Raw genomic sequence first — 57,671 nt, 5'->3', positions numbered from 1 at the left:
AGGTCAGAGAAAATGACTAGAGTTGCCCTCTTCGGCGCCGGCGGCAAAATGGGCTATCGTCTTGCCAAGAACTTCAAAGGCTCGCGCTTCGATGTTCGCCACATCGAACTCAGCGATGCCGGCAAAGCACGCCTGAAAAATGATCTCGGCATCGATTGCGTCTCGGCGGAGGCCGGGCTCGATGGAGCCGAAGTTGTCATCCTCGCAGTCCCTGACACGGCAATCGGCAAGGTCGCTGCCGGTATTGCAGACAAGCTGAAGCCCGGCACTATGGTCGTCGCTCTCGACGCAGCGGCACCCTTTGCGGGTCACTTGCCCAAGCGCGACGATCTTACTTATTTCGTCACCCATCCCTGCCACCCGCCGATCTTCAACGACGAGACCGAGATGCAGGCCAAGAAGGACCATTTCGGTGGCCTCTTTGCCAAGCAGCACATCGTCTCGGCGCTGATGCAGGGACCTGAAAGCGCCTACGAACTCGGAGAAGAGATCGCCAAGGTCATCTGGGCACCGGTCATGCGTTCGCATCGGGTGACTGTCGATCAGCTGGCCATGTTGGAGCCGGGGCTTTCCGAGACGGTGTGCGCTTCACTGCTCGTCGTCATGCGCCAGGCAATGGATGAGTGCGTGGCGCGTGGCGTGCCCAAAGAAGCTGCCCGCGATTTCCTGCTCGGCCACATGAACGTTCTCGGCGCCGTCATCTTCGGAGAAGTCGATGGAGTGTTCTCGGATGCCTGCAACAAGGCCATCGAGTTCGGTATTCCCGCCTTGATGCGCGATGACTGGAAAAGGGTCTTCGAACCTCAGGAGATCGCCGACAGCATCCGGCGCATCACCTGAAACAGATGGCGAGGCAGGGCCTCGCCTAACACGCTCGGTCGGAGCCGACCGATTTTGGTCGGTCGGCTCCTCTCATTGTAGATGGCAAAGGCAGATTGAAATGACGGACTTGAAAGGTGCATTGATCGGTTGCGGCTTCTTCGCAGTCAACCAGATGCATGCCTGGAACGATGTCGAGGGCGCCAGGATCGTCGCGATTTGCGATCGCGACCCTGAACGCCTGAAGACAGTCGGCGATCAATTCGGGATCGAACGGCGGTACAGCGATGCCGAGGCGCTATTTTCCGATGGCCGCTTTGATTTCGTCGACATCGCGACGACCGTCCAGAGCCACCGCCCGCTTGTCGAGTTGGCGGCGCGGCACAAGATTGCTGCCATTTGCCAGAAACCGTTTGCCAAGTCGCTTGCCGATGCAAAGGCCATGGTGGAAGCATGCCAAAACGCCGGCATTCCCCTGATGGTTCACGAGAATTTCCGTTGGCAGGCCCCGATCCAGGCCGTCCGCAAGGCTCTCGAAGAGAATGCGATCGGCGTACCATTCTGGGGCCGGTTCTCGTTTCGCTCGGGCTACGACGTCTTCTCGGGTCAGCCCTATCTCGCCGCACAGGATCGTTTCATCATCGAGGACCTGGGTATCCATACCCTGGATATCGCCCGCTATATCCTCGGAGACGTCCGCGCCGTCACGGCCCGAACAAAACGGGTCAACCCAAAAATCAAGGGCGAGGATGTGGCAACCATCCTGCTCGACCATCAAAGCGGTGCGACATCGATCGTCGACGTCAGCTACGTCACTAAGCTTTCGAGGGAGCCTTTCCCCGAGACATTGATAGAACTCGATGGTTCCGACGGAACCATCCGGCTTACTCCAGGCTACCAGCTCGAGGTGACCAATGCTCGGGGCACGCACACGCTTGACGTATCCCCCAAGCTGTTATCCTGGGCTTCGCGGCCTTGGCACAACATCCAGGAAAGCGTCTATGCGATCCAGCAGCACTGGGTCGATCAGCTGAAGCGAGGTGGCGAACATTCGACGTCGGGTGCCGACAATCTGAAGACATTCGCTCTTGTCGAGGCAGCCTATGACAGTGCTGCCGGGCACCTGACGGTCGATGTCGAGGCGATGCTGCGATGACGGCGGATGCGTTCCAACTTTATGGCACCCGCGACGTTGAAGCGCCACCCGTTCAATTGCGCGCCGGAAGGCTTGAAGCGGATCTTGCGAGCGGCAATCTGCGCAACATTCGCTATGACGGGATCGAGGTACTTCGCGCCGTCTCCTATCTTGTCCGTGACCGTGACTGGGGCACGTATAGTCCAGAGATCACCGATCTAAAAATCGAAGACAGCGAAGGTTACTTCGAAGTCTCCTATCGGGCGCGTCTCGAAGGTCCCGACAGGACCGAGCTCACCATCGACGTCCGCATCGCAGGTACAACCGATCGGCTCGACTTCGAGGCTGAAGCCATCTCATACACCGGCTTTGAGACCAACCGCTGCGGCTTCTGCATTCTTCACCCAATCGTCGGCGTTGCGGGCATGTCGGCCATTGTAGAACACGTTGATGGGACGATCGAGACGACCCGGTTTCCCGATCTCATCGATCCATGGCAGCCGTTCAAGGACATGCGCGCCATCACCCATACCGCAATGCCCGGCGTCACTGTGGAATGCCGCATGGAGGGGGATACATTTGAAATGGAGGACCAGCGCAACTGGTCCGACGCTTCCTACAAGACCTATGTCAGACCGCTGGCGCTCCCCTGGCCCTATCGGATCGCAATAGACGAACCCGCAGGCCAGAGAACATCGCTGATCATCAAGGATGGACGCGTCAGCCAGTCGAGCCGCCACGCGTCGCCGAACGACATGATCAGGCTTGAACCAGGACATCGAACCGGCGTCATGCCGGCAATCGGGCTTGCCATCACTCCAGAGGAAGCCGAAGCGACACTCGCCGCGCGAGAGGCCTTGTCGGAGATCGCTCCAAAAGAGCTTATTTTCCATTTCGATCCCGGTGCCGGTCACAGCGGTGACGACCTCAGGCGATTTGCGGAAATTGCCACGATCCATCCTGGGCACACGACGCTCGAGATCGCCCTTCCCTGCAGGCAGAGTCCATCCACGGAAGCTGCGGACATTGCCCGGCTCATGCATTCGGCCGGCCTCAAGCCCGATGCGATCATGGTCTCGCCCTCGGTCGACAGGCAATCGACGCCGCCGGGCAGCCAATGGCCGGACTGCCCACCGCTTGACGAGGTCTATGCCGCCGCTCATGCCGCGTTTCCCGGCATTCGGATTGGTGGCGGCATGCTGAGTTACTTCACCGAGCTCAATCGAAAGCGCGTTCCGGCCAGGCAGCTTGGCTTCGTCAGTCATTGCACCAACCCCATCGTGCACGCCGCCGACGATCTCAGTGTCATGCAAACGCTGGAGGCCCTGCCCTTCATCACCCGTTCCGTGCGGGCCATCTACGGCGACATGCCATATCGGATCGGCCCATCGACGATCCCGATGCGGCAGAACCCCTACGGTAGTCGCACAATGGAAAACCCATCGGGTGAGCGGATCCCGATGGCCAACCGAGACCCCCGTCAAAACGGGCGCTTCGCAGAAGCTTTCGCTCTTGGATACGCCATCCGGGTGCTTGACGCTCATCTCGAATGCTTGACGCTGTCTGCGCTGACGGGGCCTTTTGGCCTGATTGCCGACGGTGACGAACCGATGGAGCGGGCGCTCCCTCGTCCATTGTTCAATACGGTGCGGACGCTGTCCAGGCTGACAGGCGCGGTCTGGCAGGAATGTATCTCGACGGCGCCGGCGGAGTTCCTCGCCGTTATCGTCAAGGATGGTTCGGGATCGACGCTCTACGCCGTCAATCTGACCAGCAAGACGCAGAGGGTCGATTGCGGCGCATGCGGTGCCGAAGCCATGTTCGTCGAGGTCGCTCCGTTTGCAACTGCGACGCTGCCGCTCATTCATTGAAATCGGTCGAACGGCTGCGACGGGTGGTCGTCATCGGGAACAAAGCGGACGCCGACCAGCTCTTACGGCGTCCCATCTCTAAATGGCGGTTGATGCTCAGTGCGTGCTTTGCCTTTCAGGTCTTTTCTGCCTATCCGCAATGTATGCTGACTACCTTGTTATACCAGTTGACATGTCGACGACTATCTGCAAAAAGACCTGAGCTTTACAAGAGGAGGATGGTAATGCTGACGTTTACCGCGAAATTGAAATCTGTGAGCATCGCTGCGCTGACGGTTGCCGCTCTCTCAGCAACGCCGGGGATGGCCGACAATCTCACTCTCTGGACCCTGAATTTCGACAACAACGCAGCCAATAGCGCTCTGAAAAAGGTGGCCAGCGATTTCGAGGCTGCCAATCCCGGTGCGCACGTCGAAATTGTTCAGCGCGCCGTTGACGAGCACAAGACCGCACTTCGCGTAGCGGCGGGTTCCAGCAAGGGCCCGGATATCTATTTCAGCTGGGCCGGGCTCGGCCTCGGCGGCGAATATGTAAAGGCGGGCCTCTCGCTGCCGCTCGACAAGTACTACACCCAGTACAAATGGAACGACGAGCTGCTTCCCTCTGCCTCCGCCTTTGCCGATCTCTACCTAGGCGGCAAGCATGGCGTCCCGTTCACATTCAAGGGCGAAGCGGTCTACTACAACAGGAAGCTCTTCCAGAAGGCCGGCATCACCCAGGAGCCGAAGACCTATGAGGAACTGCTCGCCGCTGCTGAAAAGCTGACGGCTGCGGGTATCCCCGGCTTTACGTTCGGTGGGACCGTCAACTGGCATGTCATGCGTCTTATGGACGTTATCCTTGAGACGAAGTGCGGCGCTGAGAAACACGACGCGCTCATGGCAATGAAGGTCGATTGGACCAAGCAGCCCTGCGCGACTGACGCCTTTACCGAATTCGCCAAGTGGACCAAGGACTACACGCTCCAGCCTTTCATGGGAATCGACAACAAGCAGTCCTACAGCCTGTTTACGGCGGGGCGGGCTGCGATGATGCTCGAAGGCGATTGGCTGGTGAGCCAGCTCAGCGGCAGTGGCGCGAATCTCGACGACTACGGCATTTTCCCGTTCCCGACGAACACCAACCGCCTTTATGGCTTTGCCGAGTACAACTACATCAGCACCAAGAGCAAAAACCCCGATCTTGCCGCCAAGTTCCTCGACTACTTCCTGTCGACCAAAGTGCAGCAGGACCTCGTCGGGCAGATCAGCGCGATCTCGGTGAACAAGAATGTTCAATACACCAACCAGAAGCCGCTCGAGGCGAAATGGCTGGATATCTTCAAGACCTACGGCAAGGTCTATATGAATGGCGACCAGGCGTTCCCGCTTGACGTTACGACCGAATACTTCCGGGTCATCAACGACGTCGCTGCCGGCAACTCCGCACCGGCCGATGCACCGAAACAGTTGCAGGCATTTATTTCGAGCCGAACCTAGTCCTCCCAAGTCGCGAGCCGATCGATCTGTCGGTCGGCTCGCTGGTTCGTTTCGCAGAACTGGCAGTGGCCATCCGCTGCCTGGAGGAGAGCATGTCCATCAAGCAATCGACACATGACCCGCGTGTGCAAGCGTTCATTCTGCTTGTGCCGGCTCTGGCGATCTACGCCGTTTTCGCCCTTTACCCGATGTTCAACGTCGTCCTGCTGAGTTTCCAGAAGTGGAACGGACTGGATCCCCAGCGCCAGTTTGTCGGGCTTGCAAACTACTCCGCGATCTTTACGAGGGACCCGGTTTTCTGGGTGGCCTTTCGCAACACCGTCATCTGGACGCTGATGAGCCTGGTCTTCCCCCCGATGGTGGGTCTGATGCTGGCTCTTAGCCTCAATCAGAGGATTTTCGGCCGCAACGGCCTCAGGGCGATCTTCTACCTCCCGGTTATCATCGCGCCGATCGCGGTCGCGACCATGTGGAAGTGGATGTATGACCCGTTTTTTGGTCTGTTCAGTCAGTTGCTGACGAACTGGGGCCTGCAGAGCTGGATCAAGGATTGGCTTGGTAACAAGGACATCGCGCTTTATTCGGTCTTCATCGCCTACCTCTGGCAGACGGTCGGGTTTTCGATGGTTCTCTTCCTTGCGGGCCTTCAGAACGTGTCCCAAACCCTCGTGGAGGCGGCTCGCATCGATGGCGCCGGCCGTTGGGCCGTCTTCAAGCATGTGACGCTTCCCGCGCTGCGTCCGACCGTTACCATCGTGCTGGTGCTTTCAATCATCTCGTCGCTCAAGGCCTTTGACATTGTCTACGGCCTTACCGGCGGCGGACCGGCACAATCGACGCAGATGCTCGCACTTTGGGCCTTCACGCAAGCAATGCAGATCTTCGATTTTGGCCGAGGCGCCGCGATATCGGTCGTCCTGCTGGCCATCACGATGGCGATCGTCATCCCCTACCTGCGCTGGACCCAAAAGCACGAGGAGACGGAAGCGTGACAGCCATTCAAACCGAAACCATCGCCCACGCGGACACGCAAGCCTCATCCGCAAAGCGTGACCCCGTACTCATCGCATTGTGGATCACGCTCGTGCTGGTCGCCCTGATCTGGGTCGCGCCCTTCGTCTTCATCGTGTTCACGTCGCTGAAGACGCCGGCTGCCATCACCGGCACGGGAGCATTCATGCCGCCGACCGAACTCGCCATCGACAACTATAGCGGCGCCTGGAGCCGCGGTAACTTTGCGAATTCCTTCCTCAACAGCGTCATCATCACGGTTATCAAAGTGCCGCTCGGCCTGATGCTCTCGGCCATGGCAGCCTATGCGCTCGCCAAGATCAGATTGAGGATCAGCAAGCTACTGCTTCTGCTCGTCGTTTTCGGAACCATGATCCCCTTCCAGGTCATGCTCGCTCCATTGTTCACTTTGGTGAATTCGTTCGGGCTGATCGACACCTATCCGGGGGTCATCCTTCCCTACATCGCCTTCGGCGTCCCCTACCAGGTCTTCATCCTGCATGGGTTCTTCAAGGGAATTCCGAAGGAACTGTCGGAAGCAGCGCTGATCGACGGCGCAACGCACTTCACGATTTTTCGCCGGATCTTCCTGCCCGTCTGCCTTCCGGTTCTTGCGGCTCTGCTCATTCTCGACTTCGTCTCGACCTGGAACGAGTTCGCCATGGCGCTGGTGCTGCTGCAAGACCAGCACATGTGGACGCTGCCGCTGGGTCTCATGTCGTTCCAGGGGCAGTTCTCAAGCAATTACGGCCAGCTCAATGCCGCGATCGTCATGACGGTCCTGCCGGCCACCATCGTCTACCTGATGTTCCAGCGCTACTTCGTGTCCGGCCTCACCTCCGGCGCGGTCAAAGGCTAAGGCCAGAAGAATTTCTACGAGGAGAATTCAATGTCTAATGCAGCTGTCGAAAAATGGGGCATGTTCGAGGCCTCCTTCCAAGGGCCTTCGCACGGAAATCCCTATCTCGACGTGGCGTTCGATGCCGTGTTCACCCACAAGAGCCGGGAGGTCTGCGTTCCGGGCTTTTACGACGGCAACGGGACATACCGTGTACGGTTCATGCCTGACGTTGAAGGCGAATGGACTTTCCGAACGCGCTCCGCGACAGAAGCACTGGATGGCAAGACTGGCTCTGTGGTGGCAACGGCACCCTCCTCCGGCAATCGTGGGCCGGTTCGCGTGCGCAACAAGTTTCACTTCGCCTACGCCGACGGAACGCCGTTCTTCTCCTTTGGGACGACCTGCTACGCCTGGACACATCAGCCGCTCGACATGCAGAAGCAGACACTGGAGACGCTGGCGAAAACGCGCTTCAACAAGATCCGAATGGGCGTCTTCCCGAAAGACTACCCGTACAATGTGAACGAGCCGCTTTACGCCTGCTTCGAAAAGAGTGCCGACGGCAAGGAAGACTTCGATCGGCCGAACCCGGTCCTCTTCCAGCATTTCGAACAGCAAGTCGCTGCATTGTGCACCCTTGGGATCGAAGCCGACATCATCATGTTTCATCCGTATGACCGGTGGGGCTATGCCGACATGTCTGCGGAGCAGGACTATCGCTATGTCGCCTATCTCGCAGCCCGTCTGTCGGCCTATCGAAACGTCTGGTGGTCGCTTGCCAATGAATACGACTTCCTGATCGACACGAAGCCCATGACGCAGTGGGATCGCTATTTCCACATCCTCGAGGAGAATGATCCGTACCAGCACCTGAGATCGATCCACAATGGTGACGTCAACTCGAACTACGACCACCGCAAGCCGTGGGTGACCCACACCTGCATCCAGAATCCCGACGTCAAGCGCACCCAGGAATGGCGTGAGACCTATGGCAAGCCCGTTGTAAATGACGAACCTGAGTACGAAGGAGACATTCTGGAGTCCTGGGGTAATCTGAGTGCGCAAGAACTGGTCCACCGCTATTGGATCACGGTCACCCGCGGTGGCTACATCGGCCACGGCGAAACCTACTCCCACCCTAAGGACCTGATCTGGTGGGCGAAGGGTGGCGAACTTCACGGCGAAGCCTGGAAGCGGATCGGCTTCCTCCGTGGTCTTCTCGATGCGGACGTCAAGAACGGCCTGGATCCGATCGGCCCGGTCACCCAATGGCCATGGTCGCGCGTCTCGGGGGCACGGGACGGGGATGGCGACTTCCGGCTGATTTACTTCGGCGAGCATCAGCCGATTATTTGGTCGTCTGGCCTGCCAATGGACGACGATAATTATGACGTCGACATCATCGACACCTGGGAAATGGCCATCACTCCCGCCGAGAGGGTCAAGGCTCCGGTTACCCATCCCGTGCGTCATGGTGCGGTAACGCGCGGCGGAAAGCCGGATGCGGCGTTCGGCGTGGTCATTCCACGCAAGCCGCATCAGGCTCTACGGGTCCGCAGACAGCGCTAGTCTAGAGGAGTTGAAATGTCTGGATTGAACATCAAGAACGTCAAGAAGTCCTTCGGCTCGGTCGACATCATCCACGGCGTCGATGTCGATATCGCCGACGGCGAGTTCGTCATTCTTGTCGGCCCCTCCGGCTGCGGCAAGTCCACCTTGTTGCGAATGATTGCCGGCCTTGAGGAAATATCCGCTGGCCAGATCAGCATCGACGGCAGGGTCGTGAACAACCTCCAGCCGAAGGATCGCGACATCGCGATGGTCTTCCAGAACTATGCGCTCTATCCGCAGATGACGGTTGCTCAGAACATGGGCTTCGCCCTGGAGCTTGCCGGAGTGAAGCGGCCGGAAATCGACAGGAAAGTCGGCGAGGCTGCATCCATCCTGGGCCTGCAGCCTCTGCTGGGACGGAAACCCGCACAGCTATCCGGCGGCCAGCGGCAGCGTGTCGCGATGGGCCGAGCCATCGTTCGAGATCCGAAAGTATTTCTCTTTGACGAGCCTCTGTCGAACCTCGATGCCAAGCTACGCGTCAAGATGAGAGCTGAGATCAAGGCGCTGCATCAGCGGCTGAAGACCACGATCGTCTATGTCACCCACGATCAGATCGAGGCCATGACCATGGCTGACAAGATCGTCGTGCTGCAGGGCGGTCGAGTGGAACAGATCGGTAGCCCTCTCGAACTATACGACCGGCCCAAGAACGCGTTTGTTGCAGGCTTCCTGGGATCGCCAGCGATGAACTTCCTCGAGGGATCTCTACAGGACGCCGGTGGTCCAGCATTGAGCTTGCCAGGCGGCTCGCGGATAAAGCTTTCGCGAGCGCCAAGCGCGTCGGAGGGCAGGCCTTTGATGCTCGGAATCCGGCCGGAGGACATAGCGCTCGGCGACGAGGATGGCGTCGACGCAGTCGTGAAAGTGATCGAGCCAACCGGTTCGGAAACCCATGTGGCCATTGAGGTCGAAGGCAGGGAACTAACATGGGTCGTCCGCGACCGTGTCGAGCTTGTTCCCGACCAGCGCGTAAAGCTTTCCTTCAAAACCCCCAAGGCTCACTTCTTCGACCAGCGGACCCATCAGCGTCTGGACGCCTAGCCCGGCCTAGAAGGCAAGGCCGCAATGAACAAATCGGAGCCCTCCATATCTCGACGGGATATGGAGGGCTCCTGATGTCGTTTTTGCGCCGTGGCGGATAGGAGGCGGTGCGCTCGCGTGGCGCTGTTCTCGCGGCACGAGAGTAGGAGAGAATACGGATCAATCTCTCTGCGGACAGCTAGCGGAGTTCAATAGGAGCCGCAGCTCGTTCTCGAGCCCACAAGGGCGTGACAACTTCAAATCGCAAGGCTGACATCACATCGGCACCTCGACATCAATTTATGCAAACATCGCATAAATTCCATGTCCAAATGTCGTTTGCGGATAAATCTGAACGCGGCGTAAGCTCCCTCCAAATTAAAAGATCGAACTCAAATTCGATACCAGGGAACAACTTCGTGAATAACTCAGCTCTCCTTGACCTTGATAAGCTCCAAATTGTGCGGCCACGAAAAATTGGCAACAAAATCATGGCTGCCATATGCATCGTGCTGCTTTTGCTGCTGGCGAGGGCCTTCTGGCAAGGCGACATCGCCTGGCAATATGTTTCGGAGAATCTCTTCTCCAAATCCATTTTGTCGGGTGTTTCCAACACGATCATTATGACGTTCTGTGCCATGGTCGTCGGTATCGTTCTTGGCGTTATCGCAGCCATCATGCGCATGTCGGACAATCCGGTTCTGCGCAATATTTCCATCGGATATGTCTGGCTCTTCCGCGGCACACCGGCCCTTCTGCAGCTGCTCTTGTGGTTCAACCTCGCCCTGATTTTCCCGAGGATAGGTATTCCGGGGCTGCTCTCGGTGCGCACCGTCGATGTGATGACACCATTCGTTGCCGCACTTCTCGGTCTGGGAATCCAGCAGGGTGCCTATACCGCCGAAGTGGTGCGTGCCGGTCTCCTGTCGATCGACAAGGGCCAGATGGAAGCCGCCCAGTCGATCGGCATGACGAAGCTGCGGGCAACGCTGAAGATCGTCCTGCCCCAGGCCATGCGCGTCATCGTTCCGCCGATCGGCAACGAGACCATCGGCATGGTCAAGCTGACGTCGCTCGCAAGCGTCATCCAGTATTCCGAGGTGCTGAGGAGCGTCGAAGACATCTACTACGTTAACTCGCGCGTCATCGAGCTGCTGATCGTTGCCGCTATCTGGTACATGGTCGCCGTCACCATCCTGAGCATCGCGCAGATCTACATCGAACGGCATTTCTCCAAGGGCTGGGGGCGGCGTGATGCCGGCGCACAGCATGCGACCCATCAGGCTCTGGTCGGGGAGGCTGGCTGATGGACGCGATCATCAAGGCACATGGGCTGCAGAAGTATTTCGGCACCTTTCACGTCCTGAAGGACATTAATTTCGAGATCAGGAAGGGCGAGGTCGTCTGCATCATCGGCCCTTCCGGTTCGGGCAAGAGCACCTTCCTGCGCTGCATCAACCAGCTCGAACAGATCGATGCCGGCTATGTCACGGTCGAGGATGAAATCGCGGGCTACCGCCGCGACGGCAACCGGCTGTTTCCGCTGCCGGATCGCGAGATCGCCCGCCAGCGCCAAGCCGTCGGCATGGTCTTCCAGAAGTTCCATCTCTTCCCGCATCGCACCGTCTTGCAAAACATCATCGAAGGCCCGGTCGGCGTGCAGAGAAGGCCGCGGCAGGAGTGCATCGCCGAGGCGCGCGCGCTTCTTCAACGTGTTGGACTGGCCGACAAGGCCGGCGCCTATCCGGGCGAACTTTCCGGCGGCCAGCAGCAGCGCATTGCGATCGCTCGCGCGCTCGCAATGAAGCCAAAAGCCATGTTGTTCGATGAGCCCACTTCGGCCCTTGATCCCGAACTTGTGGGCGAAGTCCTTGGTGTGATGAAGGAGCTTGCCGCTTCCGGGACGACGATGATCGTCGTCACGCATGAGATCGGCTTCTGCCGCGAGGTCGCGGATCGTGTCGTCTTCATGGACGCCGGCATGATCGTCGAGACCGGGACGGCCAGCGACATATTGGAAAACCCCAGGAATCCCAGAGTGAAGAACTTCATCTCTGCGGTGCTTTAACAACAAAACCTGAAGAACGATCATCAGAGGAGAATTTCATGAAGCCCATTCGTCTCGCCGTTTCGGCGGCCCTGCTGTCTCTCGCTGCGACCGCCGCCTCGGCGGATTCCAACCTGAACCTGCTCAAGGACGGCGAGCTGCGCATCCTGACGAACCCGATCTATCCGCCGATGGAATTCGTCAATCCGGACAGCGGCACCATCGACGGCTTTGACGTCGATCTGGCAAATGCGATCGCCAAGAAGCTCAATCTGACGACCGTCTTGGTCACCTCGGCTTTCCAGGAGCTGCAGAGCGGTCTCCAGACCGGCCGTGCCGATATGATCATTTCCGGCATGAGCGACAATGTGAAACGTCAAGCAAGCATGGACTTCGTCGACTACATTACCAGCGGCCCGATCCTGTTTACTGTCAAAGCCAATGCTGACACCTACAAGCAGGCGAGCGACCTTTGCGGCAAGACGGTCGCGGGAAGCCGCAGCACGTCCTTCGGCGATAACGTCAAGGATTGGAGCGCGGCCAATTGCCAGGCGAAGAGCAAGCCAGCCATCAAGTTCGAGGGAACAGCAGATTCGAACGCTGCCCGTCTCGGGATGAAACAGGGCCGCTATGATGCTGTCGTACAGGGCATCGAGACGATTGCCTATCAAATGCATGTCGAGCCAGACACTTACAAGCTGGTCGGCGATCCCCTGCTCAGCAACGACACGTTCGGCATGGCCTTCAAGAAGGACAACACGGCACTTCGCGATGCAGTTGCCGGAGCACTCGACGCTCTCATCAAGGACGGCACCTATGATCAGATCCTCAAGAAGTGGGGTCTCGTTCACAATGCCGTTCCGAAGGCCGTCGTGAACGGCGTCAAGTAACCTCTATAAGAAGCGCCGCCTCAAGAGCGGCGCTTCCCTACACAATGGAAGCAACATTCAGCCGAGGTGTGCAAGCACTCGCGGACGGGTGATTGCGCCCTAAACACATCTCAAGACGCATACAGAGTTCCATGATCACGAAGACTGCAACCAGGACGGCAAAACCTCCTCTGTGGCCGGCAGGTCGGCAGTCGGCGGTGGCGCTTGCCTTCGACGTCGACGGCCCGACGGGCGACGCGATGCTCGACGGATCGCTTCTGTCCAATCCGCGTTATTTCACCCAAGGCGCCTATGGCCCCTGGCGGGCCCTGCCGCGGCTTCTCGACCTCCTGCGCGACTACGATCTCAAGGCGACGTTCTTCGTCCCGACATGGGTGGTGGAACATTGGCCGTCGCAGTGCGAACGCATCCTCAAGGATGCCCACGAAATTGCCTATCACGGCCATTATCACGAGGTCTTCATCGACTGCAGCCGACAGCAGCAGCTCGACATTATGGGCCGCTCCCGTGAGATTTTCCGCAGCCACATGGGAGTGACGCCGGTCGGCTTCCGCACTCCCTCTGGCGACTGGAGCGAAGAGACGGCCGAACTGCTGCACGAGTTCGGCGTGATCTACTCCAGTTCGATGCGCGGTGACGACCGGCCCTATTTTCATACCACCTCTCGCGGCCGCGGCCTGGTCGAGATTCCAGGTCGCTGGGACATCGACGACTACACCGCCCTTGCCTACAGCGAGGACCCTGATTTCCCGATCGGTCTCGACCGGATTTCCGGCTACGCCGATGTTCAACGCAACTGGTGCGCCGAATTCGAAGGCTATCACCGCGAAGGGCTCTGCTGGACGACGATCCTGCATCCGAAGGTCTGCGCCAAGCCCGGCCGGCTTGCGATCCTCGAAGGCCTCTTCAAAACGATCACGACCCATGGCGACAGTGTCTGGGCGACGCATTGCGCCGAAATCGCAAAATGGTGGATCGCGCAACATCCGGAGAATGCCGCATGACCAGTATAGCTTCCGGAGCCGTCTGGCCACAGGGCAAGAAATGCGCCGCGATCGTCTCGGTGATCTTCGCAGATGGGCGCGATGCGATTGCTCAGGCACCCGATCTCACGGGGCGCAACAAGAGCTTTTCGGTCTGGCAATACGGCGCAGCGCGGGGCGTGGAACGCCTATGTAATGCATTTGCTGATGCCGACGTATCCGCGAGCTGGTTCGTGCCCGGCGCTGTTGCTGAAAAGCACGCTCCGCTGCTACGCGATATCGTGTCGGCTCGGCATGATATCGAAAGCCATGGCTGGGATTTCGAGCGCTACGATACTATGCAGGTACCCGCAGCGCTCGATCTTCTCCGGCACAGCCGCGAGACGCTGGGCGCGATCGCTTCGAATGAAGTCTCCGGCTTCCGGCTCCCCGCCGGCAACTGGCCGCGTCACTTTGACCATCTGCTTCTCCAAGCAGGCTATTCCTGGTCGGCATCGCTGAACGGCGACGATTTGCCCTATAGCCATGCATCGTCGCTGGTGGAGATTCCGGTTCATAACGAACTTGAAGACCGGCCCTACTTCCAGTTCAATTTCACCCCGGCCTTTCCGAAGGGCCAAGGGCGCATCCCCTCCTATGAGGCGGTCCTTGGCAACTGGATCTCCGAATTCGATGCCTACCGCAAATACGGTCTCTGCTACGTCCTCCAGCTTCGGCCGGAATGGACCGGCACACCCGGCAGGATCGCGCTCGTTGAAGCGCTGCTTAGTCACATCAACAGTTTCGGCGACATATGGCTGACGACGGCCGCCGAGGTTGCGCGCTGGCACGCCCGCAACGGTACCGCGGCACCCAGCGATCATCCGATCAATGTTTACGAAGCCTATGTCGATGAGGAGCAGGCCGGTGAGCGATAATCTGGCACGCATCCTGGCAGAGCTGGTCTGTGCGACCAGCTTCGATGCCTTTCCCCTTGAGACCATTCACAAGGCGAAGCTTCATATTCTCGATACGCTTGGCGCCGCGATCGCCGGTTCAGCGTCCCGCGAGACCGATGCCGTTGTCGAGGTACTTGGACTTCGAGCAGGAACCGGACTTTCGCCCGTCTGGGGACGGCCAATCATGTCGGACCCAAGGACTGCGGCATTCGTCAACGGCGTCTCAGCCCATGCCTACGAGCTTGACGACAGCGGCGGCTGCGACCATTCCGGTGCTGTCGTCCTGCCCGCCGTGCTCGCAGCACTAGGCGATCGTGATCGGCAGCTCAGTGGCCGTGAACTCCTGTGCAGTGTCCTGCTTGGTTATGAAGTCGGCCGTCGTGTGCTTGAAGCGCTCGGCGGATACGAAGAGCATAATGGTCTCGGCTGGCACTCGACAGGCACATGCGGCGCATTCGGCGCAGCCGCCGCCGTTGGCAGCATGTTGAACCTCGAGGCAACTGCCATGGCGTCCGCGCTTGGTTCGGCCAGTTCCTTTGCCGGAGGAACCTGGGCCTTCATCCATAATGGCAGCTCAACCAAAAAACTTCATGCCGGTCGCGCCGCCGAAGGCGGGCTCATGGCCGCCTATCTCGCAAGGCAGGGCTTCGAAGGTCCAGACAGCGTCTTCGAGGCGGGACGCTGGGGCAGTTTCTTCGCAACCTTCGGCGCGGGCAAAGATGATCCGCAGGCCCTTGTCCGCGACTTTGGACTTTCTTGGCGGCTCAACCGATGCTCCATCAAGCCGCACGCCACCTGCCGCGGCACGCATGCGGGGATCGATGCATTGGATTTGCTGCTTGAGCATCATGATCTCACAACCCGTGACATCGCGGCCATCGAGGTGGATATCAGCGGTTTCCAATATGGCATGTGCGGCGGCAAGGTCATCGAGTCTCGCGCGCAGGCGCAGATGAGCCTGCCCTACGCGTTGGCTGCCAGGCTGCGTTACGGCAAGGTTTTTCTTGCGGAGCTGGAAGAGGCTGCCTGGTCTGCAGCGGAGATCGGCCCGTTGATGGATCGCATCTCCGTCCGCATCGATCCGGCGATGAAGGATGAGGACGAACCGGCCATCACCATTGTGACCGTCGCTGGCGAGCGGCACCGGCTTGTCGTCGAGTTCCCCTTGGGCGGGCCACAGAACCCGCTGAGCGACGAACGGCTGGTCGGCAAGTATGCCGCACTTGCCGGAATGGTGCTGCCGGCCACAAGGATCGATGCCCTTAAGGACTTTGTCCTCGACCTTGAAAACCAGATCGATGCCCGCAGCCTGCCTGCGCTGCTTCAATAAAGGATGCGGCCGAGGAAGGGCGGCATCCGTGCAAAAGGGAAGACCGAGATGAGAAACCAGAAAGAAGCCACATGGTCCCCGCTGTTCAAAGAGGCGGTTTCGAGGGACTTCGAAAGCTTTCACGAATGCCTTGATCAGGACAAGCGCATAGCACTACACGATGTTGCAGGCTCCAAGGTTCATGCCAAAATGCTGGCGCGCGCCGGCATCATTACATCCAAAGAGAATGCCGCCATCCAGACCGGGCTCGATCAGATCGCCGACGAAATGCGTTCCGGCGCCTTCGAATGGAAGCCTGAACTCGAGGATGTTCATACCAATGTCGAAAACCGGCTAACGGCACTGATTGGCGATGCAGGAAAGAAGCTGCACACTGCCAGGTCGCGCAACGACCAGGTGGCAACCGATATCCGCCTTTATGCGCGTGAACAGCTGGATCTGCTGAAGGACGATCTGAAGAGGCTGATTGGCGCCTTCGTTGATCTTGCGGAAAACCATGCCGATGCGATCATGCCCGGATTCACGCATTTGCAGGTCGCCCAACCCATCACCTTCGGTCATCACATGATGGCCTATGCCGAAATGTTCAGGCGGGATCTCGATCGCGTCGGTGCCGCCCGCGAACGGCTCAATGTCTCGCCACTTGGGGCCGCCGCACTGGCGGGCACGGGCTATCCTATCGATCCCGAGTACAGTGCTTCTCAGCTCGGCTTTTCGGGGTCCTTTGCCAACTCCCTCGATGCCGTTTCCGACCGCGACTATGTCGTCGACGTCTGCAGCGCCGGTGCGGTGATCATGGGGCACCTGTCACGCTTCAGCGAGGAGGTCATCCTGTGGTGCACACCGATGTTCGATTTCATCGAAGTTGGCGATCAGTTCTGCACCGGTTCCTCGATCATGCCTCAGAAGCGCAATCCCGATCTGGCGGAACTGGTGCGCGGCAAGGCCGCTCGTGTCATCGGCAACCTTGCCTTTTCCGCGGCGCTGATGAAAAGCCAGCCACTTGCATTCAACAAGGACCAACAGGAATCGAAGCCGCCGCTGACCGACACTTTCGAAACCGTCCGTGCGGCCGTCAGCGTCACGGCCCAGATGCTTGCGACCATCAAAGTGAAGCATGAGAAGATGCTGGCAGCCGCCAACCAGGGCTATTCGACAGCAACCGACCTTGCCGACTACCTCGTGCGCGCCGGACTGCCGTTTCGCGATGCTCACCACGCCGTCGCAGCGATCGTCGGCGCGGCGCGCGACAAGGCGCTGCCGACGCTCTCGCAGCTTTCGCTCGCTGACATGCAGGCCTTTGCGCCATCCATTCGCGAGGACGTTTTTGCGGTGCTGACGGTTGAGGGATCGGTTGCCAGCCGCGATCACAAGGGCGGAACTTCACCACGCCGGGTCAAGGAGGCTGCTCAGGCGGCGCGGCTAACGATCGCCTGAGCGTATCGGTTGCCATTCAATCTGCATGCTTTAAAGCTTGTGGCTTCCAACAGCAGCGGGGAAGCCGGATAAGGGATGGAGCCGAGATTCGATCATAACAGGTTGCCGCCGTTGCAAACGCTGCAAACCTTTTCCGTCGTCGCGGAAACGGGCAGCTTCACGGCGGCGGCGGCCGAGCTCAATCTCAGCCAAAGCGCCATCAGCAGGCAGGTCCAGCAACTCGAACATTATTTCGGTTGCAGCCTGTTCGAGCGCCATACCCGCAAGGTGGCGCTGACGGAGCGCGGCATGGCGCTGATCCCGATCGTCGACAGCCTTCTTGCGTCGCTGAAGACCTCGTTCGAGGCAACGCGAATGACGGTGAGTTCGTTGACTGTCCGCATGCCGCCAACATTCGCACGAAAATGGTTCCTCCCGCGACTACCCGATCTCCACAGCCATCATGAAGATCTGAATATCAATATCGACACCGCATGGTTCCTGCGGCCCACCTTTTCGGTTGGCGATATCGACATGCTCATTACCTACGGCAACGGTCATTGGCCCGGCATGGATGTATTGCCGCTGCTACATGAACGGCTGACGCCGATGTGTTCCCCACAACTCCTTTTCAAGCTTGGGGATCCGCCTGAGGTGAAGAACCTGCAAGACTGCGTCCTGCTGCACTCCAATCCACGTCATAGCGACTGGACGCTCTGGCTGCAGGCTGAAGGCGCCTATTCCTTCCAGGCTTCTCGTCATCAGGTCTTCGACACGCAGGACTTCGCGATGACGGCGGCTGCAAGCGGCTATGGGGTGACGATGGGCGATCTCGCCTTTTCGCGGCAGGATCTGCAAAGCGGCGAGCTGGTTGCGCCCTTTGAGCGGATCATCGATAGCGGTTACGGCTACTACGCGCTTTGGCCGGCCCGGGCGGAAGCGCGCCAAAAGGTGCGTGCCTTTGCGGACTGGCTTGAGGCCGTCAGCGCGAATTCGGACTGAATGAGAGCCCCATTTTTGTGGGGCGCTCTTGCAAGACTAAGTTATTAGGAGAGGAGCACGTTCAAAGAGCTTCTCTCCTTGTGTCTGTTAAGCCTGTGGTTTGCGGCCACGCTTCGGCTTGTCGGCATCCGTCGTTGCCGCCGCTGCCTTGGCACCGGCCGTCTTGATAGACGCGGATTTCGAAGCGGCCGGCCTCGATGCAGGCGCCTTCACCTTCGACTTGGCCGCATTCAGCAGGGCTGCGCGACGCAGGCGGTTTTCCTCGAGTGCCTGCTGAAAGGCGACGTCATTCTCCGCATGCTGGGCAAGGTCATCCAGAAACTCGGCAACTTGGCTCACCGTTTCCACGACGATGTAGCTCAGCCCCTCTCCCGCATTGACCGCATCTCGGCCGATGGTCACGCCAAAGCCACCGGGCACGCGCTGAAACCAGGTCGAACGCCACTTATTGAAGCCAGCAGCATCGCGCTCGAACTCTTCGAGATAGGCCTTCTGTTCTGCTATTCTTCCACGGAAGGTGTCGATGGCACTGCGCATACCGGTCTTGGGCTTGTCAGCCTTCTTCGAAGACCATTTCTCCAGAAAATTCGCCATTATGTATGTCTCTTTTTGTTTCGTCATCAAACGGATTGTCATGCTTCACGGCAACAAAGTGCCTTGGCACCTGTCTGCCAGAACGTTCTACAGAATAGCCGTATGATGGCAACATCATGAGTCGAGTTTGATAAAGCCTGGAGCAGAGTTCGATCTCAGTGCACAATGTGCACCCGTCAAGCCAATCTCGATTGGCATCACCATAGCAGGCATCATCCCTGCCGCCTCGGAGGGCCGCTCACACCGCAAAGCTGCTCCCTTCAAAGCAAGCTGATCGATCCCGTTTCCGGCAACCGGCAACAAGGCCTGGGTCTAATCCGATTGTTCCTTTGGCTTGGCGGCGCGCAGAGCGTCGCTCAGCTCCATTCTAGCCGTTCCGATCAGTTGCTCCATGGCAAAGCGGGCGGCATCAGGACGGCGCATGCGGATCGCGTCCAGAACATCCTGATGCCGCGCGATGGCATATTCATGAGACTGGCTGGCCCGGTTGGTCAGGCGGAAACTTGCAAGCAGGGCTGCCCCGATGGCGGTGGCAAATTGGCGAAACACCCAGTTGCCGCTGGCATTGATAATAGCTGTGTGAAACTCCAGGTCCGCTTGGCTCCACGCCTCGTTGTCACGGGCATTGGCGGCGACCATGTCCTCGAATGCCTCGGCGATCCGCGCGAGCTGCTTTGCAGTAGCGTTGGCGGCTGCTTGCGCGGCGGCGGCGGGCTCCAGCACCTGCCGCGCATCGAGCAGGGAATCGTAGAAGCTCCGGTCGTTGCTGAGCGCCAGAGTGGCGTCGAGAACCAGCGGGTCCAGATAGTTCCAGTTCTCCCGCGGCAGGACCGTGGTGCCTGCGCGGGTACGCGAGCGAACCATTCCCAGCGCCGAGAGATATTGCATAGCCTCCCGCAGGCTGGTGCGGCTGACGCCATAGACCTCGGAAAGCTCGGCTTCATTGGGAAGGATCGAACCTTCGGCAAGGGCGCCCGAGACGATCTGCCCGATGAGCTTCTTCAACAGTTCCTCGCGCACTGTACGCCTTCCCTGCTCGGGCGTGGCCCGACCGTGCGTCGTCCGTAAAGACCCCAAACGCGTACTCATCACTTGCACTCCCTTCCGCTGGCCCGGTGGCGATCATGAGTGGCGCCACGCCCAGGCATCAATGCGCAACTGCAAGCCCGGCAAACTTCTCCCAAGGAATCTGATCGTCATGAGCGTGCGCGTTGCCCTGCCGCTGACGAGCGCAGATTGTCAAGCAGAACGGCGATCAGCAGAATGCAGCCGCGCACGAGATATTGATAAAAGGCCTGTATGTTGAGCAGGTTCATCACATTCTCAGCGATGCCCATGATGAGGACGCCGACGATCACACCGGTCATTGCTGCGCGGCCACCTGCGAGAGACACACCGCCGAGCACGCAGGCGGAGATGACGGACAGCTCGAGCCCTGTTGCCGCATTCGGTTGTCCTGACGTGATGCGCGAGGCCAGCAGAATGCCCGCGATGGCGCAGACAAGCCCCTGCAAGGCGAATATCCAGATCCGCATGTTGACGACATTGACGCCGGCAAGGCGCGACGCCTCGGGATTGCCGCCGATTGCCAATGTATTCTTGCCGAAAACGGTGCGATTGAGGGTGAAGCCGAAGACGATGAACAGCAGGATCATGATCCATATTGGCGTCGGCACTGTCAGGAAGCGCGAAAGCGCCAGCTGATAGAAGGCCGGATCATTGATGCCGACGGCGCGACCGTCCGATGCAATCAAGGCGAGACCGCGAACGATCTGCATCGTGGCAAGCGTGGTGATCAAGGCATTGATGCGGAACTTGGCGATGACGACGCCGTTGACGACACCGACGACGCTGCCGCAGATCAGGGCTGCCACGAGCCCAAGCGGAATCGAACCGGTGGAATTGGACACCATGACGGCGATCATGCCCGAGAAGGCGACGGTCGAGCCGACCGACAGGTCGAAGTCGCGCGAGGCGAGGCAAAACATCATGGTGCAGGCGACGATGCCGATCGTGACCACCGACTGCAACAGGCCGAGCATGTTGCGCTCCGTCAGGAAGCTCGGAACGAAGAGCGAAACGACCACGAAGGCGATCGCAAAGATCAACACGAGGCCCTGTTCGCCGAGGAGAATTTTTTTCAACGAGTTCATCACTATCGTTCCCGAATTAGATTGTGCCGGCGGCATTCTTGTCTGGCAGGGCCGCGGTCAGAATGGCCCGTTCGTCGAAATCGGCGCGCACGACATTGGCGGCAACGCGGCCCTGGCACATGACCATGATGCGATCGGAAATACCCATGACTTCGGGAAGCTCGCTGGAAATGACGACGATCGCCATGCCGCCTGCGGCAAGCTCGTAGAGGATTTCGTAGATTTCCGACTTAGCGCCGACATCGATGCCGCGCGTCGGCTCATCGATGACAAGCACTTTGATGCCCTGTTCGGAAAGCCAGCGGCCGAGGATGACCTTCTGTTGATTGCCGCCCGAAAGATTGACGATATCCTGTCGGCGCGAGGGCGTCCGGACTCTGAGCTTGGCAATGAACTGGTCGGCAACAGAGGCCTCCTTTTTCAGATTGAGGATGCCGAACGGCGAGAAATGCCGTCTTGAGGAAATGGCAATATTCTCCTCGACCGACCGCCCCTGAATAATGCCGTCGAACTTGCGGTCCTCGGGGCAAAGAACCATGCCGGCGCCGATGGCAGCCTGCGGGTTGTTCGGCGCGACGGCGATGCCGTCTATCGAGACGCTGCCCTGATGACGATGATCGGCACCGTAGAGAAGCTGGGCCATCTCACTGCGGCCGGCACCGATGAGACCGAAAAAGCCCAGAATTTCTCCCTTGCGGACCGAGAAGCTGACGGGGGTGCGCAGCTTGGAGCCCGAGAGCCCATTGACCTCGAGACGCACCTCGCCAAGCAGGCGTTCGCGCCAGCCCCAGATATTGTTGATCTCGCGGCCGACCATCTGTGCGATGATCTGCTCTCGCGTCGTATCGGCGATATTCGGATGATGCGCCGCGAGTTTGCCGTCGCGCAGCACGGTGAGGCTGTCGCAAAGCTGGAAGATCTCATCCAGGCGATGCGAAACATAAAGGATGACCGTGCCGTTGGCTCTCAATCGGTCGATCAGGGAGAATAGGATTTCGCTTTCTCGGGAGGAAAGCGACGAGGTCGGCTCGTCGAGTGCGATCACACGCGCTTCGACCATGACCGCCTTGGCGATCTCCACCATCTGGCGGGCGCCGATCGAAAGCGACGAGACCTTGGCTGCGGGATCGACATCGATGCCGATCTCTTTCAATTTCGCTCGCACCGTCTCGATCAACGTCCTGCCGTCGATCACCCCGACTTTGCCGGGGAAGCGACCAAGCCAGAGGTTTTCGGCGACTGTCAGCTCCGGCACCAGCTGAAGCTCCTGATGGATGACGATAACGCCGGCATGAAAGGCATCGCGGACGGAACTGTAGTTCTGTTCCGCACCATCGATGACGATGCTGCCCGCATCCGCTGCCTGATCGCCGGAAAGAACCCGGATCAGCGTCGACTTGCCGGCGCCGTTTTCGCCCATCAGACCATGCACCGCACCCCTTTCGACATCGAAAGAGACGTCGGACAGTGCCTGGACCCCAGGATAGCCCTTGGAAATGCCCTTGAATTCAAGGAAAGCCATGATTGCTCCATCGAGAAAGGCCCGGCGGCAGCGATGTAGCCGCCGGGACGGAGATCACCCCGACAGGATGATCATTCGATGCCGAGATCCTTGCGAACCTTCTCGTAATCGCCACGCAACGCCAACGAACCGGAGGTCAGCGTCAGTTTCGCCGGCTCCTTATTGCTGGCGATCCAGCCGTACATATCGAGCGCAGTCTCGTAACCGTGGCGCTTCGGCGAGATGATGACCGTGCCGAAGAAGCCGGTTGCGGCAGGCTTCTTGAACTCGTTGATCGCCGAATCCGCGCCACCGATACCGACACCGATCATGTTTGCAGTGGGTATGCCGACCGATTCCGATGCGCGGACGGCGCCGAGCACGGCTTCGTCGTTGAGACCGAAGGCGACCCAGTACTTGATATCGGCATGCTTGTTGAGAACCGTGGTCGCGGCATTGAGTGCTGCTTCCGTGTCGGTCTTTGCCTGCGGCGCATCATAAATATTCGCAGCCGGGAAGCCTGCGGCCTTCAGAACCAAGATCGCGCCCTCGACGCGGTCGACGGCCGTCGGCAGCTGATCGTAGGAAACGCGGATCGCGCCGACATTCTTCATATCCCAACCGCGCTTCTTGATTTCGTCGACAAGCGCCTGCCCCACGGTCTCGCCGATCTTGGTGGCGGAGATCCCCATATGTGGCACATCTTCGAGCGGCTTGCCCTCGGCGTTCACCAGACGGTCGTCGACGGTCATCAGCTTCAGCTGGTTGGCCGTGGCCTTAGCAACGATGCCGGGGCCAAGCTTGACGTCCGGCGTGCAAATGATGAAGCCCTGCGCACCTTGCGCGCCGAGATTGTCGATCGCCGACTGAACCTTCTCGCCATCCTCGGCGCCGATCTTGACAAGTGTGAAGCCCTTCTCCTTGGCCGCCTGGTCGGCAAACTTCCACTCATCCTGGAACCACGGCTCCTCCGGCTGCTTCACGATGAATCCGATCTTCACATCCTGTGCAAGGGCCGAGCCGGCGGCCAGAACGGCAAACGCGCCCGCAAGGATCGCTGCTTTGATAAAGCGCATGGTCTCTCTCCCTGAAATTTGGCTCTGCCATTGATCGGCAGCAAAGTGTGAATATGAAAAAACATCATACCAGTCAACATTTATGTATGATTATTTATGCCGGCTTTGCGCCACAGGCAGCCAAAACTCATTTGAAGAGATGTCATTTCATAAGGAATGCTAGGCAATTGCGCACGGCGCCGGCGATGTCGCAAAAATAAATCCTATATATTGACATTGGAGATGGCGGATATAGGGTGCCCATCCATTCAGGATCGGCCTTGGTTGTAAGGGGAAGGCAGCCGCTTAATGAGCATTATCGATTTGCAGGATGGCTCGCTTTCAGTCCGCGTATTAACCTTGGGCGGCGTATTGCTCGATTACTCTTGGACAATCGACAACCACAGGATTGCACTGCTGAGGCCCGCCCCGGATGAGGCGGACGCCTCATCCTCCGCCTGCTACCCCCTCGTTCCCTTCGGCAACCGGATACGGAACAATCGCTTTACATTTGCAGGGCGCGACTATCAGCTCCGGCCAAACACGGTCGCGGACCCTCACTATCTGCACGGCGACGGCTGGCAGGCGGAATGGTCCATCCTTTCCCGCAGCAGCAACGAATTGCAGATCGGCTTTCGCCATCAGGAAAGCGCAACGCCCTATAGCTACGAGGCAAGGCAGACCATCGCCCTGTCATCCGAAGGGCTGACGCTTCATATGAGCGTGGAAAATGTCGGCAAGGACGCGCTGCCGTTCGGACTTGGCTGGCATCCCTACTTCCCGATGACCGCGCAAACGACGCTCTTCGCGCCGGCGCGGCGATTTTGGACCGAAACCGAGGGCTGGCTGCCGGGAGAGCGCACCGACATCCCAGCTGATCTCGACTTCTCGCAATCTTCGCCGCTGCCTCGCCGCTGGGTCAACAATGGCTTCGAGGGGTGGAGCGGCGAGGCCCAAATCACATGGCCGGAAAGACGCGCCAGCCTGAAGCTGACTGCGGATGCGGCGGTTAGGCATGCATTCATCTTCATTCCCGACACAAGCTTCAACCCGGCCTTTCGCCACGACTATTTCTGCTTCGAACCGATGTCTCACCTAGCCAACGGTCATAACCTCCCCGATCTGGGAGATTTGAAGATCCTGCAACCCGGAGAGACGCTTGCAGGATCAATTCGCCTGCAGCCACAAAGATATGCTGATTGACTTGCGGCCGGCTCATCGCTGGATTTTCCGGACCAAGCTGAAAGAGGGAAACTGAATGCCAAATCGCCTTTCCGGAAAACGGATCCTCATTACCGGAGCCGCGCAGGGCATCGGATTGGCAATCGCCGAGGCTTTCGCCGCGGAAGGTGCAAGCATCTTTCTTGTTGACCGCGACGAGGCCCTGCTGGAACAGTCCGCGCGCAGACTGAAGGGAGATGGCGCTCACGTTGGCCATCAGGCTGCCGACATCACCGATGTCGAGGCCGTGCGCGCAGCCGTGGCTAAGGCGGCCGGCGAGATCGGCAGCATCAATGCGCTGGTCAACAATGCAGGTGTCAACGTCTTTGCGGAACCATTGCAAACCACGGACGAGGACTGGGAGCTGTGCTTCGATATCAACCTCAAGGGTGCCTGGAACTGCTGCCGATCCGTTCTGCCTGATATGATCGCCCGCGGCGGCGGGGTTATCCTCAACATCGCCTCGACGCATGCCTTCACGATCATTCCGCACACGTTTCCCTACCCGCTTGCCAAGCACGCCCTCCTTGGCATGACCAAGTCACTGGGGATCGAATATGCAGCAAGGAATGTGCGGGTGAACGCCCTGGCGCCGGGCTATGTCGAGACCCAAAAGGTCATCGACTATTGGAAGAATTTTCCCGATCCGGAGAAGGCAAAGGCGCAGACCATGAAACTGCACCCGGGCGGGCGCATTGCCACGCCACGGGAGATCGCACTTGCCGCGGTCTTCATGATCTCGGACGAGTGCCCCTTCATGAATGCCACCTGCCTGACGGTCGACGGTGGCCTAAGCGTGCTGCAGCATCAATGACAATTGGAGCGAAGGCAGCGGGCCGAACATAGAGACGAGCGCTGGCTCGGTTTGCCTGCCCAGGCACCAGGTGTTTTCGCCGTCCATACTTTCGAGGCAGAGCATATTCTCGTGCCCGAACACAATCGGGAAAATCGAGAGGCCTGCTCGAACACGCGGGCGAGCTAAACTAAGGACAAAGTGACAGCACCAGTTCCGGCCAAAAGTCTTCTGGTATTCGCCTTTTGCAAAGGAGCCAAGCGAATCTGGGTATTCATTAGGCTCCGCTGATTGACTAAATAACCGCCCTTCAACGCAAAGGATCGAGATGTCGGAACATTCGCGGGTGCTAGAGTCGACAAGACGTTGCATATCGGACCGAAAGCCAAACGGAGCCATTATCTACATAGTGGTTGCAATCGTTGCGGTTATCGCCGGAGCGACTTCGGGGCACCACGAGAGCCCACTGCCGCCCAAGGCGCAGCCTGTAACGGTACTTCAGTAAATCGACTGAGCGGCCGGGCAATTCGCTTGGCTGGGCCCAAGGATTGGCGTGTCGCTTATGTCCAGATAAGTTCCCGGTTACTCACCGTCAGTGCGATCCCTTTACCGACGACATAGATATCGATCTGCAAATGCCGTTCGACCGACATGCAATCAAGGAATTGCCTGCCGATCAGAATGTCACATCGATCCCTAGCGCTGGGCGATGCCAGGTGATCGAGCACCACGCCCCCATATCGAAATCCAGGTTGAGCTTCCAAAAAAACTAATTGCACGACAAAATCAGTTGTGTCAGCCTGCATCTGATTTCAAAATGCAATCAGATGGAGGCTGATATGGCTCGTGTGCGCGTAGCGGCATTTTCTCTCTCGATAGATGGCTTCGGGGCCGGACCGGAACAAAGCCTGAACGACCCTTTGGGCAAGCGCGGACCGGAATTGTTTGAGTGGTTTTTCCCGACCCGGACATTCCAGGCGATGTTCGGTAAAGAGGGCGAATCGGAAGGTGTCGACGCGAAATACGCATCGTCGGGAAATACCGGCTTTGGTGCCTTTATCCTCGGCCGCAACATGTTCGGCCCGATCCGTGGCGAATGGCCCGATGAAAACTGGAAAGGCTGGTGGGGCGACAACCCGCCCTATCACGCGCCGACCTTCATCCTCACGCACCATGCCCGCGAGCCTATTGTCATGGAAGGCGGCACGACCTTTTACTTCGTGACCGGCGGCATCGAGGAGGCACTGGAACGGGCAAAGGCGGTTGCCGGCGATAAGGACATCAAGATCGGTGGCGGTGTCAGTACGGTGCGCCAGTATCTTCAAGCGGGATTGATCGACGAAATGCAACTCGCCATCTCGCCGGTCGTTCTCGGCAAGGGCGAGGCCATGTTCGCAGGCATTGACCTGCCGGCCCTTGGCTTTTCCGTCACCGCCCATGAGGCCGGCGAACGCGCCACTCACATCGTTCTGTCCAAGTAAGGTCTATCTGCGTCGCCGCCGCAGGCGGGCGCCGCGCCGGCGAGCGGTATCGGTAACGATGAGATCAGCCGGAGGGATGCTTCTTTGCTACCGGACAGGAGCTTGCACTGATCTGCGCCAACAAAGTCGCTGAATAGACTACATCTGAAGAGCGCCCCGACTTCCCGCCAGCGTGCTTGCCGCGTGAGCAGTACGGGTTGCGCGGGTGTTGTCATCTTGTGAGCTGGCGGCCTCGGCGAGGTGTTCGGATATCTGACCTAGCGACGCATGCATGCCTTCGGGCCTTTGCGTTCCTGTTTCGGTTCGGTCAGTGCCGCGGTATAGGTCGGAGCCTTGTCGCTGTTGACGACCGTCGACTTTTTGCGATCCCCTAAGCCGCCGAGCATCGTTCCCGGTAATGGGCCTGCAGCCGGTTAGTGTTGCCTTAAAGAAACTCTGCAAGACTGCAGACTTGACCTTCAAAACGGCAATCTGATGAAGCTTCGAAGAGATCCAAAGATATTGCGCAGCTTCGCGAACTCTGCGGTCAGTAATACGAGCGCATTTGCCCCTGCAATATTTGCGGCAATCATTGCAATCATCGTTGTATGGGTTGCAACGAACTGGCGGTTAGAGCGATCGCTGGCCGATGAACGATCAGTTGTGGCGGGTGAGCTTGCTACCATATCATCACGGCTACAAACGAACCTCAACAGCAATGTGAAGCTGTTGCAAGGGCTTGCGGCAGGTATCACAGTCAATCCGGCAATGGACCAAAACGCCTTCTCCAAACTTGCCGCACAGATCTTACAGCCCGATTCACAACTGCGAAGCTTTGCCGCTGCACCCGGCATGGTGGTCAAATGGGTTTATCCAGAACGAGGAAACGAAAAGGTCATCGGACTCGACTACCGAACGAACGAAAAGCAACGGGATAGCGCGATGCTGGCGCGCAACACCCACAACATTGTTCTGACCGGCCCCGTGGAACTTGTCCAAGGCGGGACCGCTTTCGTCGTGAGGTGTCCGGTTTACATCAACGACGGAACAAGCCAGGTTTTTTGGGGACTTCTTTCTGGAGTCATAGACATATCAAAGCTCTACCAGGATAGCGGCCTTGGATCGACCGACCTTGAGATTGCCATCAGCGCCGTCCCGGATCCGAACCTGCCCAAGCAAGTTTTTCTCGGCGGTCTAGAAACGTTTTCAAAACAACCTGTCGCGGCGTCCGTTGATATGACGTATGGCCGATGGACGCTAGTCGCTGTGCCAGCAGGTGGATGGGGCCAAAACAATGGCATAGCCACATTCGAGATTTTCGCGAGCCTGTTGGCTTTATGTGTCGTTGCGCCGATCGTTTGGGTTGGCCTTCTGACTAAATCACGCCAAAGAACCATTGAAAAGCTTCGCCTTCACAAGAAAAAGCTCGTCCGAGCGCGGCAACGGCTGGAGTACCTATCGTTGCATGATGCGCTAACGGGGCTTCCCAATCGGCGATTTGTTGACCAAATGATCTCGCAACCACGGAGACCTGGTCCAAAAGATTGCCTGATCCTTATTCACATAGACCTGGATCGGTTCAAAGAGATCAACGACACGAAAGGACATATCGGAGGCGATGCGGTCTTGCAGACGACGGCTTCGCGCCTTGCCGGCCTGACTGGTCCGAACGATGTTGCAGCTCGGATTGGTGGAGATGAGTTCATCTTTGCCAGCTGGAGCGACAATCCCGGGTCCAAAGCAAACGAATTGGCCCAACAGATCGTTGCCACCCTTCAGCAGAGCCTCTTCATTGACGGCTCCGAGTGCCTGGTCGGTGCAAGCGTCGGTGTCGCCTGGGAAAACGAACGTGCGGACGTCCGAGACCTCGGCCAATTGCTACAAAGTGCTGATTTGGCTCTGTACGAAGCGAAGAAGACTGGCCGCGGCCGTGCGGTCCTCTTCACCGAAGAGCTTCGTAGCGCTGCAATCCGTTCGAAGGAATTGGCGGACGAATTCAACAATGCGCTCGATCGCGACGAACTGGTCGCATTCTTTCAGCCGCAGTTTAACGCAAACACGTTGGATATTGCCGGCGTCGAAACACTTGCCCGTTGGAATCACCCCATAAGAGGCCTGCTCGGACCAGACAAATTTCTTGGCGTCGCCGAAAGCCTAGGGCGTTCCGGAGACATGGATCGGCTCATCCTTCAAAAAGCGCTGTTCGAGATGGCAAGATGGGATGCCCTTGGAATGCACATCCCGCGCGTCTCAGTCAATATTTCAGCACGTCGGCTGGCGGAGCCAAATCTGCTTGCCGAGCTTTCCGCACTGCCCTTGGCGAGGGGACGCCTGTGTTTTGAACTGCTGGAGACGATCTCCTTCGACGATCTCCAGCCTGTTCTCAATCAGATCATTCCAGCGGTGAAAGAGCTTGGTATCGAAATCGAGATCGATGATTTCGGCACCGGGCATGCCAGCATTGTCAGCCTACTCAGATTCGAGCCACGAAGGCTCAAAATTGATCGAGAAATTATCAAGCCGATTGTAACGTCACCGTCTCAACGTCGCCTGGTCTCCTCTATTATCGAAATCGGCCGGTCGCAGAACATCGACATTGTTGCGGAAGGCGTGGAGACAATGGAGCACGCCAAAATCCTGAGGGATCTTGGCTGCCATCTATTGCAAGGTTACGCCCTGGCTCGACCAATGACCTCGAAGCATTTGATCGAATTTTGCCGCACGAAGGACGTTGGATTCGCACAGGCGGGATAAAAGCGACATCATGCTTTCCGCCGCCGCACTCCAGTTGAAGTGCGCCTCGGTTGCCGAATATGTTCGATCTGAACGGCCACCAGCAGAAATTCTATGCAAGATGGACGCGGAGGTGACGAGAATAGCGTTAAATCGCTCCGCCGGTCAATTTCCCAAGCGAACTGCGCTATTGCGATGGTTCGACGTCAAGCGCAAATAACGAAAAGGCGCATGTGTCCGGAGCCGATGCGCGACTTTCTCGAACATATGATGCCCCTATAATATGAACCATCCGCTCCGGTGCCGCTATTCGACGTCGAGATCAAAGAAATGCTGGGTCGCCAGAGCGGCGGCACCCCGCGCCCAGGAACCCGGCACCCAATCCGGAAGCAATTCGGGCGTATTCAAGAAGACATATTTTGCCATCGAGCGTCGGATCGGCTCGAGAATCGCATCGCCGAACTGCATGGCTTCGCCACCAGCAATCAGAACCTCGGGGTCGAACAAGTTTACGAGATCCGCCAGGTGACGCCCAATCAACTCCCCCGCTTGCGCCATGGTCTCGAGGGCATCCGCATCGCCACCCTCGATCGCGGCGGCGTATTCATCACGCGTTGCCTTTGCGCCTCGGCGCAGACCCCACTCGTCGATCATCGCGGCCTCTGCCGTATGGGCCTGAAGGCAACCCTTTCGTCCGCATTCGCAAAGCCGACCACCTGGAACCGTGATGATGTGACCAAGCTTCCCCGCAAGACCATGGCTTCCGTGATAGATCTCGCCACCCATGACCAGCGATGACCCAACCCCTGTACCGACTGCGATCGTCGCGAAATTGCTGTAGTTGCGGCCAGCTCCGAAAAGCCGCTGCGCGACGGTGAAGGCACTGATATCGTCATCGATCCAGACCGGGATATTGACCCGCTCACGCAGCAATTCGGGAAAGGCGAGATTGCGCCAGCCAAAGCGCGGGCTCTGGATGCAGATACCTTTGACTGCGTCGACCTCGCCAGGGATGGAAACGCCGACGCCCATCACGGGTGAGCCGGCGCGATCAGCATCGGCCAGAAGCCTCGGGATCGCCGTCGCAATGGCCTCGACCATCGTTTCCGGCAACGTGTCTGGCACCGGCATGTCGAAAGAGGCAATTGGCGTCGTCGCCAGATCGGTCAGAACACAATCAATGCTATCGTGGCGTAGCTTGAAGCCGACCGCCAGATGGCCAGCGTAGTTGATGTCAACCGGTATCGGCCGACGCCCCGTTGCACCCGGCTGCGTCTTTCCTTCGACGACGAGCCCCTCCTCGATCAGTTCCGTGACCACGAAGGTCACGGCCGCCGGGCTGAGGCCCGTCACCGTGGCGATCTCGGCACGCGGCATCGGTCCGCGGTTTCGCAGCAGGTTGAGGATGAGCCGCCGGTTGAGAGCTCTGGAGGTACTTGGGTTGCCGCGCACGATGATCCTTTAAATTAATTTTGTAAATTAACTATTGTTGCCTCCCGCAAGATACGGTATGCAATAGCCCATGGCAATGGAGGAATATCCGCTTGTGGTCGCATAAGCGGAAATGCCGGTTTATTGCGTAATTTCTGAAGGTTAGCGGCCGTTCACATCTGTGGACGGGGTTGGATTTTATGTGCCTCGGGAGGAAGTAGATGGCATCGAAGAACGAAATTTCACTCATCAATGCAATCAGGGCGTCTCGGCGTCAGTTCATAATCGGCACGGGTGCTGCCCTGGCTGCTACCACGCTCTATCGCCCGGCAATTGCCAATGGCGGCGAAGTGACGATCATCTCGGATATCGGCAACGCCGACCAGCGGGCGGTCCTAGAGCGCATCGCTGCCGATTTCACCAAGAAGACGGGGACGAAAGTCACCATCAACAATATGGACCATGAAGCCCACAAGACGGCTATCCGCAGCTACCTTGTCGTCGGCGCCCCCGATATCTGCTTCTGGTTCTCCGGCAATCGAATGAAGGCTTTCGTCGATCGCGGGCTGTTTGACGACATTTCCGATCTGTTCGCGAAGGAAGGTTACAGCGACAAGCTGGGCGCCACCATGACGGCCGTCACCGTCAACGGCAAGCAATACGGCCTGCCCCTTGGCGGCATTCTCTGGGGTCTTTTCTATCGCAAGGACATTTTCGCCGAAAAGGGTTGGACGGCACCGAAAAACTGGGACGACTTCCTGAAATTCGGAGAGGCGGCGAAATCCGCCGGCATGATCCCAATCAGCATGGGCACGAAGGAACTATGGCCGACCGGCGGCTGGTTCGACCACATGAACCTGCGCATCAACGGCTTGGATAAGCACCTTGCCCTGATGGAAGGCAAGATCCCTTACACGGACCCGATGTTGAAGCCGGTCTTCGACAAATGGGAAGAGCTCCTCAAGGCCAATTTCTTCTCCGCAAGCGGGCCGTCCTTCGGCTGGGAACAGGCCGGCGCCGCTCTGGCGCAGAAGAAGGCGGCGATGATGGACCTTGGAGGCTTCATCAAGTCCGCATTTCAGCCGAGCGACCATGACCAGCTTGCCTTCGCCCCCTTCCCGGAAATCGTTCCCGGCATCGAACGCTATGAGGATTTCTCCGTCAACTCGGTGCATATCCCGGCCAAGGCGAAGAACCGGCAAGGTGCCCGCGATTTTCTCGCCTATTTCTACCAGCCGGAAAATCTCGGCGCGTTCCTCGAAGCCGAAGGCGCCATCCCGCCGCGCAGTGATTGCCCGCCAAGCAAGGATCCGATGGTCAATGTCGCGGTGGAGTCGCTCAAGACCGTGAAGGGAACGTCGCAATACTACGATCGCGACACCGATCCGGATATGGCGCAGGACGGCATGAAGGGCTTTCAGGAATTCACGGTCAAGCCCGAGCGGCGCGACCAGATCCTGGCGCGGCTCGAAAAGACCCGCGCGCGCATTTTCAAATAGTCCTCCCGGACCAAGCCGCGGCGGGTCGTGGGTCTTGCGGCCCGCTGCGCCCGCCGCGCCTGTCATCAAAAGCAGCACTTGCTGAAGCGCCTCGAGTTATCGAACCAAAAAGTCTGAGCCATGTGGAAAAAGCACAGGAACTGGCTGACGCCCGTCCTCTTTATTGTGCCGGGATGCATCCTGTTCGGGACGATCATCATCGCCTCCTCGGCGGAATCGGTCTGGATATCGTTCTTCGATTGGGACGGCGTCGGCCAGAAGACCTGGGTGGGATTGGCGAACTATTCCGAACTCCTTTCCGACCCCCAATTCTACGTTTCACTAAAGAACAACCTGATATGGCTTGCCATGTTCATGGCGGCACCGCCGCTTGGACTGGCGCTGGCGCTGCTCGTCAACCAACAGATTAGCGGCATGCGGATATTGAAGTCGCTCTTCTTCATCCCGCTGGTGCTGGCAACAGTCACAGTCGGCGTCGTGTTCGGCTGGGTCTATGACCCGAATTATGGGCTCCTTGCTCTGATCTTCGGTCTTTTCGGGGCGACGGCACCGGCACTGCTTGCCGACGAGCATTTCGTGACCTTTGCCATTGTCGCCGCCGCGCTCTGGCCGCAGATCGCATTTTGCATGGTGCTCTTTCTCGCCGGCCTCAATAATCTGAGCTCCGATATCATCGGGGCAGGACGTGTCGATGGCGCGCGCGGTTGGAACATGCTCTGGCACGTCGTTCTGCCACAGTTGCGCCAGGTGGGTTTCATTGCGCTTGCCGTGACGGTCGTCGGCGCCTTGCGATCCTTCGACATGATCGCGGTGATGACATCGGGCGGCCCGTTCGGCTCGTCGGAGGTGCTGGCCTACCAGATGTACGAACAGTCGATCTTCTCCTATCGTTTCGGCTACGGCGCTGCGATCGCCACCGTCCTCTTTGCAATCATGATCATTTTCATCACCTGGTATCTGCGTGTCATGGTGCGCATGGAACGGGAGACGCGCTGATGTATCCTCGCCCTATCCCAGACGAAAAGCCCGCGCTTCGCGGCCTTTATACCGGCTTCGTCGGCCTGATCCTCATACTCTGGCTGCTGCCGCTTTTTGCCGTCATGCTGACTGCTTCCAAGACGGCCGATGAAATCATGGCCGGCAAATACTGGAGCTGGCCCGAGCACTTCAATCTCATCGAGAACTTCCAGTCGGTGTTCCAGCAGACGAACATGTGGGGCTATTTCATCAACAGCCTCATCATCACCCTGCCCTCGGTGTTGCTGGTTCTCGTGTTCTCGACGCTGACCGGCTACGTGCTTGCGCGCTATAATTTTCGCGGCAATGGGCTGCTCTTCTCGCTCTTCGTCGGCGGCAACTTCCTGCCCGCGCAGATCATGATGATCCCGGTGCGCGACCTCATGGTCTCGGTTGGCCTCTACGACACCTATTTCGCATTGATCATCTTCCATGTCGCCTTCCAGACCGGCTTCGCGACCCTATTCATGCGCAATTTCATCGCGGCGCTCCCCGACGAATTGTTCCAGGCCGCGCGTGCGGAAGGGGCATCTCCCTGGCAGACCATGCGCCATGTCGTCATACCGCTGATGCGGCCGGCGCTCGCAGCGCTTGCGATCCTGATCTTTACCTTCGTCTGGAACGATTATTTCTGGGCGATCGTGCTCACCCAGAGCGACGTCGTGAAACCGGTGACGGCAGGCCTGAACAACCTCAGAGGCGAATGGACGTCAGCCTGGAACATCGTGGCGGCGGCAACATTGTTCGTCGCCATCCCCCCGGTCCTGATGTTCTTCCTGATGCAAAAGCATTTCATCGCAGGCCTCACCATGGGCGCCGTCAAGGGCTGACCTTTCCGGCATTGTTGGAGACGATTTGGAGTATCACTGATGACCCACGTACAACTGATCGATATCGACAAATATTATGGTGGCTACCACGCCCTGCGTTCGGTGAACCTTTCCGTCGACAAAGGTGAATTCATCGTCATGGTCGGCCCCTCCGGCTGCGGCAAGTCCACCACACTGAAGACGATTGCCGGCCTTGAGACCATCAGCTCCGGCGAGATCTGGATCAACGGCCGCAACGTGACGCGCGAGGAGCCGGGCGACCGCGGCATTGCCATGGTCTTCCAATCCTATGCGCTGTATCCGCACATGACGGTTGCCGAGAATATGGGTTTCGGCCTGAAGATGGCCAAGCGTCCGCAAGCCGAGATCGAGGCTGCCGTTAAGCGCGCTGCCGATATCCTTAGAATATCCGACCAGCTTGACAAGCGCCCGAAGCAGCTTTCGGGCGGCCAGCGCCAGCGCGTCGCCATCGGCCGCGCCATTACCCGTTCGCCGGAAGTTTTCCTCTTCGACGAGCCGCTCTCCAATCTCGATGCGGCGCTGCGCACACAAATGCGCGTGGAGCTTTCGACGCTGCACCAGCAGCTCGGCTCGACGATGATCTACGTGACCCATGATCAGGTCGAGGCCATGACCATGGCGAGCCGCATCGTCGTGTTCAACAAGGGCATCATCGAGCAGGAAGGCGCGCCGCTTAACCTCTATCACAATCCGGCAAACCAATTCGTGGCCGGCTTTCTCGGCGCACCACGGATCAATTTCATCAACGCAAAGCTCGTTTCCCTTCGCGACGGCTTGGCTGAAGTCGCGCTCGAGGGTGGCGGCACGACGATCCGCGTTCCTGTGGGCGATGCCAGCGATATCAGGGCCGAGGCGAGCCTCACGCTGGGCATCCGGCCGGAATCGCTGAAGATCGGCTCATCCGCTGCCGACGCCGCCATTTCATTCGACGGCAAGGTCCGGCTCGTCGAACAACTCGGCCGCGAAACCATTCTCTACGTCGACGCAGGTCCGCTCGCCACGGTCGGCTCGGAAAGCGGCACGTGCAATTTCACCGTTCAGCTCGGCAACGCGACCGGGTTTTCAGCCGGCGAGCAGATCAAGCTCTCCGCTTCCACATCCTCCCTCTACCTCTTCGGTCCCGATGGCAGAACCATCAGCCGGCCGAAGCCCATCATTGCCTCTCTGTAAAGAAAGCTTGTGATTTCATGAAAGTTTTGGAAAGAAAACCGCTGTCGGTCTGGCGGACGCTCAATCTCGACGGCTTCATGGTCGGTGTGCCGCATTATCCCGAACATGTCGATGAGAGCTATTGGGAACGCGATGCCGAACGCATGGCAGCCGCCGGTTTCAACGCCGTTCGCATGGCGGAATTCGCCTGGCATATCATGGAGCCGCATGAGGATCATTTCGATTTTTCGCTCTTCGACAAGGCGATCGCCGGCCTGGCCAAACACGGCATCAAGACCATCCTTTGCACACCGACGGCAACACCGCCGCGCTGGCTGACGGCAAAATACCCCGAAGTCCTGCGCGTCGATGCCAATGGCAGGCAGGCAAGCCATGGATCGCGCCAGCATTGCGACACGACAAGCCCGGTGCTGCGCCGACACAGCCAGCGCATCACCCGTGCGATGGCCGAGCATTACCGGGACAATCCTCACGTCATCGGCTGGCAGACGGATAACGAACTGAACACGACCACGTCCGAAAGCTACTCCCCATCGGCGCTCATCGAGTTCCAGAAATTCTGCCGCGCGAAATACGCGACAATCGACGCGCTGAACTTTGCCTGGGGCGGCGATTTCTGGGCGACAGCCTATCAAAGCTTCGACCAGATCGTCTTCCCGAAGCCGATGAATCCATCCTTCTCGAGCCCCGGTCATGTGCAGGACTATCACCGCTTTCTCGCCTTCGCCACGGCCCTCTTCCAGCACGATCAGGTGGAAATTCTAAGAGCTACCAATCCCGCATGGTTCATCTTCCATAATCTCGGCAACCTCGCGGACATCGACTTCCGCGGCCAGTTCGGCCAGGATCTCGATTTCATCGGCTTCGACATCTATCCCTTCCTCTATGACGAGATGCGTCGCAGCGGCGGGCATGCGATCACGCAAGCCTTTCATCTCGATCAGTGCCGCGCCTATTCCGGCAATTTCATCGTTCCAGAACAGGCCTCGGGCCTCGGCAGCCAGCCGGGCTTTTCCTCATCCGTTCCCGAACCGGGCGAGATGCGCCGCATGGCGATGACCTCGGTCTCGCGCGGCGCAGACGGCCTGATGTTCTTCCGCTGGCGTCCCGCGCATTTCGGCGCCGAGATCTATTGGAACGGCATTATCGACCACGATGACGTTCCGCGTCGCCGTTACGAGGAAGCCAAGCAATTCGCGTCGGACATCCGCAAGATCGAGGACAAGCTTCTCGGCACGACGGTTCGCATGGACATTGCCATCGCCGGAGCGGATTTCGACAATCAGGAAGCCTACAAGACCTATGCGATCGGCCTGCCGAGCCCCATGCAGGACGCTGCCCATCTGCACCGCGCCTGCTACAAGGCAGGCATCGCCTGCGGCTTCATCCATCCGGAAGACGATCTGTCGCGCATCAAGGCTCTCTACGTTCCCCATTGGGTCATGTGGAAGCAGGAGTGGTCGGCAGCGATGGAGAAATTCGTCACCGATGGCGGCACGCTCATCCTGTCGGCGATGACGGGAACCCGCGACGACAACAACCACATCATCCGCACTCAGGCGCCGGGCACGGCACTTTCGAAGCTTTCGGGCGTGCGCGTCTACGAATTCGGCCCCGTCTCCGCTCCAGGTGCGGACGGGCTGTTCACCGGTTTCCGCGAGGGCGGCATCGGCAGCCACCAACCCTCGCCACGTCCGGCAGCGACGTCGGCCTCACGCAAATATGCCTATGCGATCGGAAACCGCCAGCTGGAGGCTGGGCACCTTTACGAGAAGCTGGAAACGACCGCGGATACTGAGATCATCGGCCATTGGTCCGACCGCTTTCTGGAAGGCTCTCCCATGCTGACGCGGCGCCGGCATGGCAATGGTCAGGTCTATTATCTCGGCACCTATCTGACCGAGCCGCTTGCTGAAACTATCCGCGATATGGTGATTGGCGACGGTGTGGTGATGCCCCTGGTGCAGGACCTGCCGGCGGGTGTCGAAGTGTCGCTGCGAGAAGGTGAAGGCAGGAAACTGCTGTTCGTTCTCAATACGGAGCATGAACCGAAGACCGTCAATCTGCCGGCGGGTATCGATCTGCTGACCGACAAGGCTATATCGGGCACGACCGAACTTAGCGGCTATGGCGTACTGGTGATCGAACAATCGGCCTGACACGCCAATGAAATGCAGGCGCCGAGGATAAATCTTCGGCGCCATGACACATGGGTTGGAGGTGCTCGATCCTCAGGGCCTGCCTTTAGGCTAGGGAAATTGCCGCTATTCAAGCCTCCTCCTATTTTCAAGCGCCACGTAAATATGAGTTTAACTCTCTTGTTTTTAATCACCTGGCTGGGCTATACGGCCGCAGACGCTTTCATGGGTTAGAGCGCACAGTAATCGCCAGGATATTTTCCGTGACCATATTGAAATCATTTTTGGCCGTCTCGGGCCTTTGTGCCGCACTCGGCTTCGCTGTGACGACAGCCTCAGCGGCTTCGACCAGCTATCCATTGACTATCGATAATTGCGGCAGCAAGGTCACGTTCCAAAAAGCTCCGGAGCGCGCGATCGGGCTCGGACAGAATAGTGCCGAAATCCTTCTTCTGCTCGGTCTCGAGGGCAAAATGGTTGGCACCGCCTTTTGGCCGAGCAAGGTTCTCCCGCAGCTCGCCGACGCCAATGCCAAGGTCAAGCTCCTGACCGTCGAGTTCCCCACTTTTGAATCGATCCTTTCCGAAAATCCCGATTTCGTCGCCGCCGCCCTGCCAAGCCTGATGGGGCCGAACAGCAAGGTCGCCAAGCGTGAGGATTTCGAAAAGGTCGGCATCCCGACCTATCTTTCGCCGAGCACATGCCTCAGCACCGCTGTGGTCAAGGACCAATATGGCAGCCGCGCCCAGCTCTGGAACATGGACCTTCTCTACAGGGAGATCGACGAGCTCTCGCAGATCTTTAATGTGCCCGACCGCGGGCAGGCCCTGATTGCCGATTTCAGGGCACGTGAAGCGGCTCTGCGCTCGACCGTGTCGAAAGATGGCAGAAAGCTCTCCTATGTCTTCTGGTTTTCCAGCCAGTCGCCCTCCTCCGACGCCTATCTTGGCGGCAAGAACAGTGCATCCGGATTTATCGCCGATCTGCTTGGCGGCCGTAACGCGATTACGGCAGAGGCGGAATGGCCGACGCTCGGCTGGGAGAGCATCATCGCCGCCAACCCGGACGTCATTGTCGTCGCCAGCCTTGATCGCAATCGCTGGGAACTCGACAAGCCGGAAGCCAAGATCAAGTTTCTCACCGCCGATCCCGCCGTCAGCCAGCTTCCTGCGGTCAAGAACAAGGCCATCGTCGTCATGGACGGCCAGGCAATGAACCCGACCATCCGGACGATCTATGGCGCCGAGCAGGTCGCCCAGCAACTCAAGGCGCTTGGCCTCCTGAAGTGACCGCCACTTATCGGACCCTCAGGCAGCTGGCCGCTATCGGCCTGCTGCTTTTCGCTTCTCTTGCGGCGATCAGCCTGATTATCGGTGTCAGCGTCGGTATCGGCGACCTGCCGATCCCGCTGTCGACGACCTTCCATGCCGTCACCAACAAGCTGGGATGGACGGGGATCGAACTTAACCGCATCCACGAAACGGTGATCTGGGACTATCGCCTCAGTCGGGCATTGGTGGCTGCTTTCTGCGGAGCCGGCCTGGCGCTATCGGGAGCGATCATGCAGTCGCTCCTTCGAAATCCACTTGCCGAACCCTATGTGCTCGGCATTTCAGCGGGCGCTTCGATCGGCGCCGTGGCAATCGTCATATTGGGTGTCGGCGCTGGCGCCGTTTCGCTCTCGGCCGGGGCCTTTGCCGGCGCATTTACAGCCTTTCTCTTCGTCGCTCTCTTGTCAAACGGCACACGAGGCGGCGCTGATCGCACGATCCTTGCCGGCGTTGCCGCCTCTCAGCTGTTCAACGCCGCAACGTCCTATATCGTGACGACATCGGGAAATGCACAGCAAGCGCGCGATGTGATGTTCTGGCTACTCGGTAGTTTCGGCGGCGTCCGCTGGCCGGAATTCATGCTGGTTTCAACCATTGTCAACTTAGGTCTAGCCGCCTGCCTGCTTAACGCGCGCGTCCTCGATGCATTCGCCTTTGGTGATGAGGCGGCCTCGTCGCTTGGCGTTAATGTCGGGCGAGCGCGCATCGGATTCTTCGCACTGACCGCGATGATGACGGCAACGATCGTGAGCATGGTCGGTTCGATTGGATTTGTCGGTCTCGTCGTGCCGCATGTGGCGCGCTTCGTCGTCGGGCCGCTCCATGTCCGGCTGCTGCCGGCCTGCGCCATCGTCGGAGCAATCTTCATGGTGCTGGCGGATATCGCCTCGCGCCTCCTCATCCCCCAACAAGTTCTACCGATCGGGGTGGTCACGGCACTGGTGGGCGTTCCCTTCTTCTCGATCATTCTCTACCGGTTCCAGCGCGCATCATGAGCATCAAGGCCGACAACATCATCTGGAAAATCGGCGCGAGGACCATTCTCGATGGGGTCTCCTTCGAGGTGCCGGCCGGCAAGATGCTGGGCCTGCTCGGACCCAACGGCTCCGGCAAGACTTCGCTTCTGCGCCTGCTTGCCGGATTGAAACGACCGAATTCCGGCCGCATCATCCTTGAGCAAAAGGATCTTCGGCAGATGCCTCGCCGTTCGATCGCAAAGCGTATCGCCTTCGTCGAACAGCACAGTACCACCGACGCCAATCTCAAGGTCATCGATGTGGTAAAGCTCGGTCGATTTCCGCATCGATCGATGTTTTCAGGCTGGACCTCGGCGGACGACGAGGCTGTCGAAAACGCACTTGAACGCACCGGCATGATGGGGAAACGCAACGACCGATGGCAGAGCCTGTCGGGCGGAGAAAAGCAGCGCACCCATATCGCACGAGCCCTGGCACAGGCGCCGAAGGAACTCATCCTCGATGAACCAACCAACCATCTCGATATCCAGCATCAGATTAGCCTGATGCGGTTGGTTGCCGGCTTGCCGGTCACCAGCATCATCGCACTTCACGATCTCAACCATGCCGCCATGTTCTGCGACCGGCTGATCATCATGCAGCAGGGCAAGATCGTTGCCACCGGCACCCCGCAAGATGTGCTGACCGAAGATCTCTTAGGCGACGTCTTCGCCGTGGAAGCACGGGTCGAGACCTCACGCCATCATGGGCGGCCTCACGTTCATTACCTTCGATGAAACGCGACGGGCCTCGATTGATAGCCATAAAACGGCCAGCCATCGCCATGACCTTCTCACTCCGTCGCCACGACGAATGCTCGTCAGAGAAAAATCATCAGGAAGATGTTGACCTGCTCGTTCGCGTCACCGAACTACTGCTTGTCGATGAAATCGTGCAGCTGCGACGCAAGCCCGAAGACCAACAAGGCTGAGACGCCATATAGATCAGCAACCGGAGATCTCAGCCCTCATCGTCTTGGGCGCCGAAACGAGATTTTTCGACGCCGGTTGAATTCGGCCCTAAAAGGCGTCGCCCGTTTCCTGCCAACCACGAAGCAAAGCAAACAACTCGTCGCGATCCTTCTCGTCGAGGCGTGGCAGGCCGGGAACGCGGACCGGCCCGACATTCAAGCCGGAATATGTGACCGCCTCCTTGACCACGGTGACGTTTGCCCCATTGCGGAACTTGGTGCGCATGCGCTCGAAGGGTTCGAGCTTGTTGACTATGGCCCGCGCAGCGGCAAAATCGCCTTTCACCAGGGCCGCGTGAACGGCAAGCGACAGCTTTGGTGCCACGTTGACGAGCCCGGAGGTGAAACCCCGCGCCCCAGCCGCCGCAAAGGTCGGCGCCCAGCTTTCGGCCAGACCGCAAACGAACAGTGCACCATTGGGGTCAGAAGCGGCGATCGCCCGCGTCAGCAACATCAGGTCCGTCGTCGCAAACTTGATGCCGGCAATATTGCCGTGGCCGGCCAGTCGAACCATGTCGTCGACGCTGAAGCCATCGGCACGGACATAGGCAACCAGTGGCAGGGGCGAAGCCTCCGCCAGGTCGCGGAAATAGTCGATCTGCGAAGCAGGAGCGGCGAAGGGATCCACGGGTTGATGGGACATTACCGCCGAGGCACCGATGGAGGCGGCATCCTTGGCCATGCGGATCGCCTCGCGCAACGAGCGGCCGATTGCCGCCGTGACCGGCGCTTTGCCATCGACGCCTGATATCGCAGCTTCGTGGACGCGGCAGATTTCCTCTGGCGTCAGCGCATAGAACTCGCCGGTGTTGCCTGCCGCAACGATGTTGTGAATGCCGGCGGCAGCCACGCGCTGATAGACCCTGGCGGTCACGCGCGGTTCTACCTCGCCGCTTCCATCATAGGCCGTCACTGGAACGCCGGATACGCCGGTCAGCGCCTGCCGCATGGTTTCAATGCTCATCTTCTTAACCCTTACCCTCATCACCTGCCGAGGTGGAAGCGAGGAAGCTTCAAGAAGCCGGTCGCTTCACTCTCACCTCATCCAATGTCCTAGACGCCCTGGAACATGCGGGCGCGTGCATTCAATATGTGTCGCTTCATGGCATCGTGCGCTTCGGTCTCCTGACGCGCAAAGATTGCTTGCACGATCACCGCATGCTCATCCTGGACGCTGCGGATCTGTTCAGCCGTCCGCTTGAGGCTGAGACTGCGGGTCACGGAATGACCAATGGCAAAATGCGGCCGGAACAATTCGCGAGCCGTAATATGGAATTGATTGCCGGTCGCGATCGCAATCGCATCGTGCAATTCCTGATCCTCTTCCGCACCGAGCCTGCCCTCACGAAGACACTGTTCAATCTTCTGCAGCGCGGCCATAATGCGATCCTTGTCGGCAGGCTGCCAGTTACGTGCAGCGAGCTCTGCAGCCTCGGCTTCAAGCCCGGCGCGAAATTCGAAGAAGCGCTGGACATCGGCGAGCGATCCGACCGGCACCATCTTCAGGACCGAGGAATCGGGCCTTTGCCTGACATAGGAACCTGACCCCTTGCGCGAGACGATCAAACCGTCGGCGCGAAGCCGTTCCAAAGCGTCGCGCACCACGGGCCGTGAGGCGCCGAACATCTCTGCGAGCTTCGCTTCCGCGGGCAGTCGTTCGTTTACCGGAAACGTTCCGTCCGCAATCATGGCGACGATCCTCTCGTAGATGATGTCGCCGAAGCGCGTCGCGCCCGTACCGGAATCGTTGGCGACAGAGAGTTTCATCATCGTCCTTCGTGAATGCCGACCGGCGACAGCCATAGCGCATTTCCTGCGCGACAGGGCTACTAAATCTGTAAATATCTGTCAACTCTTGTAATTATCTGAGAACATAATATGGTCTCGACGCTGCGCCAGAGGGGTGCATCGCGGCGGGTTGGGAGCTTGTCGCATCGGCAGAGGCACAGTCCGGCCGAGGTTCAATTGGGAGGGATTCGATGCGCGATGAAATATTGTCTCGCGGCGTGAGCAGACGCGCCGTCCTCGGAGGCATGGCAGGAATGGCCGCCCTATCTTTGGCCGGCCGCGCCAGCGCTGCTGACACCGGTGGCGAGGCGCCTGCCTTGGCGCAACTCGTCAAGGACGGCAAGCTGCCGGCGCTGGCGGACCGACTGCCGAAAAAGCCGATGGTCGTCACCCCTTACGAGAAGGTCGGCAGTTATGGTGGCACGTTGCGACGCGGCCTGCGCGGCTCATCCGACCATAACGGCATTCTGCGCATGGTAGGCAATCAGAGCCTGGTGCGCTGGAATCTTGAGTTCACCCAGGTGCTGCCGAACCTTGCCGAGCACTGGGACGTCAATGCCGACGCCACGCAATTCACCTTCTATCTCATCCAGGGCGCGCGCTGGTCTGACGGCCATCCGTTCACAGCCGACGATGTGGTCTTCGCCATCGAAGACTGCGTCAAGAATACCAATCTCTACAGCGCGACGCCGGCACAACTGACCGTCGCCGGCAAGGCCGTCGATGTCACGAAGATCGACGACTACACGGTGAAATTCACCTTTGCTGCACCGAATGCACTCTATCTCGAAAATCTGGCGACGCCGCTCGGCCAGCATCCGACGCTGTTTCCGAAGCACTATTGCAGCCAGTTCCTGCCGAAATACAATCCGAACGTGGCAGAAGACGCGAAAAAGGCCGGTGCCAGCAGCTGGGCCGAACTCTTCCGTGCACGCTGCGGCGATATCGAAATTCCGTCGCGCTGGGGCAATCCCGATAAACCGACGCTCGATCCTTGGGTCGTCAAGGAACCCTATAGCGGCGGCGCCACCCGCGTCGTCATGACCCGCAACCCTTATTTTTGGCAGGTCGACACGGCCGGCAACCAGCTTCCCTATGTCGACGAGATCAATTTCGGCATCTCGCAGGACGTGGAATCTCTGATGCTGAATGTCATTTCCGGCAAGATCGATATCCAGGAACGTCACATCAGCGTGCTCGCGAACAAGCCGACACTTTCGCAGAACATGAAGAAAGGTGACTATCGCCTTCTAACTCTTATTCCTTCGAGCTCGCAGCAATGCCAGATCTACTTCAACATTACCCATAAAGATCCCGCTATGCGCAAGATGTTTGCCGACAAATCGGTCAGGCAGGCGCTCTCACTCGGGATCAATCGGCAGGAAATCATCGACATCGTCTACTTTGGCCAAAGCCAGAGCTACCAGGCTGGGCCGCGACCGGAGCATCCCTGGTACAATGAGAAGTATGCCCGCCAATTCACCGGCTACGATCCGGACAAGGCAGGCGCCATGCTCGATCAAGCCGGTTACGGCAAAAAGGATGCGAACGGCTTCCGTCTGAGACCGGACGGTCAAAAGATGTTCTTCGCCATCGATGTCATTCCGACCCTCTATCCCGATCTGGTCGACGCACTTGAACTGGTGAAGGCACATTGGGCGCAGATCGGCGTCGACATGAAGGTCAATACGATCGAGCGGGCGCTCTACTACACCCGCGGCGACGACAACGCCCATGATGCCCAGGTCTGGCCGGGGCCCGGCGGTCTCGATCCCATGCTCGATCCGCGCGATTTCTTCGCCTTCCATCCGCAGGGTTCGCGCTACGCCATTCCATGGTCGGTCTGGTACACCTCGAACGGCAAGCAGGGCGAGGAGCCGCCGGAAAGCCAGAAGAAGCGCATGAAACTTTTCGACGAGGCGCGCTCGACGGCCGATCTGGAAAAGCGCGGCGCCGTCATGAAGCAGATCTTCGACATCGCCGCCGAAGAGTTTGAAACCGTTGGGCTTTGCCTTGCCGTCGGCGGCTTCGGTATCATCCGCAACAACCTGCACAATGTTCCGGAGAAGCAGCCGGATAGCTGGTCCTGGCCCAATCCAGGACCGGCCATGCCGCAGCAATTCTTCTTCACCAGCTGATCACAATGATCCTGCGCCGTCCGCAAAGGGCGGCGCTCTCCTTCATGCGAAGCTGCCCAAGGCAGCGTTCAATGCGAGAAATAGCCATGCTGGTCTTTATCGCCAAACGTCTCTTATGGATGATCCCATCCCTGTTTGCCATCAGCTTCCTCGCCTTCGTGCTGATCCAGCTGCCGCCCGGCGACTATGTGACCACTTATATCGCCACGCTTGCCTCCTCGAATGAAGTGATCGACCAGAACATGGCCGCGGAATTGCGCGAGCGCTTCGGTCTCGATCAGCCAATGATCATCCAATATATCAAATGGATGTGGGGCATTCTTTCGCGCGGTGATTTCGGCATTTCGTTCGAATGGCAGCAGCCCGTCTCCGGCCTCATCTGGGAGCGCATGGCGCTGACGCTCGTGCTGGCGCTTGCGACCCTGATCGCCACCTGGGCGATCGCGCTTCCGATCGGCGTCTATTCCGCCGTCAGGAAATACTCGATCGGCGATTATTTCTTTACCGCCTTCACCTTTCTCGGGCTTGCCATCCCCTCCTTCCTGCTGGCGCTGGCGCTGATGTATGTCGCCGCGGTCGAGTTCGGTCAGGATGTCGGCGGCCTGTTCTCCTCCGAATTCGAGACAGCCCCCTGGAGCATCGCCAAGATGCTGAACCTCCTGTCGCATCTCTGGTTGCCGGTGATCATTCTCGCAGTCTCCTCGACGGCAAGCCTGATCCGCGTCATGCGCGCCAATATGCTCGATGAGCTACCAAAGCCCTATGTGACGACCGCCCGCGCGAAAGGCCTGTCGGAGTTCCGGCTGCTGGTGAAATATCCGCTGCGCATCGCGCTCAATCCGTTCATCTCGACAATTGCCTGGCTGCTGCCAAATCTCATTTCGGGGTCCGTCGTCGTGGCGATCGTTCTCAATCTGCCAACGGCAGCACCTCTGCTGCTGCAGGCCCTGATGGCGCAGGACATGTATCTCGCCGGTGCCTTCGTGCTGCTGATCTGTGCGCTGACGCTGATCGGGTCACTCATCAGCGACATCCTGCTTGCCCTCGTCGATCCCCGCATCCGGTTGGAATAGGAGCAGCCCATGACCGATACTGCCGTTACAAACCTGCGCCCTGACCGCAACGCGGTCGCCTCGCAATGGCAGCTGATCTGGTGGGCATTCCGCCGCCACAAGCTCGCCATGGCCGCCCTCGTCGTCACCGTGGTGATGTATGTCGTCGCGATCCTGCCTGGGTTCTTTGCGATCAACGATCCCAATCAGCAAAACGCGCGCGCAACCTTCCATCCGCCGCAAAGGGTCCATTTCATCGATACGGCTAACGGCTTCTCTATCGGGCTGCACTACTACCCGCTGAAGCTGACTCGCGACCCGGAAACGCTCGCGGCAATCTTCAAGGAAGATACCTCGAAGCGCGTCGCCATCAGCCTGTTCGGGCGCGGCTACGAATATTCCGTGCTGGGTCTCTTCACGAGCAACATCCATCTGCTGGCATCCTCGGACAAATCGACGCCTCTTTTGTTGTTCGGAGCCGATCGGCTCGGCCGCGACGTCTTCAGCCGCACCGTCCAAGGCGCACAGATTTCGCTGTCGATCGGTCTGGTCGGCGTGTTCTTTTCGCTTCTGCTCGGTATCGTTCTTGGAGGAATTTCAGGCTATTACGGCGGAAAGCTCGACTTCTTCATCCAACGCTTGATCGACTTCGTGCTGTCCCTGCCTACTATCCCGATCTGGCTCGCCATGGCGGCGGCCCTGCCGCAAGGCTGGCCGGCAGCGCTGCAATATATGATGATCACAATCATCCTGCCGCTGACTGGCTGGGCGCAGCTTGCCCGCGTCGTACGCGGTCGTTTCCTGTCGCTGCGAACGGAAGAATTCGTCGCTGCAGCAAGGCTCGATGGCGCCAGCGAGGGGCGCATCATCTTCCGCCATATGCTGCCGAGCTTCGCCAGCCACATCATTGCTTCTATCACGCTTGCAGTGCCGGCGATGATCCTGGCCGAGACGTCCCTCTCCTTCCTAGGGCTCGGCCTGCAGCCGCCGACCGTCTCCTGGGGCGTGCTGTTGCGCGAGGCGCAAAACATCCGCTCGATCGCCACAGCACCATGGCTCTTCCTGCCGGGGGTCGCCGTCGTCATCGCCGTGATGGCTCTGAACCTTCTCGGCGATGGCCTGCGTGACGCGGCCGATCCCTACAACAAATGAGGCGGGCATGACCGATATCGTTTCAATGAGTACCGCCCGCCCGCTGCTGCAGGTCAAGAATCTCACTGTCGACTTTCCCTTGCGAACCGGCACATTTCGCGCGGTCGACAACCTCTCCTTCTCCATCGAGTCTGGAAAGACACTTTGCGTCGTCGGGGAAAGCGGCTCGGGCAAATCTGTCACCGCACGCTCGATCCTCCAGATCGTCGATTCCCCCGGACGCATCACCGGCGGTTCGATCATCCTGAATGGCGCCGGCGGCAATTCGGTGGATCTCGTCAAGCTCAACCCGCGCGGGCGCCAGATCAGGTCGATCCGCGGGCACGACATCGCCATGATCTTTCAGGAGCCGATGGCATCGCTCTCGCCAGTCCACACGGTCGGCGACCAGATCATGGAAGCACTGCGCCTCCATACAAAAATGAGCAAGGCCGAAGCGCGCGCCGAGACGATCTCGCTTCTGAAACAGGTGGAAATCCCCTCGCCGGAAAGGGCTATAGACCGCTACGCTTTTCAATATTCGGGCGGCATGCGGCAACGCGCCATGATCGCCATGGCGCTTGCCTGCAAGCCGCAGCTCCTGATCGCCGACGAGCCGACGACGGCGCTCGACGTGACGACGCAGGCCGAGATCCTCGATCTCATTGCCCGGCTGCAGAAGGCCAAAGGCATGGCGGTGCTGTTCATCACCCACGACATGGGCGTGGTCGCCCAGATCGCTGACGACGTGCTCGTCATGCATAATGGTGTCGTCAAGGAGTACGGGCCGGTCGAGCAGATCTTCCATGCGCCGAAGGATGATTATACGCGCATGCTGATCGGCTCGGTGCTGAAGCTCGAAAGGAAGGCCGAAATCCGGTTGGCACGCCCGCCGCTCGACAGAGCCGCGGCTCCGATCCTTGAATTGCGCAACGTGTCGATGGCCTTCAGCGAAGTCCGCGCCCTCAATGATGTCTCGATCTCGCTTTTGCCGCGCGAAACGCTCGGAATCGTCGGCGAGAGTGGATCAGGCAAAACGACGATGGGCCGTTCGATCATGCGTCTTATCGACCCAACTGCCGGGGAAATCCTTTATCGTGGCTCCGATGGCGGCGTCACGGATCTGGCAAGCGCGAAAGGGACAACTCTTGCGGCCGCCCGCCGCGAACTGCGCATGGTGTTTCAGGATCCCTTCGGCTCCCTCAATCCGCGCATGACCGTCTCGCAGATCATCGGTGAGCCGTTGCTCGTCAACGGCATTGTCAAGGGCCGGGCACTCGATGAACGCGTTTGCCATCTGATGGAGCAAGTCGGGCTCGATCCAAGGTCGCGCGAGCGCTATCCGCATGCCTTCTCCGGCGGTCAGCGCCAGCGCATCGGTATTGCCCGCGCCATAACCCTCAATCCACGGGTGATCGTCGCCGACGAGGCGACGTCGGCTCTTGACGTTTCCGTACGCTCCCAGGTGCTTGATCTATTGATGCGCCTGCAGGACGAACTCGGTCTTGCCTATATCTTCATCAGCCACGATATCGGCGTCATCCGTTACATGTGCGACCGCGTCGGCGTCATGTACAAGGGGCGCTTGGTCGAGGTCGGTGATGCCGACAAGGTCTGCAACGCACCCGAACATGCCTATACGCAAGCGCTGATCTCAGCGATCCCGCGCCCCGATCCTCGCGATCGGGATCGTTCGCGGCGCTTCCGCTATGTCGAGCCCGAAACCGTGAAGAACGGCAGTGCCGCATGAGGCTCTCGATCGACATTGCCCCGGAACGCATTCGCCACCGATCCGACTTCGGTTCGACGTGGCGACGATTTCCTGACCTGCAGCACCTCCCATGCCGCATCCATAATCATCGATAGAAGGAAAGTAAGATGAAGATCGACCGCATGCGGATATTCATGACCCGCGACAAGGATCGTCCGCGCGTCATCGTGGCACTGGATACGGATGACGGACTGACCGGCTGGGGCGAATGCTACAATCACGGCCCCGATTTGGCACTGCCGCCGATCCTCGACTATCTCTATGGCTTTATCGCCGGCCAGGACCCAAGCCGCATCGACTATCTCATCAACCTGCTGATCCAGCAAAGCCGCTTCCCGCCCGGCGCCCTTGGACTTTCAGCGATCTCCGCGCTCGACCATTGCCTCTGGGACCTCTCGGCAAAAGCCCTCAATGTTCCGGTCTACAAGCTGCTCGGCGGCGCGGTGCGTGATCGCATCAAGGTCTATGCCGGCGTCTATACCGCACCGGATGCTCCGGCAGCGCGCGAAGAGTTTGATCGCCTGAATGCCGAATGGGGCTTTACCGCGTTCAAGCTCAGCCCATGGCGCATCGACATGCATGCTCATCGCTGGGGCAATGTCGTCAAGGCATCGGCCGACTACTTCCGCTCGCTGCGCGAAACCGTGCGTGACGATTATGAGATCGCCTTCGATGCGCACGCCAAGATCTTCGAGCCGGTCGCTGCGCGTCAGCTCGGCAATGCGCTCGCACCTTATGATCCGCTCTTCTACGAGGAGCCCCTTCGGCCAGAGAATATCGAGATGTGGGGTGAATTGAAGCAAGGCCTCAATTGCGTCTTGGCGACCGGTGAATCCCTTTATAACCGCAATGAGTTTCTGCGCCTGCTGCAGGTCAAGGGCGCCGACCTGATCCAGCCCGATATCTGCGTCGTCGGCGGCATCAGCGAGATGCGGCGCATTGCGACGATCGCCGAGGCGCATTTCGTCGGTGTTGCTCCACACAATCCGATGGGCCCGCTGGCAACCGCCGTCAATGTGCATTTCTCGGCCGCCGCGCAGAACTTCAAGATCCTCGAATACCGGCTGCCGAAGGGCCAGGCCTATGTCTACGGCGGCAACGAGGTCGAGCAGAGACAGGGAGAAACGCGCTACGTCGTCGACCCCTACCTGCCGAAGGACGGCTATCTGGAGCTTCGGCCCGATCGACCTGGCTGGGGCGTCGATATGGACGAAAAGGCGATGGAAGAGGAAGGCTATATCCATTGGCAGCGGCGCGTGCCTAAGCGTCCCGACGGATCCTATGCCTTTGCCTGACGATCTCTGAATGCACTGCCGACAAATGCAGGAATTGCTATCATCGATTTGAGAGGAGCGGCCTTTTGGCCGCTTTTTTCATTTCAAGCGTGTCAAGCTTGCGGTGTCTGCGAACCAAACCTGGCCGCAACACGATCAAGCAGAATGAGCACGCCTCCAAGAGCCAGGAACAATACGCCCAGGAACGCCATATTGATCAGAACGGCTTGCAGACCGATGTCGCGCACGTCCAAAAAAGGATAGGGATAAAAGCGCGATAATTGACCGTGCACGAGCGAGTACACCGAGTAGAGCGCCGGAAATAACAACCACCAAATCGCATTGCGCCAGTCGAGCCTGTTACGCTCGACAAGGAATATCCAATCGAACGCAGCCAATAAAGGGATGCAATAGTGAAGTATCTGATCGCCCCGCAGCTGCCAGCCGCTCGGATGCCAGACATCTTTTAGCAGCCAGGCATAGATGCCGCCGGCGACCCCGACATATATGAGCAGAGCGGTCTTTGTCGAGGAACGGCTCGCCCATCGCCCAAATGCCAATGACGGTGCGATCTCCGCCGACAGCAGCACAACGGCAAACAGAATGTTCGCCTGGATCGTAAAGTAGCTGAGAAAATTCGTCGTCAACGTCAATCGCGAGACATGCGCTGCCGGTGTAATGGCAACATATGATATGACGACACCTGACAGCGCCAGCAACGCGATCGCCCAGCGGTAAAGGCGGACTGAAGCTCTCATGGACATCGTGGACTCGCAAAACTCTAAGGCAACCGAGCGGCCCACGAAAAGCAAAAGATTTACGCGGCCGTGCGGTCAAATCGACAGAGCCTGTCTCTAGCGCATCAACTCCAAAATCGGAATCTATTTTCGGCTCGATGGCTGAGGATCGTCGGGCACCTATGTGCAAAGCCACTCAAAATGAGCCTCTGCATTCCGGGCAAAAAATGCGATGTATGATTCAACCAAAACCGCTCATGCGATTACCTCAGGGATTAAAATGCGCCGCTTTCTGCTTTCCTCTTTCCTGGCGATCCTCACCGCGTCCGCAGCATCCGCCCAACAAGCGGATCACTATACGGCGACGAGCAATACAGCCATGAGCATCACCGGCGACGTCTGGCTGGACGATTTCAGCATCAAGTTCGAAAATGGCGAGGTGCTCGAATTCTCCGACCTCGTCGCCGATCATTTCAGCGTCGATGGCCGAACCGTGCCGGCATCGGTCTATCGCGTCAAAGAACCCGCCGATCCGGAGTTGCAGAATGGCAATCAACTCTGCGGCTCCGGCGACGTCACTTTCGTCGCGTCGTGGGCTGGTGGATCGGAAATGACGGCAATTGCCGTCTTCACGAGCAAGCGCGCGCCCAAGAGCAGCGCTGAAATGTGCGCACTTTATAACTATGAGGACCCCAAATAGAGTTCGATCAGATAGGCGCTATGGCTTAGGTGGGTTTTACCCGGGTTATGGGGAAGGATTGAGCTGGCGGCAGGCCGAGCGTTAGAATGCGAAGTCTTCCTGCGCAAAACAGCCCGGCTACATGCTGGGGCTGGCTGCATCGGTTTGTTTCCGAGTTCGTATTCACGCGACTTCTTGCAGTGCAAGTTCTCGAGGGCCGTGCGATGCCGGCCCTCGAGAGGTTGCGTCGATCACGCTGCGAACTGGTTCATCGTGTTGTGCTCGCCACCGGCCTTTAGCGCAGCCTCGCCGGAGAAGTAGTGCTTATGGTCGTCACCGATGTCGGAGCCGGACATGTTCTGGTGCTTGACGCATGCGATGCCCTGCCGGATTTCCTGACGCTGAACCCCGGCGACATAGCCGAGCATGCCTTGGTCGCCGAAGTACTCCTTGGCCAGATTGTCGGTCGAGAGAGCCGCCGTGTGATAGGTCGGAAGGGTGATCAGATGATGGAAGATGCCAGCGCGGGCGGCTGCATCCCGCTGGAAAGTTCTGATCTTTTCGTCCGCCTCGGCCGCCAGCTCGGTTTCATCATATTCTACGCTCATCAACCTGGCTCGATCATAAGCCGTAACGTCCCTGCCCCCCTGCTTCCACGCGTCAAAGACCTGCTGGCGGAAGTTTAGCGTCCAGTTGAACGAAGGCGAATTGTTGTAGACCAGCTTCGCATTGGGAATGGCCTCGCGCACCCGGTCGACCATTCCGGCGATCTGCTCGATATGAGGCTTCTCCGTTTCGATCCACAACAGATCGGCGCCGTTCTGCAGGGCGTTGATGCAATCGAGCACGCAGCGGTCTTCACCCGTACCCGGGCGGAACTGGAAGAGGTTGGAACGCAACCGCTTTGGCCGGACAAGCTTGCCGCCGCGATTGATGACGACATCGCCGTTTAGGCTTGTCGCATCGGCAATCTCCTCACAATCAAGGAAAGAATTGTACTGGTCGCCGATATCTCCCTCTCTGGCGCTGAAAGCGATTTGCTTCGTCAGGCCGGCGCCGAGCGAATCCGTGCGGGCAACGATGACGCCATCATCGACGCCGAGCTCGAGGAAGGCGTAGCGGCAGGCGCGGATCTTGGCGACGAAATCCTCGTGCGGAACCGTGACCTTGCCGTCCTGGTGGCCGCACTGCTTTTCGTCGGACACCTGGTTTTCGATCTGCAGGGCGCAGGCACCGGCCTCGATCATCTTCTTGGCAAGAAGATAGGTCGCCTCGGCGTTGCCGAAGCCCGCATCGATATCGGCAATGATCGGGACGACATGCGTCTGAAAATTGGCGACCTGATGCTTGAGATTGGCTTCGCGGACGCCTTCGCCGGCGGCGCGTGCCTTGTCCATCTCGCGGAAGAGCATGCCGAGCTCACGTGCATCGGCCTGGCGCAGGAAGGTATAGAGCTCCTCGATCAGCGCCGGAACGGAAGTCTTCTCATGCATCGACTGGTCCGGCAGCGGGCCGAACTCCGATCGCAATGCTGCGACCATCCAGCCAGAGAGATAGAGATAGCGACGTTCGGTGGAACCGAAGTGCTTCTTGATGGAAATGATCTTCTGCTGACCGATAAAACCGTGCCAGCAGCCGAGCGATTGTGTGTATTTCGCCGGATCGCGATCATAAGCTTCCATATCCTTGCGCATGATGGCGGCCGTGTAGCGGGCGATGTCCAGGCCTGTGCGGAACCGGTTCTGCAGGCGCATGCGGGCGACCGCTTCAGCCGTAACCCCAGTCCATTGCGGGTTCGACCCGATCAGCTTCCCGGCGCTTTCGATCAAGCTTTCGTACGACATGGTTCCTCCAAATTCGTCATGTTGCGATGCAAAAGACATATGACGGGATTTTCCCTCATGGGAGAGCAAACGAAGTCAACGTGTCAAACTTTACAAAGATATCTTGTAATGTTGTAATGCCGCTGCACTGGGAGGAGATCGCGTGGAAAAGCAAGGCGTCTATCTTGGACCGCGGCTGCGTCGCCTGCGGCGCGACCTGGGCCTCACACAGGCGGACATGGCCGCGGATCTGGATATATCACCGTCCTATATCGCGCTGATGGAGCGCAACCAAAGGCCCGTTACCGCCGAAACGCTCTTGCGGCTGGCAAAGGCCTACAAGATTGATTTCAATGAATTCGCCAATGATGCGGGGCCTGATCTGGCAAGCCGGTTGCAGGCGGTGGTGCGCGATCCGATCCTGGCGGATATCGATTTTGGCTCGCTGGAAATTACCGATGTCGCCCATAGCTTTCCCGGCTTTGCGGAAGCCATGCTGCGGCTTCACGCGGCCTATAAGGAGGAGCAATTCGCCATCGCCGATTACAGGCAGGGAGCGTTGGAAGACGGCATCGCCGGCGATCCGGTGGCTGCGGTTCGCAACTTCCTTTCAGCGCGGAGGAACTGCTTCCCGCTGCTCGATGCTACCTCCGAAAAACTGTCTGCCAAAATCGCCGAAACGGGCGGGCTTGTCGCCTATCTGAAAACACAGCACGGTCTGCGCGTCCGGCGCATGCCGTCCGATGTCATGACCGGCTCGCTGCGACGGCTCGACTGGCACCGAAAAGACCTGCTGCTGGATGAAGCGCTTGATGTCGCCAGCCAGAATTTCCAATTGGCGCAACAGCTTGCCTACCTGGAATTCGAGCAGGACATTCAGGCGGCGGTCAATGAAGCCAAATTCGAGAATGACAATAGCCGTCGGCTGGCACATAGGGCGCTGGCGGCCTACTGCGCCGCCGCCATTATCATGCCCTATGCGGCCTTCGCCCGAGCCGCCGAGAACCGGCGCTATGACATTGACATGCTGTCGCGGCAGTTCGGTACCAGCTTCGAGCAGACGGCACATCGTATGACGACGCTGCAGAAGCCGGGACAGGAGCGCATTCCCTTTTTCTTCATCCGCGTGGATGCCGCCGGCAATGTTTCAAAACGGCTGAACAGCGGTACCTTTCCCTTTGCCCGCCATGGCGGAGGCTGTCCGCTGTGGAGCGTTCATCAGGTTTTCACCACCCCGCGCCGGATCGTGACCCAGTGGCTCGAATTGCCGGACGGCCAGCGCTTCTTTTCGATCGCGCGCACGGTGACCTCCGGGGGCGGAGGTTATAATATGGCGACCGTCGAGAGAGCGGTCGCCCTGGTCTGCGAGGCTCAATATGCCGAACGGCTCGTCTATAGCCGCAACCACCAGCAGGCAAATTCTCCAACGCCAATCGGAATTGCCTGCCGTCTCTGTCATAGGACGGCGTGCACCTCACGCTCGGAGCCACCCATTGGCCGGCAAATTCTCGCCGACACGTTCCGCCGGCCTGAAGCGCCTTTCGGTTTTTCCGATTCATAGGGCGATGGAACCGCACCGCTTCGCCGAATCTGAGGATCGGGATACCTCTCCATGGCCGACGATACATTGTCAGACGAGAACGTCATGGCCTTCACGTCCATCCGATATCCCAAAGGGCGAGATCATCGCAGAAACTTCCGGCACATTTTCTTAAAGCGAGACTGCTTCCTCGCTGAGAAAGCGCTGGAGACGCGGCACGATGAAATCGAGGAAGACGCGGACGCGTTGGGGCATTCGCGCGCCGCCGAGAAAGACGGCGTGTATCTCTTCCTGATCGGGCTCGATGGCGTCGGAGAGAACCTCGACCAGACGACCGGCGGCAAGGTCGGCTCGCACATGATAGTCACCCATGCGCGCCAGCCCCACACCGGCGAGCGCCATGCGTCTGACCGTCTCGCCATTATTGGCAAGCAGCGAGCCCTTCACCACGCGGTCGACGATCCGCCCGCTTTCCTTGAGCGGCCAGACCGGAGCGAGACGACGGAAGTTGAAACCCAGGCAATTGTGCCGGGAGAGATCCTCGACCTTGCGCGGTGTCCCGTATCGGTCGAGATAGGCAGGCGAAGCCACGATCTTTCGGCGAGCCGTGCCGATGTGACGGGCGACCATGCCGGAATCGGGGAGCCGTCCCACCCGGAACGCGATGTCGGTCCGGTCTAGATAAAGATCGACGATCTCGTCCGACAACGAGAGATCGATAACGATATTGGGATAGGCGCCCCAGAATTCCGGCAATAGCGGCTCCAGGCCCAGTACTCCGAGCGCAACCGAGACGTTGACCCGGATCGTGCCGTCAGTCGCGGCAGCCCCCTGGGACAGCTCCCGCTCGATCAGATCGAGGTCCTGGAGGAGCGCCTGGCTGCGCTCGTAATAGATTTGCCCTTCGGCGGTCAGCGACAAGCGCCTTGTGGAGCGTTCGACAAGGCGCACGCCGAGCCGTGCCTCCACGCGCGAGATCAGCTTGCTGACGGTCGACGGAGTCATGCGCAGCAGCCGTGCCGCTTCGGAAAAACTCCTTGTCTCCACCACGCGCAGGAACACCTGCATCTCTCCGGTCCGGTTGTCCATGGCCGCCTCATCTATGATTTTATTTCACAAATGATGTGGAAATCGGACGGATTATCAAGCCCGAACCGGCGCTTTATTTAATCCCTCATGACAAACACATCCGCACTCGACCTCATCCGCGTTCCCAAACGCATGACCCTCGGCATCGAATTGCCGCTTGATAATGACTGGTCGCCGGCCGGCGAAGCACGCCGCGTCGCCTCGGGCCGCCCGCATGGCGTTCCGGATCTTAGCGCCCAGGCCGATCTGGTCCGCAAAGCCGAAAACCTCGGCTTCTCGGCGGTATGGATGCGCGACGTCCCCGTCTTTGATCAGGTCAATATGGGCGACGCCGGCTCCATCCACGACGTCTTCGTCCTGCTCGGCTATCTCGCCGGCATCACCCGGCGCATAGCGCTTGGCACGGCCGCGGTCGTGTTGCCGATCCGCCATCCGATGATGATCGCCAAGGCGGCAGCCTCCGTCGACGCGCTGTCGAATGGCCGGCTGATCCTCGGCGTCGCTTCGGGCGACCGGCCTGTCGAATACCCGCTTCTCGGGCTCGATTTCGAAAAGCGCGGCGAGATGTTCAGGCAGACGGTGGAGTATATCCGCGCCGCCTGGCAGCTCGGCGGTTTGCCCGTCAATGGCAAACGCGTTCCGCAGCTCGACCTTCTGCCCCGGCCGGCGCAGTCAACCATTCCTCTGGTGGTCGCCGGTCAGGCCCAGCAGGAAGACGCCTGGCTTGCGGCATATATGGATGGCCGCTTCGTCTATCCGAACGGTGTCGATCGCCTGCGTGCCCAGGCCGCAGGCTGGGCGGAAGCGACGGCGGACCGCGCAGCCTTCATCAGCGCGTTCCACCTCGATCTCGACAGCGACGCCTCAGCACCGCTCATGCCGATCCGCTTCGGCGCTCGGGGAGGCCGTCACGCCATTCTTACCCATTTCCGGGCGCTGGCCGACGCAGGCGTCGACCATCTCGCGATCAACCTTCGGCAGTCGCGGCGCGCGCCGGCCGAAGTTCTCGATGAAATCGCGTCCGACATCATGCCGGCGCTCAACCAGTGCAATGCGGCCAAAGCCGCCTGACGTTTTCAAAGGAGGTGACATGAAAGAGGCGGCCTCCACGGATAGAACGGATCACTGAGATGCAGATGATGATCGAGGGACAGTCACACCTCCAGCCTTTCGGCTTACCTTATTGGGGTTTTGAAGATCTCAACAAGGGAGTTGGAAGCATGACTGCCTCTTATGATTACCATATCGGTGTCGACTACCACAAATCCTACAGCCATCTGGTGGTGCAGGACAGTAGCGGCAAGACGTTGCGCTCTGGCCG

At 59.0% G+C, this 57,671-nt stretch carries 49 protein-coding genes and 1 pseudogene; 38 read left to right on the top strand and 12 right to left on the bottom strand.

Annotated elements, in window-relative coordinates:
* The first annotated feature begins 12 nt into the window (after positions 1–12).
* The 16 genes from QD409_RS17365 to QD409_RS17290 all read left to right on the top strand — a co-directional run bounded on the left by QD409_RS17365 (position 13) and on the right by QD409_RS17290 (position 18,395).
* Positions 13–840, top strand: a complete 828-nt coding sequence (locus tag QD409_RS17365; protein WP_092854704.1) for a phosphogluconate dehydrogenase C-terminal domain-containing protein — start codon at positions 13–15, stop codon at positions 838–840.
* A 100-nt stretch (positions 841–940) separates the two neighbouring features.
* Positions 941–1,975, top strand: coding sequence for a Gfo/Idh/MocA family protein (locus QD409_RS17360; protein WP_092854702.1), 1,035 nt, complete (start codon positions 941–943; stop codon positions 1,973–1,975).
* Positions 1,972–3,825: a D-apionate lactonase gene (apnL, locus tag QD409_RS17355; RefSeq protein ID WP_092854700.1), complete on the top strand. Its 1,854-nt coding sequence runs from the start codon at positions 1,972–1,974 to the stop codon at positions 3,823–3,825. Before QD409_RS17360 ends, apnL begins: the two co-directional genes overlap by 4 nt.
* Before the next feature lie 224 nt (positions 3,826–4,049).
* Positions 4,050–5,303, top strand: a complete 1,254-nt coding sequence (locus QD409_RS17350; RefSeq protein ID WP_092854698.1) for an extracellular solute-binding protein — start codon at positions 4,050–4,052, stop codon at positions 5,301–5,303.
* 92 nt (positions 5,304–5,395) lie between these two features.
* Positions 5,396–6,295, top strand: coding sequence for a carbohydrate ABC transporter permease (locus QD409_RS17345; protein WP_092854696.1), 900 nt, complete (start codon positions 5,396–5,398; stop codon positions 6,293–6,295).
* Positions 6,292–7,173 carry a carbohydrate ABC transporter permease gene (locus QD409_RS17340; protein ID WP_092854694.1) on the top strand — a complete coding sequence of 294 codons (882 nt, stop codon included), beginning with the start codon at positions 6,292–6,294 and terminating at the stop codon, positions 7,171–7,173. Before QD409_RS17345 ends, QD409_RS17340 begins: the two co-directional genes overlap by 4 nt.
* A 30-nt stretch (positions 7,174–7,203) precedes the next feature.
* A complete protein-coding gene (locus QD409_RS17335) occupies positions 7,204–8,724 on the top strand; it encodes a DUF5060 domain-containing protein (protein WP_092854692.1) in 1,521 nt (506 codons plus the stop codon).
* A 15-nt stretch (positions 8,725–8,739) separates the two neighbouring features.
* Positions 8,740–9,810: an ABC transporter ATP-binding protein gene (locus tag QD409_RS17330; protein ID WP_092854690.1), complete on the top strand. Its 1,071-nt coding sequence runs from the start codon at positions 8,740–8,742 to the stop codon at positions 9,808–9,810.
* Positions 9,811–10,208: 398 nt separating this feature from the next.
* Positions 10,209–11,096 (top strand): amino acid ABC transporter permease, encoded by an 888-nt coding sequence (locus QD409_RS17325; protein WP_245298144.1) that lies wholly within the window; start codon positions 10,209–10,211, stop codon positions 11,094–11,096.
* Positions 11,096–11,857, top strand: a complete 762-nt coding sequence (locus QD409_RS17320) for an amino acid ABC transporter ATP-binding protein (protein ID WP_092854687.1) — start codon at positions 11,096–11,098, stop codon at positions 11,855–11,857. Before QD409_RS17325 ends, QD409_RS17320 begins: the two co-directional genes overlap by 1 nt.
* Positions 11,858–11,895: 38 nt before the next feature.
* Positions 11,896–12,726, top strand: coding sequence for an ABC transporter substrate-binding protein (locus tag QD409_RS17315; RefSeq protein ID WP_092854685.1), 831 nt, complete (start codon positions 11,896–11,898; stop codon positions 12,724–12,726).
* A 131-nt stretch (positions 12,727–12,857) separates the two neighbouring features.
* Entirely contained in the window at positions 12,858–13,730 is an 873-nt protein-coding gene (locus QD409_RS17310) for a polysaccharide deacetylase family protein (protein ID WP_092854683.1), read from the top strand.
* A complete protein-coding gene (locus QD409_RS17305) occupies positions 13,727–14,626 on the top strand; it encodes a polysaccharide deacetylase family protein (RefSeq protein ID WP_092854681.1) in 900 nt (299 codons plus the stop codon). The genes QD409_RS17310 and QD409_RS17305 overlap by 4 nt, the downstream gene beginning before the upstream one ends.
* A complete protein-coding gene (locus QD409_RS17300) occupies positions 14,616–15,977 on the top strand; it encodes an MmgE/PrpD family protein (protein ID WP_430763215.1) in 1,362 nt (453 codons plus the stop codon). The genes QD409_RS17305 and QD409_RS17300 overlap by 11 nt, the downstream gene beginning before the upstream one ends.
* A gap of 48 nt (positions 15,978–16,025) precedes the next feature.
* Positions 16,026–17,414, top strand: a complete 1,389-nt coding sequence (gene argH / locus QD409_RS17295; protein WP_092854677.1) for an argininosuccinate lyase — start codon at positions 16,026–16,028, stop codon at positions 17,412–17,414.
* A 75-nt stretch (positions 17,415–17,489) separates the two neighbouring features.
* Positions 17,490–18,395 (top strand): LysR substrate-binding domain-containing protein, encoded by a 906-nt coding sequence (locus QD409_RS17290; RefSeq protein ID WP_430763214.1) that lies wholly within the window; start codon positions 17,490–17,492, stop codon positions 18,393–18,395.
* Positions 18,396–18,482: 87 nt separating this feature from the next.
* Here QD409_RS17290 and QD409_RS17285 read toward each other — a convergent pair whose 3' ends face one another.
* The 5 genes from QD409_RS17285 to QD409_RS17265 all read right to left on the bottom strand — a co-directional run bounded on the left by QD409_RS17285 (position 18,483) and on the right by QD409_RS17265 (position 23,719).
* The gene (locus tag QD409_RS17285; RefSeq protein WP_092854673.1) at positions 18,483–18,989 is read right to left on the bottom strand and encodes a hypothetical protein; all 507 of its coding nucleotides are present in this window, start codon (positions 18,987–18,989) and stop codon (positions 18,483–18,485) included.
* Between the two features lie 312 nt (positions 18,990–19,301).
* Positions 19,302–20,078: a FadR/GntR family transcriptional regulator gene (locus QD409_RS17280; RefSeq protein ID WP_092854671.1), complete on the bottom strand. Its 777-nt coding sequence runs from the start codon at positions 20,076–20,078 to the stop codon at positions 19,302–19,304.
* Positions 20,079–20,185: 107 nt separating this feature from the next.
* Positions 20,186–21,142 (bottom strand): L-arabinose ABC transporter permease AraH, encoded by a 957-nt coding sequence (gene araH, locus QD409_RS17275; protein WP_167668064.1) that lies wholly within the window; start codon positions 21,140–21,142, stop codon positions 20,186–20,188.
* A 16-nt stretch (positions 21,143–21,158) separates the two neighbouring features.
* The gene (gene araG, locus QD409_RS17270) at positions 21,159–22,664 is read right to left on the bottom strand and encodes an L-arabinose ABC transporter ATP-binding protein AraG (protein ID WP_092854667.1); all 1,506 of its coding nucleotides are present in this window, start codon (positions 22,662–22,664) and stop codon (positions 21,159–21,161) included.
* Positions 22,665–22,735: 71 nt separating this feature from the next.
* Positions 22,736–23,719, bottom strand: coding sequence for an arabinose ABC transporter substrate-binding protein (locus QD409_RS17265; RefSeq protein WP_092854665.1), 984 nt, complete (start codon positions 23,717–23,719; stop codon positions 22,736–22,738).
* 288 nt (positions 23,720–24,007) lie between these two features.
* Here QD409_RS17265 and QD409_RS17260 point away from each other — a divergent pair, with 288 nt between their 5' ends.
* The gene (locus QD409_RS17260; protein WP_092854664.1) at positions 24,008–24,901 is read left to right on the top strand and encodes an aldose 1-epimerase; all 894 of its coding nucleotides are present in this window, start codon (positions 24,008–24,010) and stop codon (positions 24,899–24,901) included.
* Between the two features lie 55 nt (positions 24,902–24,956).
* Positions 24,957–25,733 carry an SDR family oxidoreductase gene (locus QD409_RS17255; RefSeq protein WP_092854662.1) on the top strand — a complete coding sequence of 259 codons (777 nt, stop codon included), beginning with the start codon at positions 24,957–24,959 and terminating at the stop codon, positions 25,731–25,733.
* A gap of 539 nt (positions 25,734–26,272) precedes the next feature.
* Here the strand turns inward: QD409_RS17255 and QD409_RS17250 are convergent.
* Entirely contained in the window at positions 26,273–26,518 is a 246-nt protein-coding gene (locus QD409_RS17250) for a hypothetical protein (RefSeq protein WP_092854660.1), read from the bottom strand.
* A 33-nt stretch (positions 26,519–26,551) separates the two neighbouring features.
* Here QD409_RS17250 and QD409_RS17245 point away from each other — a divergent pair, with 33 nt between their 5' ends.
* Together QD409_RS17245 and QD409_RS17240 are read left to right on the top strand one after the other, a co-directional pair.
* Positions 26,552–27,193: a dihydrofolate reductase family protein gene (locus tag QD409_RS17245; RefSeq protein WP_092854658.1), complete on the top strand. Its 642-nt coding sequence runs from the start codon at positions 26,552–26,554 to the stop codon at positions 27,191–27,193.
* A 474-nt stretch (positions 27,194–27,667) separates the two neighbouring features.
* Positions 27,668–29,926: a bifunctional diguanylate cyclase/phosphodiesterase gene (locus QD409_RS17240; protein ID WP_092854656.1), complete on the top strand. Its 2,259-nt coding sequence runs from the start codon at positions 27,668–27,670 to the stop codon at positions 29,924–29,926.
* 285 nt (positions 29,927–30,211) lie between these two features.
* On the opposite strand, the gene QD409_RS17235 is transcribed toward QD409_RS17240, so the two are convergent.
* Positions 30,212–31,357 (bottom strand): ROK family transcriptional regulator, encoded by a 1,146-nt coding sequence (locus QD409_RS17235; protein ID WP_092854654.1) that lies wholly within the window; start codon positions 31,355–31,357, stop codon positions 30,212–30,214.
* A 200-nt stretch (positions 31,358–31,557) separates the two neighbouring features.
* Between QD409_RS17235 and QD409_RS17230 the strand changes: the two genes are divergently transcribed.
* The 9 genes from QD409_RS17230 (at position 31,558) to QD409_RS17190 (ending at position 41,289) form a co-directional block, all read left to right on the top strand.
* Positions 31,558–32,835, top strand: coding sequence for an ABC transporter substrate-binding protein (locus QD409_RS17230; RefSeq protein ID WP_092854652.1), 1,278 nt, complete (start codon positions 31,558–31,560; stop codon positions 32,833–32,835).
* Between the two features lie 120 nt (positions 32,836–32,955).
* On the top strand, positions 32,956–33,831 hold the full coding sequence (locus QD409_RS17225) for a carbohydrate ABC transporter permease (protein WP_092854650.1): 876 nt from the start codon (positions 32,956–32,958) through the stop codon (positions 33,829–33,831).
* Positions 33,831–34,682, top strand: coding sequence for a carbohydrate ABC transporter permease (locus tag QD409_RS17220; protein ID WP_092854648.1), 852 nt, complete (start codon positions 33,831–33,833; stop codon positions 34,680–34,682). Before QD409_RS17225 ends, QD409_RS17220 begins: the two co-directional genes overlap by 1 nt.
* Before the next feature lie 39 nt (positions 34,683–34,721).
* Positions 34,722–35,873 (top strand): ABC transporter ATP-binding protein, encoded by a 1,152-nt coding sequence (locus QD409_RS17215; protein WP_092854646.1) that lies wholly within the window; start codon positions 34,722–34,724, stop codon positions 35,871–35,873.
* A gap of 17 nt (positions 35,874–35,890) precedes the next feature.
* Positions 35,891–38,032, top strand: a complete 2,142-nt coding sequence (locus QD409_RS17210) for a beta-galactosidase (protein ID WP_092854644.1) — start codon at positions 35,891–35,893, stop codon at positions 38,030–38,032.
* 242 nt (positions 38,033–38,274) lie between these two features.
* Positions 38,275–39,300, top strand: coding sequence for an ABC transporter substrate-binding protein (locus QD409_RS17205; protein WP_092854642.1), 1,026 nt, complete (start codon positions 38,275–38,277; stop codon positions 39,298–39,300).
* Positions 39,297–40,337, top strand: a complete 1,041-nt coding sequence (locus QD409_RS17200) for a FecCD family ABC transporter permease (RefSeq protein WP_430763213.1) — start codon at positions 39,297–39,299, stop codon at positions 40,335–40,337. The genes QD409_RS17205 and QD409_RS17200 overlap by 4 nt, the downstream gene beginning before the upstream one ends.
* A complete protein-coding gene (locus QD409_RS17195) occupies positions 40,334–41,095 on the top strand; it encodes an ABC transporter ATP-binding protein (protein WP_430763212.1) in 762 nt (253 codons plus the stop codon). The genes QD409_RS17200 and QD409_RS17195 overlap by 4 nt, the downstream gene beginning before the upstream one ends.
* Positions 41,092–41,289: a hypothetical protein gene (locus tag QD409_RS17190; RefSeq protein WP_430763211.1), complete on the top strand. Its 198-nt coding sequence runs from the start codon at positions 41,092–41,094 to the stop codon at positions 41,287–41,289. Before QD409_RS17195 ends, QD409_RS17190 begins: the two co-directional genes overlap by 4 nt.
* 88 nt (positions 41,290–41,377) lie before the next feature.
* Here QD409_RS17190 and QD409_RS17185 read toward each other — a convergent pair whose 3' ends face one another.
* Both QD409_RS17185 and QD409_RS17180 read right to left on the bottom strand, forming a co-directional pair.
* Positions 41,378–42,292 (bottom strand): dihydrodipicolinate synthase family protein, encoded by a 915-nt coding sequence (locus QD409_RS17185; RefSeq protein WP_092854636.1) that lies wholly within the window; start codon positions 42,290–42,292, stop codon positions 41,378–41,380.
* Positions 42,293–42,381: 89 nt separating this feature from the next.
* Positions 42,382–43,095 (bottom strand): FadR/GntR family transcriptional regulator, encoded by a 714-nt coding sequence (locus QD409_RS17180; protein ID WP_092854712.1) that lies wholly within the window; start codon positions 43,093–43,095, stop codon positions 42,382–42,384.
* A gap of 212 nt (positions 43,096–43,307) precedes the next feature.
* On the opposite strand from QD409_RS17180, the gene QD409_RS17175 reads away from it, so the two are divergent.
* The 5 genes from QD409_RS17175 to QD409_RS17155 all read left to right on the top strand — a co-directional run bounded on the left by QD409_RS17175 (position 43,308) and on the right by QD409_RS17155 (position 50,503).
* On the top strand, positions 43,308–45,254 hold the full coding sequence (locus QD409_RS17175) for an ABC transporter substrate-binding protein (protein WP_092854634.1): 1,947 nt from the start codon (positions 43,308–43,310) through the stop codon (positions 45,252–45,254).
* A gap of 86 nt (positions 45,255–45,340) precedes the next feature.
* Complete coding sequence (locus QD409_RS17170) at positions 45,341–46,327, top strand: ABC transporter permease (RefSeq protein WP_092854632.1); 987 nt, start codon at positions 45,341–45,343, stop codon at positions 46,325–46,327.
* Positions 46,328–46,336: 9 nt separating this feature from the next.
* On the top strand, positions 46,337–47,458 hold the full coding sequence (locus QD409_RS17165; protein WP_430763210.1) for an ABC transporter permease: 1,122 nt from the start codon (positions 46,337–46,339) through the stop codon (positions 47,456–47,458).
* Between the two features lie 7 nt (positions 47,459–47,465).
* Positions 47,466–49,187: an ABC transporter ATP-binding protein gene (locus QD409_RS17160; RefSeq protein ID WP_092854628.1), complete on the top strand. Its 1,722-nt coding sequence runs from the start codon at positions 47,466–47,468 to the stop codon at positions 49,185–49,187.
* A 128-nt stretch (positions 49,188–49,315) separates the two neighbouring features.
* Entirely contained in the window at positions 49,316–50,503 is a 1,188-nt protein-coding gene (locus QD409_RS17155; RefSeq protein ID WP_092854627.1) for a galactarate dehydratase, read from the top strand.
* A 92-nt stretch (positions 50,504–50,595) separates the two neighbouring features.
* Here QD409_RS17155 and QD409_RS17150 read toward each other — a convergent pair whose 3' ends face one another.
* Entirely contained in the window at positions 50,596–51,201 is a 606-nt protein-coding gene (locus QD409_RS17150) for a Pr6Pr family membrane protein (RefSeq protein ID WP_245298143.1), read from the bottom strand.
* 298 nt (positions 51,202–51,499) lie between these two features.
* Between QD409_RS17150 and QD409_RS17145 the strand changes: the two genes are divergently transcribed.
* Positions 51,500–51,919 carry a hypothetical protein gene (locus tag QD409_RS17145; protein ID WP_245298100.1) on the top strand — a complete coding sequence of 140 codons (420 nt, stop codon included), beginning with the start codon at positions 51,500–51,502 and terminating at the stop codon, positions 51,917–51,919.
* A 230-nt stretch (positions 51,920–52,149) separates the two neighbouring features.
* Here the strand turns inward: QD409_RS17145 and QD409_RS17140 are convergent, their stop codons facing one another.
* Positions 52,150–53,742, bottom strand: a complete 1,593-nt coding sequence (locus QD409_RS17140) for an isocitrate lyase (protein ID WP_092853171.1) — start codon at positions 53,740–53,742, stop codon at positions 52,150–52,152.
* 142 nt (positions 53,743–53,884) lie between these two features.
* On the opposite strand from QD409_RS17140, the gene QD409_RS17135 reads away from it, so the two are divergent.
* On the top strand, positions 53,885–55,282 hold the full coding sequence (locus QD409_RS17135; protein ID WP_430763209.1) for a helix-turn-helix domain-containing protein: 1,398 nt from the start codon (positions 53,885–53,887) through the stop codon (positions 55,280–55,282).
* Positions 55,283–55,432: 150 nt separating this feature from the next.
* Here the strand turns inward: QD409_RS17135 and QD409_RS17130 are convergent, their stop codons facing one another.
* Positions 55,433–56,350, bottom strand: a complete 918-nt coding sequence (locus tag QD409_RS17130; RefSeq protein ID WP_092853030.1) for a LysR family transcriptional regulator — start codon at positions 56,348–56,350, stop codon at positions 55,433–55,435.
* Positions 56,351–56,437: 87 nt separating this feature from the next.
* Here QD409_RS17130 and QD409_RS17125 point away from each other — a divergent pair, with 87 nt between their 5' ends.
* Together QD409_RS17125 and QD409_RS17120 are read left to right on the top strand one after the other, a co-directional pair.
* Positions 56,438–57,421, top strand: coding sequence for a TIGR03571 family LLM class oxidoreductase (locus QD409_RS17125; RefSeq protein WP_430763208.1), 984 nt, complete (start codon positions 56,438–56,440; stop codon positions 57,419–57,421).
* A 59-nt stretch (positions 57,422–57,480) separates the two neighbouring features.
* Positions 57,481–57,671: pseudogene (locus QD409_RS17120) on the top strand (IS110 family transposase); the annotation flags it as partial.

This window comes from Rhizobium sp. BR 315 (assembly GCF_050577975.1).
GTDB lineage: Bacteria > Pseudomonadota > Alphaproteobacteria > Rhizobiales > Rhizobiaceae > Rhizobium > Rhizobium miluonense.
Note: the sequence above shows the minus strand (reverse complement) of the source record. Positions and strands in the feature narration are given on the sequence as shown.

What these genes read in the sequence shown, in the direction of transcription:
- QD409_RS17265 (WP_092854665.1), bottom strand. Translation starts at nt 23,719, where the DNA reads ATGCGCTTTATCAAAGCAGCGATCCTTGCGGGCGCGTTTGCCGTTCTG.
- QD409_RS17220 (WP_092854648.1), top strand. Translation starts at nt 33,831, where the DNA reads ATGTATCCTCGCCCTATCCCAGACGAAAAGCCCGCGCTTCGCGGCCTT.
- QD409_RS17160 (WP_092854628.1), top strand. Translation starts at nt 47,466, where the DNA reads ATGACCGATATCGTTTCAATGAGTACCGCCCGCCCGCTGCTGCAGGTC.
- QD409_RS17250 (WP_092854660.1), bottom strand. Translation starts at nt 26,518, where the DNA reads ATGCAGGCTGACACAACTGATTTTGTCGTGCAATTAGTTTTTTTGGAA.
- QD409_RS17335 (WP_092854692.1), top strand. Translation starts at nt 7,204, where the DNA reads ATGTCTAATGCAGCTGTCGAAAAATGGGGCATGTTCGAGGCCTCCTTC.
- QD409_RS17215 (WP_092854646.1), top strand. Translation starts at nt 34,722, where the DNA reads ATGACCCACGTACAACTGATCGATATCGACAAATATTATGGTGGCTAC.
- QD409_RS17165 (WP_430763210.1), top strand. Translation starts at nt 46,337, where the DNA reads ATGACCGATACTGCCGTTACAAACCTGCGCCCTGACCGCAACGCGGTC.
- QD409_RS17185 (WP_092854636.1), bottom strand. Translation starts at nt 42,292, where the DNA reads ATGAGCATTGAAACCATGCGGCAGGCGCTGACCGGCGTATCCGGCGTT.
- QD409_RS17140 (WP_092853171.1), bottom strand. Translation starts at nt 53,742, where the DNA reads ATGTCGTACGAAAGCTTGATCGAAAGCGCCGGGAAGCTGATCGGGTCG.
- QD409_RS17330 (WP_092854690.1), top strand. Translation starts at nt 8,740, where the DNA reads ATGTCTGGATTGAACATCAAGAACGTCAAGAAGTCCTTCGGCTCGGTC.
- apnL (WP_092854700.1), top strand. Translation starts at nt 1,972, where the DNA reads ATGACGGCGGATGCGTTCCAACTTTATGGCACCCGCGACGTTGAAGCG.
- QD409_RS17310 (WP_092854683.1), top strand. Translation starts at nt 12,858, where the DNA reads ATGATCACGAAGACTGCAACCAGGACGGCAAAACCTCCTCTGTGGCCG.
- QD409_RS17350 (WP_092854698.1), top strand. Translation starts at nt 4,050, where the DNA reads ATGCTGACGTTTACCGCGAAATTGAAATCTGTGAGCATCGCTGCGCTG.
- argH (WP_092854677.1), top strand. Translation starts at nt 16,026, where the DNA reads ATGAGAAACCAGAAAGAAGCCACATGGTCCCCGCTGTTCAAAGAGGCG.
- QD409_RS17195 (WP_430763212.1), top strand. Translation starts at nt 40,334, where the DNA reads ATGAGCATCAAGGCCGACAACATCATCTGGAAAATCGGCGCGAGGACC.
- QD409_RS17230 (WP_092854652.1), top strand. Translation starts at nt 31,558, where the DNA reads ATGGCATCGAAGAACGAAATTTCACTCATCAATGCAATCAGGGCGTCT.
- QD409_RS17175 (WP_092854634.1), top strand. Translation starts at nt 43,308, where the DNA reads ATGCGCGATGAAATATTGTCTCGCGGCGTGAGCAGACGCGCCGTCCTC.
- QD409_RS17170 (WP_092854632.1), top strand. Translation starts at nt 45,341, where the DNA reads ATGCTGGTCTTTATCGCCAAACGTCTCTTATGGATGATCCCATCCCTG.
- QD409_RS17145 (WP_245298100.1), top strand. Translation starts at nt 51,500, where the DNA reads ATGCGCCGCTTTCTGCTTTCCTCTTTCCTGGCGATCCTCACCGCGTCC.
- QD409_RS17320 (WP_092854687.1), top strand. Translation starts at nt 11,096, where the DNA reads ATGGACGCGATCATCAAGGCACATGGGCTGCAGAAGTATTTCGGCACC.
- araH (WP_167668064.1), bottom strand. Translation starts at nt 21,142, where the DNA reads ATGAACTCGTTGAAAAAAATTCTCCTCGGCGAACAGGGCCTCGTGTTG.
- QD409_RS17125 (WP_430763208.1), top strand. Translation starts at nt 56,438, where the DNA reads ATGACAAACACATCCGCACTCGACCTCATCCGCGTTCCCAAACGCATG.
- QD409_RS17225 (WP_092854650.1), top strand. Translation starts at nt 32,956, where the DNA reads ATGTGGAAAAAGCACAGGAACTGGCTGACGCCCGTCCTCTTTATTGTG.
- QD409_RS17345 (WP_092854696.1), top strand. Translation starts at nt 5,396, where the DNA reads ATGTCCATCAAGCAATCGACACATGACCCGCGTGTGCAAGCGTTCATT.
- QD409_RS17245 (WP_092854658.1), top strand. Translation starts at nt 26,552, where the DNA reads ATGGCTCGTGTGCGCGTAGCGGCATTTTCTCTCTCGATAGATGGCTTC.
- araG (WP_092854667.1), bottom strand. Translation starts at nt 22,664, where the DNA reads ATGGCTTTCCTTGAATTCAAGGGCATTTCCAAGGGCTATCCTGGGGTC.
- QD409_RS17280 (WP_092854671.1), bottom strand. Translation starts at nt 20,078, where the DNA reads ATGAGTACGCGTTTGGGGTCTTTACGGACGACGCACGGTCGGGCCACG.
- QD409_RS17130 (WP_092853030.1), bottom strand. Translation starts at nt 56,350, where the DNA reads ATGGACAACCGGACCGGAGAGATGCAGGTGTTCCTGCGCGTGGTGGAG.
- QD409_RS17285 (WP_092854673.1), bottom strand. Translation starts at nt 18,989, where the DNA reads ATGGCGAATTTTCTGGAGAAATGGTCTTCGAAGAAGGCTGACAAGCCC.
- QD409_RS17360 (WP_092854702.1), top strand. Translation starts at nt 941, where the DNA reads ATGACGGACTTGAAAGGTGCATTGATCGGTTGCGGCTTCTTCGCAGTC.
- QD409_RS17190 (WP_430763211.1), top strand. Translation starts at nt 41,092, where the DNA reads ATGAAACGCGACGGGCCTCGATTGATAGCCATAAAACGGCCAGCCATC.
- QD409_RS17315 (WP_092854685.1), top strand. Translation starts at nt 11,896, where the DNA reads ATGAAGCCCATTCGTCTCGCCGTTTCGGCGGCCCTGCTGTCTCTCGCT.
- QD409_RS17240 (WP_092854656.1), top strand. Translation starts at nt 27,668, where the DNA reads ATGAAGCTTCGAAGAGATCCAAAGATATTGCGCAGCTTCGCGAACTCT.
- QD409_RS17365 (WP_092854704.1), top strand. Translation starts at nt 13, where the DNA reads ATGACTAGAGTTGCCCTCTTCGGCGCCGGCGGCAAAATGGGCTATCGT.
- QD409_RS17305 (WP_092854681.1), top strand. Translation starts at nt 13,727, where the DNA reads ATGACCAGTATAGCTTCCGGAGCCGTCTGGCCACAGGGCAAGAAATGC.
- QD409_RS17290 (WP_430763214.1), top strand. Translation starts at nt 17,490, where the DNA reads ATGGAGCCGAGATTCGATCATAACAGGTTGCCGCCGTTGCAAACGCTG.
- QD409_RS17260 (WP_092854664.1), top strand. Translation starts at nt 24,008, where the DNA reads ATGAGCATTATCGATTTGCAGGATGGCTCGCTTTCAGTCCGCGTATTA.
- QD409_RS17210 (WP_092854644.1), top strand. Translation starts at nt 35,891, where the DNA reads ATGAAAGTTTTGGAAAGAAAACCGCTGTCGGTCTGGCGGACGCTCAAT.
- QD409_RS17155 (WP_092854627.1), top strand. Translation starts at nt 49,316, where the DNA reads ATGAAGATCGACCGCATGCGGATATTCATGACCCGCGACAAGGATCGT.
- QD409_RS17180 (WP_092854712.1), bottom strand. Translation starts at nt 43,095, where the DNA reads ATGAAACTCTCTGTCGCCAACGATTCCGGTACGGGCGCGACGCGCTTC.
- QD409_RS17255 (WP_092854662.1), top strand. Translation starts at nt 24,957, where the DNA reads ATGCCAAATCGCCTTTCCGGAAAACGGATCCTCATTACCGGAGCCGCG.